This is a genomic window from Streptomyces sp. NPDC056061 (genome assembly GCF_042266885.1).
Lineage (GTDB): Bacteria > Actinomycetota > Actinomycetes > Streptomycetales > Streptomycetaceae > Streptomyces.
The window spans coordinates 114358-171185 of sequence record NZ_JBHJWQ010000006.1; the positions used below are offsets into that span (position 1 = coordinate 114358).

51 protein-coding genes, 1 tRNA gene and 5 pseudogenes (2 of these 57 only partly in view) are annotated in these 56828 nt (G+C 71.3%); 27 read left to right on the forward strand and 30 right to left on the reverse strand.

The features are described from left to right. Positions 1-121, reverse strand: the start of a protein-coding gene (locus tag ACFC79_RS12100) for a flavin-containing monooxygenase (RefSeq protein WP_376238534.1). It extends 1418 nt beyond the left edge of the window; 121 of the gene's 1539 nt are visible here — the first part of the coding sequence; it begins with the start codon at positions 119-121; the stop codon falls past the left edge of the window. A 168-nt stretch (positions 122-289) separates the two neighbouring features. Between ACFC79_RS12100 and ACFC79_RS12105 the strand changes: the two genes are divergently transcribed. After that, entirely contained in the window at positions 290-943 is a 654-nt protein-coding gene (locus ACFC79_RS12105; protein WP_376238936.1) for a MerR family transcriptional regulator, read from the forward strand. Between the two features lie 60 nt (positions 944-1003). Here the strand turns inward: ACFC79_RS12105 and ACFC79_RS12110 are convergent, their stop codons facing one another. The 3 genes from ACFC79_RS12110 to ACFC79_RS12120 are packed head-to-tail and all read right to left on the reverse strand — an operon-like array spanning position 1004 to position 2919. After that, on the reverse strand, positions 1004-1888 hold the full coding sequence (locus tag ACFC79_RS12110) for an aminoglycoside phosphotransferase family protein (protein ID WP_376238939.1): 885 nt from the start codon (positions 1886-1888) through the stop codon (positions 1004-1006). Positions 1889-1920: 32 nt separating this feature from the next. Continuing rightward, the gene (locus tag ACFC79_RS12115) at positions 1921-2736 is read right to left on the reverse strand and encodes an exodeoxyribonuclease III (protein ID WP_376238537.1); all 816 of its coding nucleotides are present in this window, start codon (positions 2734-2736) and stop codon (positions 1921-1923) included. A gap of 9 nt (positions 2737-2745) precedes the next feature. Beyond that, complete coding sequence (locus ACFC79_RS12120; RefSeq protein ID WP_376238540.1) at positions 2746-2919, reverse strand: hypothetical protein; 174 nt, start codon at positions 2917-2919, stop codon at positions 2746-2748. A 378-nt stretch (positions 2920-3297) separates the two neighbouring features. Between ACFC79_RS12120 and ACFC79_RS12125 the strand changes: the two genes are divergently transcribed. From ACFC79_RS12125 to ACFC79_RS12150, 6 genes are all read left to right on the forward strand, one after another. Continuing rightward, the gene (locus ACFC79_RS12125; RefSeq protein ID WP_376238542.1) at positions 3298-4530 is read left to right on the forward strand and encodes a multiprotein-bridging factor 1 family protein; all 1233 of its coding nucleotides are present in this window, start codon (positions 3298-3300) and stop codon (positions 4528-4530) included. Between the two features lie 101 nt (positions 4531-4631). Continuing rightward, positions 4632-4793, forward strand: a complete 162-nt coding sequence (locus ACFC79_RS12130; RefSeq protein ID WP_376238544.1) for a hypothetical protein — start codon at positions 4632-4634, stop codon at positions 4791-4793. A gap of 393 nt (positions 4794-5186) precedes the next feature. After that, positions 5187-5426 carry a hypothetical protein gene (locus ACFC79_RS12135; RefSeq protein WP_376238545.1) on the forward strand — a complete coding sequence of 80 codons (240 nt, stop codon included), beginning with the start codon at positions 5187-5189 and terminating at the stop codon, positions 5424-5426. Between the two features lie 937 nt (positions 5427-6363). Then, on the forward strand, positions 6364-6810 hold the full coding sequence (locus tag ACFC79_RS12140) for an NUDIX domain-containing protein (RefSeq protein WP_376238547.1): 447 nt from the start codon (positions 6364-6366) through the stop codon (positions 6808-6810). Then, positions 6807-7781: a hydroxymethylbilane synthase gene (hemC, locus tag ACFC79_RS12145; protein ID WP_376238550.1), complete on the forward strand. Its 975-nt coding sequence runs from the start codon at positions 6807-6809 to the stop codon at positions 7779-7781. The genes ACFC79_RS12140 and hemC overlap by 4 nt, the downstream gene beginning before the upstream one ends. 216 nt (positions 7782-7997) lie before the next feature. Then, positions 7998-8480, forward strand: coding sequence for a GNAT family N-acetyltransferase (locus tag ACFC79_RS12150; RefSeq protein ID WP_376238551.1), 483 nt, complete (start codon positions 7998-8000; stop codon positions 8478-8480). Between the two features lie 51 nt (positions 8481-8531). Here ACFC79_RS12150 and ACFC79_RS12155 read toward each other — a convergent pair whose 3' ends face one another. The 9 genes and pseudogenes from ACFC79_RS12155 to galU all read right to left on the reverse strand — a co-directional run bounded on the left by ACFC79_RS12155 (position 8532) and on the right by galU (position 15688). Further along, the gene (locus tag ACFC79_RS12155; RefSeq protein WP_376238553.1) at positions 8532-9317 is read right to left on the reverse strand and encodes an SAM-dependent methyltransferase; all 786 of its coding nucleotides are present in this window, start codon (positions 9315-9317) and stop codon (positions 8532-8534) included. Positions 9318-9527: 210 nt separating this feature from the next. After that, positions 9528-9806, reverse strand: coding sequence for a hypothetical protein (locus ACFC79_RS12160; protein ID WP_376238555.1), 279 nt, complete (start codon positions 9804-9806; stop codon positions 9528-9530). A 173-nt stretch (positions 9807-9979) separates the two neighbouring features. After that, positions 9980-10053: transfer RNA gene (locus tag ACFC79_RS12165), tRNA-Ala, on the reverse strand. A gap of 96 nt (positions 10054-10149) precedes the next feature. Next, positions 10150-11274 carry a gephyrin-like molybdotransferase receptor GlpR gene (glpR, locus tag ACFC79_RS12170; protein WP_376238558.1) on the reverse strand — a complete coding sequence of 375 codons (1125 nt, stop codon included), beginning with the start codon at positions 11272-11274 and terminating at the stop codon, positions 10150-10152. Between the two features lie 372 nt (positions 11275-11646). Continuing rightward, positions 11647-12261 (reverse strand): annotated as a pseudogene (locus ACFC79_RS12175) (GNAT family N-acetyltransferase); the annotation flags it as partial. A gap of 17 nt (positions 12262-12278) precedes the next feature. Then, complete coding sequence (locus tag ACFC79_RS12180; protein WP_376238560.1) at positions 12279-12854, reverse strand: molybdenum cofactor biosynthesis protein B; 576 nt, start codon at positions 12852-12854, stop codon at positions 12279-12281. Beyond that, positions 12851-13351 carry a cyclic pyranopterin monophosphate synthase MoaC gene (moaC, locus tag ACFC79_RS12185; protein WP_376238563.1) on the reverse strand — a complete coding sequence of 167 codons (501 nt, stop codon included), beginning with the start codon at positions 13349-13351 and terminating at the stop codon, positions 12851-12853. The genes ACFC79_RS12180 and moaC overlap by 4 nt, the downstream gene beginning before the upstream one ends. 122 nt (positions 13352-13473) lie before the next feature. After that, a complete protein-coding gene (gene glp / locus ACFC79_RS12190; RefSeq protein ID WP_376238566.1) occupies positions 13474-14781 on the reverse strand; it encodes a gephyrin-like molybdotransferase Glp in 1308 nt (435 codons plus the stop codon). Between the two features lie 4 nt (positions 14782-14785). Then, on the reverse strand, positions 14786-15688 hold the full coding sequence (gene galU / locus ACFC79_RS12195; RefSeq protein WP_376238568.1) for a UTP--glucose-1-phosphate uridylyltransferase GalU: 903 nt from the start codon (positions 15686-15688) through the stop codon (positions 14786-14788). Positions 15689-15781: 93 nt separating this feature from the next. Between galU and ACFC79_RS12200 the strand changes: the two genes are divergently transcribed. Next, on the forward strand, positions 15782-16465 hold the full coding sequence (locus ACFC79_RS12200; RefSeq protein WP_376238570.1) for a 5-formyltetrahydrofolate cyclo-ligase: 684 nt from the start codon (positions 15782-15784) through the stop codon (positions 16463-16465). Here the strand turns inward: ACFC79_RS12200 and ACFC79_RS12205 are convergent. Next, positions 16455-19208: a penicillin acylase family protein gene (locus ACFC79_RS12205; RefSeq protein ID WP_376238573.1), complete on the reverse strand. Its 2754-nt coding sequence runs from the start codon at positions 19206-19208 to the stop codon at positions 16455-16457. The two genes, ACFC79_RS12200 and ACFC79_RS12205, sit on opposite strands and share 11 nt — an antisense overlap. Positions 19209-19534: 326 nt before the next feature. Between ACFC79_RS12205 and ACFC79_RS12210 the strand changes: the two genes are divergently transcribed. The 6 genes and pseudogenes from ACFC79_RS12210 to ACFC79_RS12235 form a co-directional block, all read left to right on the forward strand. Continuing rightward, a complete protein-coding gene (locus tag ACFC79_RS12210; protein ID WP_376238575.1) occupies positions 19535-21073 on the forward strand; it encodes a potassium/proton antiporter in 1539 nt (512 codons plus the stop codon). A 456-nt stretch (positions 21074-21529) separates the two neighbouring features. Continuing rightward, the gene (locus ACFC79_RS12215) at positions 21530-22813 is read left to right on the forward strand and encodes an MFS transporter (RefSeq protein WP_376238578.1); all 1284 of its coding nucleotides are present in this window, start codon (positions 21530-21532) and stop codon (positions 22811-22813) included. 66 nt (positions 22814-22879) lie between these two features. Continuing rightward, the gene (locus tag ACFC79_RS12220) at positions 22880-23224 is read left to right on the forward strand and encodes an FmdB family zinc ribbon protein (protein ID WP_376238580.1); all 345 of its coding nucleotides are present in this window, start codon (positions 22880-22882) and stop codon (positions 23222-23224) included. A 94-nt stretch (positions 23225-23318) separates the two neighbouring features. Then, complete coding sequence (locus tag ACFC79_RS12225) at positions 23319-24152, forward strand: S-methyl-5'-thioadenosine phosphorylase (protein ID WP_376238582.1); 834 nt, start codon at positions 23319-23321, stop codon at positions 24150-24152. A 645-nt stretch (positions 24153-24797) separates the two neighbouring features. Then, complete coding sequence (locus ACFC79_RS12230) at positions 24798-25271, forward strand: hypothetical protein (RefSeq protein ID WP_376238584.1); 474 nt, start codon at positions 24798-24800, stop codon at positions 25269-25271. 195 nt (positions 25272-25466) lie between these two features. Next, positions 25467-25574, forward strand: a pseudogene (locus ACFC79_RS12235) (MscL family protein); the annotation flags it as partial. 53 nt (positions 25575-25627) lie between these two features. Here ACFC79_RS12235 and ACFC79_RS12240 read toward each other — a convergent pair. Both ACFC79_RS12240 and ACFC79_RS12245 read right to left on the reverse strand, forming a co-directional pair. Beyond that, entirely contained in the window at positions 25628-25837 is a 210-nt protein-coding gene (locus ACFC79_RS12240; protein ID WP_376238586.1) for a hypothetical protein, read from the reverse strand. A gap of 21 nt (positions 25838-25858) precedes the next feature. Continuing rightward, positions 25859-26164, reverse strand: a pseudogene (locus tag ACFC79_RS12245) (hypothetical protein); the annotation flags it as partial. Here ACFC79_RS12245 and ACFC79_RS12250 point away from each other — a divergent pair. The 3 genes and pseudogenes from ACFC79_RS12250 to ACFC79_RS12260 form a co-directional block, all read left to right on the forward strand. After that, positions 26164-27139: pseudogene (locus ACFC79_RS12250) on the forward strand (low temperature requirement protein A); the annotation flags it as partial. The pseudogenes ACFC79_RS12245 and ACFC79_RS12250 sit on opposite strands and share 1 nt — an antisense overlap. Positions 27140-27318: 179 nt before the next feature. Further along, positions 27319-28506: a P1 family peptidase gene (locus ACFC79_RS12255; RefSeq protein WP_376238588.1), complete on the forward strand. Its 1188-nt coding sequence runs from the start codon at positions 27319-27321 to the stop codon at positions 28504-28506. Between the two features lie 134 nt (positions 28507-28640). Then, positions 28641-29411, forward strand: a complete 771-nt coding sequence (locus tag ACFC79_RS12260) for a DUF6227 family protein (RefSeq protein ID WP_376238591.1) — start codon at positions 28641-28643, stop codon at positions 29409-29411. A 210-nt stretch (positions 29412-29621) separates the two neighbouring features. Here the strand turns inward: ACFC79_RS12260 and ACFC79_RS12265 are convergent, their stop codons facing one another. Next, positions 29622-31232, reverse strand: coding sequence for an MFS transporter (locus ACFC79_RS12265; RefSeq protein ID WP_376238941.1), 1611 nt, complete (start codon positions 31230-31232; stop codon positions 29622-29624). 344 nt (positions 31233-31576) lie between these two features. Here ACFC79_RS12265 and ACFC79_RS12270 point away from each other — a divergent pair, with 344 nt between their 5' ends. Continuing rightward, positions 31577-32539 (forward strand): helix-turn-helix transcriptional regulator, encoded by a 963-nt coding sequence (locus ACFC79_RS12270; RefSeq protein ID WP_376238594.1) that lies wholly within the window; start codon positions 31577-31579, stop codon positions 32537-32539. 215 nt (positions 32540-32754) lie between these two features. Here ACFC79_RS12270 and ACFC79_RS12275 read toward each other — a convergent pair whose 3' ends face one another. Next, positions 32755-33753: an RNA polymerase sigma factor RpoD/SigA gene (locus tag ACFC79_RS12275; protein WP_376238597.1), complete on the reverse strand. Its 999-nt coding sequence runs from the start codon at positions 33751-33753 to the stop codon at positions 32755-32757. A gap of 453 nt (positions 33754-34206) precedes the next feature. Here ACFC79_RS12275 and ACFC79_RS12280 point away from each other — a divergent pair, with 453 nt between their 5' ends. After that, on the forward strand, positions 34207-35322 hold the full coding sequence (locus ACFC79_RS12280; protein ID WP_376238600.1) for a questin oxidase family protein: 1116 nt from the start codon (positions 34207-34209) through the stop codon (positions 35320-35322). A gap of 96 nt (positions 35323-35418) precedes the next feature. Here the strand turns inward: ACFC79_RS12280 and ACFC79_RS12285 are convergent, their stop codons facing one another. After that, the gene (locus ACFC79_RS12285; RefSeq protein ID WP_376238602.1) at positions 35419-36198 is read right to left on the reverse strand and encodes a dioxygenase; all 780 of its coding nucleotides are present in this window, start codon (positions 36196-36198) and stop codon (positions 35419-35421) included. Positions 36199-36333: 135 nt separating this feature from the next. Here ACFC79_RS12285 and ACFC79_RS12290 point away from each other — a divergent pair, with 135 nt between their 5' ends. After that, positions 36334-36849: a MarR family winged helix-turn-helix transcriptional regulator gene (locus ACFC79_RS12290; RefSeq protein ID WP_376238605.1), complete on the forward strand. Its 516-nt coding sequence runs from the start codon at positions 36334-36336 to the stop codon at positions 36847-36849. Between the two features lie 299 nt (positions 36850-37148). Here the strand turns inward: ACFC79_RS12290 and ACFC79_RS12295 are convergent, their stop codons facing one another. Together ACFC79_RS12295 and ACFC79_RS12300 are read right to left on the reverse strand one after the other, a co-directional pair. Beyond that, a complete protein-coding gene (locus tag ACFC79_RS12295; protein ID WP_376238607.1) occupies positions 37149-38681 on the reverse strand; it encodes an MFS transporter in 1533 nt (510 codons plus the stop codon). Positions 38682-38956: 275 nt separating this feature from the next. Further along, positions 38957-39619 carry a TetR/AcrR family transcriptional regulator gene (locus ACFC79_RS12300; RefSeq protein WP_376238609.1) on the reverse strand — a complete coding sequence of 221 codons (663 nt, stop codon included), beginning with the start codon at positions 39617-39619 and terminating at the stop codon, positions 38957-38959. Between the two features lie 335 nt (positions 39620-39954). On the opposite strand from ACFC79_RS12300, the gene ACFC79_RS12305 reads away from it, so the two are divergent. Continuing rightward, positions 39955-41232 carry a M6 family metalloprotease domain-containing protein gene (locus ACFC79_RS12305; RefSeq protein ID WP_376238612.1) on the forward strand — a complete coding sequence of 426 codons (1278 nt, stop codon included), beginning with the start codon at positions 39955-39957 and terminating at the stop codon, positions 41230-41232. Here ACFC79_RS12305 and ACFC79_RS12310 read toward each other — a convergent pair. Together ACFC79_RS12310 and ACFC79_RS12315 are read right to left on the reverse strand one after the other, a co-directional pair. Further along, entirely contained in the window at positions 41205-42287 is a 1083-nt protein-coding gene (locus ACFC79_RS12310; protein ID WP_376238615.1) for a M23 family metallopeptidase, read from the reverse strand. The two genes, ACFC79_RS12305 and ACFC79_RS12310, sit on opposite strands and share 28 nt — an antisense overlap. A gap of 178 nt (positions 42288-42465) precedes the next feature. Beyond that, the gene (locus ACFC79_RS12315; RefSeq protein ID WP_376238617.1) at positions 42466-43374 is read right to left on the reverse strand and encodes a hypothetical protein; all 909 of its coding nucleotides are present in this window, start codon (positions 43372-43374) and stop codon (positions 42466-42468) included. A 333-nt stretch (positions 43375-43707) separates the two neighbouring features. Here ACFC79_RS12315 and ACFC79_RS12320 point away from each other — a divergent pair, with 333 nt between their 5' ends. The 3 genes from ACFC79_RS12320 (at position 43708) to ACFC79_RS12330 (ending at position 46027) form a co-directional block, all read left to right on the forward strand. Further along, complete coding sequence (locus tag ACFC79_RS12320; protein ID WP_376238620.1) at positions 43708-45150, forward strand: hypothetical protein; 1443 nt, start codon at positions 43708-43710, stop codon at positions 45148-45150. 39 nt (positions 45151-45189) lie between these two features. Then, positions 45190-45726 carry a Sec-independent protein translocase subunit TatB gene (locus tag ACFC79_RS12325; RefSeq protein ID WP_376238623.1) on the forward strand — a complete coding sequence of 179 codons (537 nt, stop codon included), beginning with the start codon at positions 45190-45192 and terminating at the stop codon, positions 45724-45726. 64 nt (positions 45727-45790) lie between these two features. Beyond that, positions 45791-46027 (forward strand): hypothetical protein, encoded by a 237-nt coding sequence (locus ACFC79_RS12330; RefSeq protein ID WP_376238625.1) that lies wholly within the window; start codon positions 45791-45793, stop codon positions 46025-46027. Between the two features lie 46 nt (positions 46028-46073). Here the strand turns inward: ACFC79_RS12330 and ACFC79_RS12335 are convergent, their stop codons facing one another. From ACFC79_RS12335 to ACFC79_RS12345, 3 genes are all read right to left on the reverse strand, one after another. Next, entirely contained in the window at positions 46074-46841 is a 768-nt protein-coding gene (locus ACFC79_RS12335; protein ID WP_376238626.1) for a lytic transglycosylase domain-containing protein, read from the reverse strand. A 131-nt stretch (positions 46842-46972) separates the two neighbouring features. Continuing rightward, on the reverse strand, positions 46973-49657 hold the full coding sequence (gene mgtA, locus ACFC79_RS12340) for a magnesium-translocating P-type ATPase (protein ID WP_376238628.1): 2685 nt from the start codon (positions 49655-49657) through the stop codon (positions 46973-46975). Continuing rightward, on the reverse strand, positions 49650-50012 hold the full coding sequence (locus ACFC79_RS12345; protein ID WP_376238630.1) for an ArsR/SmtB family transcription factor: 363 nt from the start codon (positions 50010-50012) through the stop codon (positions 49650-49652). The genes mgtA and ACFC79_RS12345 overlap by 8 nt, the downstream gene beginning before the upstream one ends. A 556-nt stretch (positions 50013-50568) precedes the next feature. Between ACFC79_RS12345 and ACFC79_RS12350 the strand changes: the two genes are divergently transcribed. Then, positions 50569-50835, forward strand: a complete 267-nt coding sequence (locus ACFC79_RS12350; protein WP_376238632.1) for a GlsB/YeaQ/YmgE family stress response membrane protein — start codon at positions 50569-50571, stop codon at positions 50833-50835. A gap of 146 nt (positions 50836-50981) precedes the next feature. Here the strand turns inward: ACFC79_RS12350 and ACFC79_RS12355 are convergent, their stop codons facing one another. From ACFC79_RS12355 to ACFC79_RS12365, 3 genes are all read right to left on the reverse strand, one after another. Next, on the reverse strand, positions 50982-51917 hold the full coding sequence (locus ACFC79_RS12355; RefSeq protein WP_376238635.1) for a M56 family metallopeptidase: 936 nt from the start codon (positions 51915-51917) through the stop codon (positions 50982-50984). 3 nt (positions 51918-51920) lie between these two features. Next, complete coding sequence (locus ACFC79_RS12360; protein ID WP_376238638.1) at positions 51921-52451, reverse strand: BlaI/MecI/CopY family transcriptional regulator; 531 nt, start codon at positions 52449-52451, stop codon at positions 51921-51923. Between the two features lie 173 nt (positions 52452-52624). Next, positions 52625-53998, reverse strand: coding sequence for an alkaline phosphatase (locus ACFC79_RS12365; protein WP_376238640.1), 1374 nt, complete (start codon positions 53996-53998; stop codon positions 52625-52627). Between the two features lie 424 nt (positions 53999-54422). On the opposite strand from ACFC79_RS12365, the gene ACFC79_RS12370 reads away from it, so the two are divergent. Next, positions 54423-55130 carry a L,D-transpeptidase gene (locus ACFC79_RS12370; protein WP_376238642.1) on the forward strand — a complete coding sequence of 236 codons (708 nt, stop codon included), beginning with the start codon at positions 54423-54425 and terminating at the stop codon, positions 55128-55130. 52 nt (positions 55131-55182) lie between these two features. Here ACFC79_RS12370 and ACFC79_RS12375 read toward each other — a convergent pair. Then, positions 55183-55374 (reverse strand): annotated as a pseudogene (locus ACFC79_RS12375) (MFS transporter); the annotation flags it as partial. Positions 55375-56671: 1297 nt separating this feature from the next. On the opposite strand from ACFC79_RS12375, the gene ACFC79_RS12380 reads away from it, so the two are divergent. Then, on the forward strand, positions 56672-56828 hold the start of the coding sequence (locus tag ACFC79_RS12380; protein ID WP_376238644.1) for a non-ribosomal peptide synthetase. The gene runs 1694 nt beyond the window's last position; 157 of the gene's 1851 nt are visible here — the first part of the coding sequence; it begins with the start codon at positions 56672-56674; its stop codon lies off the right edge, out of view.

A 56828-nucleotide genomic window follows, 5' to 3' on the forward strand; every position in this document is an offset into this window, starting at 1 on the left:
AGCCGGCCCGTTCCAGGACGACGAAGTCCGTGATGCCTTCGCGGCGCAGCCGGACCGCGGCCCCGAGGCCCCCGAATCCGGATCCGATCACCGCCACTCGTACGTGCTCGTGCTGGGCCATGCTGCCGCCTCCCGCGGTACGTCACACGACTCTGCCAGCAATCACTGGCATGATGGGGAGCGTAGAACAGCTTCGTACCGATGGGTAGGGATACGGCCAAGCGAAGTTACCGACGGTACAACGTAGGGTGCGCATGTGGTTGAAGGACGCGAACGTTGTGAGTACCGGATGGAGGAGCTGGCCAAAAAGGCCGGTATCCCGGTCCGGACCGTGCGTTTCTACCGGGAGCGCGGCCTGATCTCGCCGCCGCGCCGCGAGGGCCGCATCGCCTGGTACGACGACCGCCATCTGGCCCGGCTGCGCACCATCGCGGGCCTGCTGGAACGCGGCCACACCCTCACCGGCATCGCCGATCTCGCCCGCACCTTCGAGAGCGGACGCGATGTGGCCGAGGTGCTGGGGCTGGGCGAACCGACCGAGGAGACCCCGGTCCGCCTCACCCCCGAACAGCTCGCGGACTACTTCGAGGGCGAGGTCACCGCGGAGAACCTGGCCGCCGCCCTGGAACTCGGCTACCTGGCCACCGACGGCGACGAGATCGTCCACATCAGCCGCCGCCTGCTGGAGGTGTCGGTCGAACTGGTGCGCGAAGGGGTGCCGCTCGCCTCGGTGTTCGCGGCCGGCCGGCGCGTCCGCGAGCACGCGGAGGCGCTGGCGGAACTCTTCGTCGGTGTCGTGGATGCGCACGCCGACGAGCCCGAACCGCCCCAGCTCCGCCCGCTGGCCCGCGCGGTGGTGGACGCCGAACTCTCCATGGCCCTGGACCGCCGACTGCGCGGCAGGACGACCGGACAGCCCGCCGAGAAACCCGCCTCCCCCTGAGGACCGGCCGGAACACCTCCCTCCCGGGCGGTGACGGCCCGGGGAACAGGAGGGGGTGGATCAGCGAGCGGCGCCATGCGGCCGGCCGTAACCGGCCAAGCCGTCCGCGAGTTCCTCCTCGTCGCCGTCCCGGACGGCGCCGAGCGCCTGTTGCAGGGCGAAGGTGCCACGGATCGCGGCGACGCGGGCGACGAGCCCGCCGTCCGCCCGACCCCCCGCCGCGAGCACCCGCTCCAGGAGGTCACGACCGTTCCCCGCACCGATGGCCGCGAGATCCTCGGCCGGATCGGCGAGCGCGACATCGTCCCAGTCGAGCACTCCGGCAAGGCGCGGCAGCCCGCGCTCCCACTGCCACAGGACGTTCTCGGCACCGAGGTCGCCGTGCACCACGGCCCGGGTGAGATGCGGAAGACCATCGAGCGCCACGAGTTCCCGTTCGGCCCGCGCCCGCCCGCCGTCGGACATCAGGGGGTACAGCTCCGCGCGCACGTCCCGGGCGAACCGCCGCCACCGGTCCTCCGGCGCCCGGGGCAGAATCGCCCGCGCCCTCGCGTCGGCGCCCGCCCGCGCCAGCCCGGCCAGCAGTTCCGCGTACTGGGCCGCCGCCGCATCGGCCACCCCGACGTCGTCGAGCACGTCGGCCGTCAAAGGCTCCCCGGGAATGCGACGGAGCACCAGGAAGGGCACCTCGCCGACACCGTCGGCGCCGTCCGGATCCAACGGCTCGGGAACCCGGAAGCCGAGGTCGAGCCCGGACAGCGCGCGCAGAGCGGCCACCCGCTCGGGCAGCCGGGCGGCCGCCGCCGCAGTGCGCGGCAGGCACACGACGCGGTCCGAACCCAGGACGACGTGGTGGTACTGCCCCCGTCGCACGGCGAGGTCGTCCAGTCGGTCACCGGGCAGCAGACGGCCCAGCAGAGTGCGATGCGCACGACGGATGTCCACCACGACGGCCTCCCGGCTTCCGAACCCGTGCCCTACAGGTCGTACGTCACCGTCACCGGGGCGTGGTCGCTCCACCGCTCCGGGTGCGTGGCCGCCCGCTCGACCCAGCCCTTCACCGCGCGGGCGGCCAGCCCCGGCGTCGCCACCTGGTAATCGATCCGCCAGCCGGTGTCGTTGTCGAAGGCCCGGCCCCGGTAGGACCACCACGAGTACGGCCCCTCCCGGTCCGGGTGCAGCGCCCGTACGACATCGACGTACTCGGCCTCGTCGAACACCCGGGTGAGCCACTCCCGCTCCTCCGGCAGGAAGCCGGAGTTCTTCTTGTTGGCCCGCCAGTTCTTCAGGTCGTCCTCCCGGTGGGCGATGTTCCAGTCCCCGCAGACCACGACCTCACGACCGTCGGCGGCGGCCCGCGTCCGGAGCCCCTTCAGGTACGGGAGGAACGCGGCCATGAACCGCTCCTTCTCCTGCTGCTTCTCCGTACCGACCTCGCCCGAGGGCAGATACAGGCTCGCGACCGTGACGCCCGGCAGATCCACCTCGACATAGCGCCCGCTGGCGTCGAACTCCTCGCTCCCGGCGTCACCGAAACCGCCGAACCCGATCTGCACGCGCTCGGGCGCACGCCGGGTGTACAGGGAGACCCCGGCGCGCCCCTTGGCGGCGGCCGGCGCGTGCACGGTGTGCCAGCCCTCGGGGTCGCGCACCTCCTCGGGCAACTGCTGCGGCTCGGCCCGGACCTCCTGAAGGCAGATCGCGTCGGCTTCGGTCCCGGCCAGCCACTCGACGAATCCCTTCTTGGCGGCGGCCCGGAGCCCGTTTACATTGGCGGTGGTCACTGTGTACAAAACATGCTCCTACATTGCGGCCTCGACAAGTGTCGCGGCCCAGGGGGCAGGCTCCCACACTGGGTGGATCTCGACCTTTGCGGTGCCGTCCGTTCGTACGAGAACGATCCGCCGAATCACCTGCTTCAGCATCGAGTTCTTCTCCGAGTCGTGCATCTCGGTGCAGGTGTCCAGAAGGGCCATGAGCAACGGGCCGTAGTGGCTGCGGCCGGGGGCGTAGGGGCACTGGTTTCCCTTCTCTCCGGGTACAGATCAGCCCCGGGGCGGAGACGGACCGACGGATCAACGACCACGAGAAGCGGCTCGACACCCTCGAACGTGGCCGGTGGCCGGTGGCCGCTCCCGTCCCTTGCCGCGCTGGTCGGCGTGATCAGCCTCGCCGTGGCCCTATGGCAGGCCGCCCAGAAGTGGCCCCCGCCCCCTCCCGCAACGCGCGGGAGGGGGCGGTTTCGTACGTCCAGGGTCAGCCATCGCCGCCATCGTCCGACCGCCCTTGGCCTCCCCTCAACGCGTCGCCCGCCCGTACGCTGACGGAACCGCGACGGCAGACGGAGGGGCACCATGAACCACCCCACATCAGATCTCAGTACTGGCGAGCGAATTCGGGTCCTACGCGAGTCACGAGGCATGACCCGGCATGTCCTGGCGGAGATGTGCGGCCGGGGTCCGGACTGGCTGAAGAAGATCGAGACCGGCGAACGCGAGCTGCGCTCGCACACCCTGCTGCTCAACCTTGCTGCCGCGCTTCAGGTATCCGATCTATCGGTTATCACCGGCACCGAGACCGGTCCCGCGCAGCCGGTACCGCTCGGCCGCCTTTCGCACCCGGTCATGCCGGACATCTGGGCTGCGGTCATGACGCGGAGCCTCGCGGCCCCTGCCGCCGGGCCCATCTCCCCGGCTGTGCTTCAGGGCCGGGCGGATCAGACGTGGCGGCTGTGGCACACCTCCGCCCGGAACCGAACCGAAGTCGGAGCGCTATTGCCGTCGCTGATTCGCGACGGCGAAACCGCCGTGCGCACGCTCGACGGCGACGACCGCCGAGCCGCCCTGGTCGCGCTGTCCGACATCTACCGCCTGACCGGGCAGGCCACCGCGTACATCGCCCCGGCCGAACTCGCGTGGGTAGTCGCCGACCGCGCGCTGTCGGCTGCACAGGATGCCGATCAGCCCGCGGCCATAGCGGCGAGCGCCTGGAACATGGGCAACATCCTGCGGGAAACCAGCTACCCGGAGGAGGCGTTGCGCGTCGTCGACGAGGCTGCCGACCTGATCCGCCCCCACCTCGACGGCGCACCGGACGACTGGCGGGGCATCTACGGAGCCCTCCAGCTTCACGCCGCGGTGACGGCTGCGCGCGAAGGGCGGGAGGGCGACGCCTGGCGGTACTGGGGGAAGGGCGACCAAGTCGCGAAGTCGCTACCAACCAGCTACGTGCATCCGTCCACGGTCTTCGGCCGAGCGAACGTCGACTTCCACGCGGTGTCGGTCGGCGTCGACTTGCGGACGGCCGGACGCGCGCTCGGCGTCGCTGACGACCTCGACCCGGACGTCATGCCGTCCCGCGAACGACGTGCTCGTCTCTGGGTAGAGGTTGCCCGTGGGCACCTCCAGCGCGGGGACCGCACCGCAGCGCTCCACGTCATGAAGATCGCGCACGAGATCGGAGCCGAGACCGTCGCCTTCACCCCGTCCGCCCGCACGGTCACATCGGACCTGTGGCGTACCGCCCCGCGGGCCCTCCGCGGCGAGGCAAGCCGCCTTGCCGCCGCCGTCGGCGTCGCCACTGGGTAAGGGGGACACTCTGTGACAGGGGGACAGTTTGTCCCCCTACCTGCTCCACAAGCCCTCTACCGTGATCGCCCCACCAACCGGTCGATGTAGGGGGCTCCCGCATGTCCGTCACGTCCTGGCACGCCTCACCGCAGCGCGCCGCGATGCCGCACAGCAATCCGAGTACGGGCGAGGTACCGCTTGTCCTGTCCCAGGCGGAGGCCGAAACGCTCCGCGACACCCTGACCGCGCTGCTCAGCGGCCCTTCCCTCGTGGTGGCGTGATGTCGTCGATGACGATCAAGGTGTACGAGGTCGACCGGTACGGCCGGACGCGCATCGTCCGGCCGACGGCCGAAGTTGTGCCGCTCAAGCACCCGCCGGTGACGGATGACTACCCGGCCTGTGAGTGTGATCGGTGCAGTGGTCGCCGCCCGGCCGGGCCAACGGCGGCATTGGCGGGTGTGTCCCGGTGACGCGGTCCACCGTGCAGGGGCCGATGACCGAGCTGCCCCACCACAGTGTTCCCGAGGCTCCCGAACCGGTCGGCGGTTGCGACGTCTGCGCCGCCCTGGCCGACCAGCGGGAGGCGGCACAGCAGGCAAGTGACCTTTCGCGGGTGGTGGACTGCAACGTGGAAATGCGCAGGCACCCGCACACGCCCCGCCGAGGGCGGCGATGACGGTTCGGGCCAGGTACCGGTTCGCGGTACACGGCATCGGCACCGCACCCCGCTCCCGGCTACTGATGACGGCACGGTGCCTCACCCCGGACTGTGCATGGACGCTGGCCCCGACCGACGACGAAGACGCAGGCAACGCGGCCTGCTTGACACATGCCGGGCTGAACCCCGGCCACGACGAGTACGCCCGCGGGTGGTCCGACGTGGCCCAGGTCCGACGGCTGGAGGCGCTGTGACCGAGGAACTGGCGGATGCGGCGCGTGGTGTCGTGGACGGTGCCGCCGCGGCCCTGGCCGCCGAGGTAGCTGCGGCACGGTCCCCGGACGCACGTGAACGGTACGCGGTAATGGCGGCCGAGCCCACCGAGATACGCGTCAGCCGACTGTGTGCCGTGGCTGCGCGTACCTTCGTGGCCGAGGCGCATCGGGGCTGCCAACTGCCTGACTGCGAATGCCCGTGCCACTGACCCGCATGTGTCCTGTCCTCGATGTAGAGGCCCGCTGTCCGCGGCAGGGCCCGGTAGGTACGGCTGTGCGGCATGCCGGTACGAAATCACCGCCGAGGCTTGGCAGCTGCACCGGCAGTTGCTCGCCGAACTCGCCGCGGACGAGGGGGGATTCTTCGCTCGGGTGCGGGACCGCACAGCCCGCATCCGTGCGCTTGAGCCCGCCTGGCGGCAACCGTGACCGCCGGCAAGTCCACCGAGGAGAAGCGCAATGCCGCAGAAACAGGAGCCGGAGCCGACACCGAAGCCGGAGCCGACGCCCTTGCCGGAGCCGACCGGGTGCATCGGGTGCGGAGTGCCGCCGCCCGGCCGCTGCATGGACCCGGCCAACCACCAACTACGCAGGTGACGGATGTGTCAGGCAATGGCAGCAGCACACCCCGGCGGGACGTGGGCGACGGCGACCGGAACGCAGAACACCGCGGACGGCCGTGGTGCCCTGTTCATGATCGAGAACTCGTGACCTTGGGCAGGGCATTGACCATTTGCGCGTACACCGGTAACTCGGCGTCGAGGTGCGTCCGCCCCGCCTGATTGCCGGGCCTTTGGCGAGGCGCGTCGTGCGTCCTGAGACGTACGGCGCGCGCCATGCTCCGCGGTGTCGTCGACAGGCGGATTCCCCCTCACCGAAAGGGTTCTTCATGCCGTCCCCGCCCCCTGGCCACCCCATGACCGCGTACGCGCTGATCACCAATCCGGGTGGCGACCTGCTGATCGTCCACCCAGCCAAGGGCGGACCGTGGCAGCTGCCCGGCGGCATCGTCGAGCAGGGCGAATCCCCCGTCGACGCCGTTCGCCGGGAAGGACGGGAAGAGCTCGGCCTCGGTCTCGACATACGGGAACGTGACCTGCTCGCCGTCGAGTGGCTGCAAGCCACCCGCCCTGGTCGTCGTGACCGGCTGGCGTTCCTGTTCGCTGGTCCCGTGCTCCGCCTGGCCGACACAGACCGCATCACCTTGCAGCGCGACGAACTTGACGCCTGGTGCTGGGCCACCCGCGCCGACGCGGAATCAATGCTGCACCCCGCAATAGCCGCGCGCATCGTCGGGCCTCTCCAGACTCCCGGCGGCGCGGTCTACCGTGAAATCAGAATCAGACAAGAATGGACGTTATGACCACGACCGACTTCCCCGCCCGAAGGTTGCGTATCGGTACCCGCAGTTCCCCGCTCGCCATCGCTCAAGTCGACTTGGTGTCGGGCCTGCTCCGCAAGATCGAGCCCGACCTCGACATCGAGGTCGTACCGGTCACCACCGAGGCGGACACGTGGCAGGGCGACCTGGCCCAGCTTGGCGGGAAAGGCTTATTCGTCCGCGAAATCGACCAGATGTTGCAGCGCGGACAGGTCGACATGGCCGTGCACTGCATGAAGGACGTCCCCGGCGACGTGCCAATGCCGCGCGGTCTGATCTTCGCCGCCTACCTCCCGCGCGACGACGTGCGCGACGTCCTGGTCGTACCCGAGGGGTCCGACGTGCAGACCCTTGCCGACCTCCCGCCCGGCGCCTCCGTCGCCACCTCGGCCGTGCGCCGCAAGGCTCAGATTAACCGCGCGCGCCCCGACCTCCACGTTGTACGCATCCGCGGCCTGGTCGGTACGCGAATCGACAAGCTCGACGGCCGCAAGCCCATGGACCACAAACTGGATGCGATGGTTCTCGCCCGAGCCGGACTCGAACGACTCGACCTCAGCCACCGGGCCCGGCAGATGTTCGACGTCGCCGAGATGCTGCCCGCCGTCGGCGCGGGGGCGCTCGGCCTCGAATGCCGGAAGGACGACGACCCGGTTGCCTACCTGCTCCGGCAACTCAACCACGAACGCACAATGACCGAAATCACCGCCGAGCGGGTCATGCTGCACGGCCTGCGGGGGCACTGCAATTCGCCGATCGCCGGGCACTGCATCACGGAACCCGACGGGCAACTGAGTCTCCGCGGCATGGTCTTCTCGCGCGACGGCAGCAAGTTCGTTCACGCACACTTCTGGGGCGAGTCCATGAACGATCCGGGCGTACTCGGCTCGCGTGTCTGCGCCGAGCTGCTGCGGCAGGGAGCCCGCGACATCATCGAGGGCATCCCACACTGACACCCGCTCCTCGGCGAACGGGAGCGGCACGGAAACTTGCCTCGGAAGCGGGCAGCCCGCGCAGTAGAGTTGGCGGCCCCGCAGGTTCAACCTGCGGGGCCGTTCGTTCCTCCGCAACTCAGCGGCGCAATGCTTTATACACAGTGTTCGTGGTCACAGTGAGCATTACGGCACGATACAGACACCCGGGTGCCGCATACATGTACCATAATCCGCATGATTATCCAGCCTCGGCCCTTCGATCACGCCGATGCCGTCAAGCTCAACGACCAGGTGCAGCAGGAGTACGCGGAGCGGTACGGCGACGGTGAGGGCGATCTCACACACCTCGACCCGTCGATGTTCGAGCCGCCGCACGGTCTGTACCTGCTCGCCTACGACGCGCAGGGCCGCCCCGTCGCCACCGGCGGCTGGCGGTCCCAGGAGCGGAACGACGAGGGCTACGCCGACGGCGACGCCGAGCTCAAGCGGATGTTCGTGATCCCCGAGGGACGCGGCCAGGGGCTCGCCCGCCGCATACTCGCCGCCCTGGAGGCCGACGCACGCGCGGCGGGCCGGACCCGCATGGTGCTGGAGACCGGCGACCAGCAGCCGGAGGCCGTGGAGCTGTACACGTCCAGCGGCTACACCGTGTGCGACAAGTTCGGCTACTACCGCAACCACGACAGCAGCATCTGCATGGCCAAGCCGCTGCACTGAGGGCCCGCCGCCCCTGCTCCCCAGGTCGTCGGAGAACCCTGGCGACGGCCGTCAGGGAACCCTGGCGACGCCCACGTAGAAACCGCTGCGCTCCCGCACCGGGGCCGGCTCCTCCCGGTACCACTCGGTGGCGAACACCAGCCCCGGTTCGACGAGGTCCAGCCCCTCGAAGAAGGGCTCGACCTCGCTCCGGGTGCGCATCCGCAGCGGAATCGCCCCCTCCTTGTACGCGGTCTCGGTCGCCCGCCTCAGCTCGGGATGCTGGTCGGCGGTCCCGTGCGAGAGCACCAGGAAACTGCCCGACGGCAGCGCGTCGACCAGGGCGCGGGCAATTCCGTACGGGTCCTGGTCATCGGGCAGGAAATGCAGCAGCGCGATCAACGACAGCGCCACGGGCCGGCCGAAGTCCAGCAGCTCACGGGCGCGTTCGAGGATCGTCCCCGGCTCCCGCACATCTGCGTGGATGTAGTCGGTGGCGCCCTCCGGACTGCTGACCAACAGGGCCTCCGCGTGCCGCAGGACGATCGGGTCGTTGTCCGCGTAGACGATCCGGGCACTCGGCGTGACGGCCTGCACGACCTGGTGCAGATTGGGCTCGGTGGGAATGCCGGTCCCGATGTCCAGGAACTGGTCGACGCCATTCTTCGCCAGCCAGGTGGAGGCCCGAAGCATGAACGCCCGGTTCCGCGCCGCGTTGCCCCGCGCCGCCTCGGGCAGCGTCTCCCCGACCTGCTGGTCGACGGGATAGTTGTCCTTCCCGCCCAGGAGCCAGTCGTAGACCCGCGCGGGATGGGGCCTGCTGGTGTCGATGCGGGAGCTGGGTATACCGGCAGTCACAGGGGCTCTCCTCCGTACAGCAGATCACGAGCAGCTGAGTACCCGGCTGAGCGCGGGAAGACCGTCCCCCGGCAGAACCCCACGGAATCGAGCCGGCTGGGCAAGCGTAACCGCCGTCCGGCCGACGGACGCGCCGAGCCGGTCCGGCGAGGACCCGGAGCCCGGTGGCCGGGCCGCGCGGCCGACCGGCGATCCGGCGCTCGCCGTGCCTCAGTCGACGCCGCTCAGGCACACGCGGCTGATGCGGTCGTCGACCCGCGCCACGGCGACCTCAAGAGTGTTCAGGCCGCCTCCGCAGGGCGCGCACACCACGCCTTCGCGGACGTCGGCGAGCGAGTCCGGCCGCCAACAGGCCGACGAGCACCCCGTCGCTGATGACGAGGAGCGGACACCGGAGCCGTACTCGCGCAGAACCCACCGGGCGTCCCCGTTGCGGCCGATGTCCGCACGCGTCCCGTCCCGGCCCATGCCATGGCGTCGTTCCCGCATGTGCGGACGGCAGCTTGACGATCCGTCAGAGGGACGAGCCAGAACCCATGACAACGGCATCTTCGGGCATCACCTCGAACAGGCTCCACGAACGCCGAAATCCCGCCCGATCAATCAGATCGGACGGGATCTCGTGAACTCTCCCTGAGCCAACTCAAGAAGAGTTGTTGTTGTGGACCTGAGGGGATTTGAACCCCTGACCCCCTCGATGCGAACGAGGTGCGCTACCAGACTGCGCCACAGGCCCTTGCAACGAGTGAAACTCTAGCATCCCCACAAGGGTGCTCGGAAATCCGTTCCGCGCTGGTCAGCCGAACCGGCGTCGCAGCGGGGAACGGCGGGCTCACTCGTTGGCGGCACGGGGGCGGTCGCCGTCCTCGTACTGGTCGAACAGCGGGGTCCGGCCCCGGTCGCGGGTGCGGCGGGACGAGCCGGTGCGCCGGCGCGGCTCCGGTTCCGCGGCGGGCTCCGTGGGGTGCGAGGTGCCCGTGCGGGTGGGGTCGGCGGTGCTGGAACGGGCCGCACTCCAGGTCTCCGGATTGCTCACCTCGACGCCGCCCGTGACACGCGGGGCGACCGGGGCGGTGACGTACGTGGGCAGCGGCACCGGGACCGGCTCCCAGCTGTCGCCCTGGGCGGGGCCGCGCTGGCGCTGCTGGTCGACCCATTCCGCGTGGTCCGTCTGCTCGACCAGGGCGCGGCGGCCCGCCTCCTGCGGGGAGATCGCGGGCGCGGGCTCCGGCTCGGGGCCGCGCGCCTCGGGTTCGTCCTCGGGCTCGGCGGGGGCCGTCTCGGCGGGCTGCTGCCTGCGGGTACGGCTCTCGCGCAGCTGCCGGGCCGCCGCCTCGGCCCGGCGACGGTCCATGGTGAAGGCGAACCGGCGCCGCTCCTGGGCCCGCAGGTGCACGATGTACACACTCAGCAGCACCGCGGGGACCCCGGGCGCCCAGAGGAACGCGAGGCCGCCGACCGCGGCGACGATCGCGCCGAGGGTGAAGGCGAGGAAGAGGACGACGGTGGTGCGCCGACGACGGGCGAGGACCTGGAGGCGCTGCGCGCGCCGGACCCGCTCGGCGTCCGTGCGCCCGGCGTTCTGGCGCGCGCGCCGGGCGGATCCGGGACGCTGCCGGTCCGCGCGCTCCGCCGGGCGCGCCGGATCGTGCACCCGGGCCCCGGTATGCGCCTCGGGCGCGGCGAAAGCCCGGACGTCCACGGAATCCATGCGGTCCGTGGCGGCGTCCGGGTCGACGTCGGAGTCGGGTCCGGCCTCCTCGGCGGTGCGCCCGCGCAGGCCCTTGGCGTACCGGCGCTCCATGGCCGCCCGTCCGGACAGCAACCGGATGGCGGTGCTGAAGCGTTCCGTGGGACGGGCTTCGTTCAGCTCGTCCTGCCTGCGGAGCCACATCGGTACCAAGTAGGCGGCCCATGCCCCGACGATGACTGCGTAAATCAGGCCGCTGCTGCTCACATCTCACACCGTAGAGGGGTTTGCGCGGGCGCATCCGCCAATTGGCTCGGTGTGTCGCACGATCCAGCTGATATCAAGGGCTTTTTTTGCGATTGTTCGGGTCGAACATGACCATTTATGCCTCTTTTTGCAAGCCCATGACCCTTGGTTTCCGAACGGTTATTCGATTTCATTCTTCGGTGGTGTCCGACCGGAGTCACCGGGTGATTCCGGTTCCCGTGTTGACGTCGAGGAATCCGGCGGCTGAGGTGGCTCGAATGATTCGGTCGGCTCCGGGCGTACCGGGGCCGCGGGGGCCCCGGCCGCTTCCGTCGCCTCCGGCGCGCCGGGAGCCTGTGCCGTGCCGGGAGCCTGTGCCGTGCCGGGAGCCTGTGCCGTGCCGGGGGTCCGCGGCGCCTCGGCCCTCATGCGGTGCCACCGGCGCAGCAGCCCGTCGGGGACTTCCTCCGCGGTGAGCGCGTAGATCAGGTGGTCCCGCCAGGCGCCGTCGATGTGGAGGTAGCGCGGGCGCAGCCCCTCCTCGCGGAATCCCAGCTTCTCGACGACCCGTCTGCTGGGCCGGTTCTCCGGGCGGATGCACACCTCGATGCGATGCAGTCCGATCCGGCGGAAGCAGTGGTCGACGGCAAGGGCGACCGCGGTCGGCATCACGCCGCGGCCGGCCACGTCCCGGTCGACCCAGTAGCCGACGTGCCCCGAGCACATCGACCCCCAGGTGATCCCGGCGACGGTGAGCTGGCCGACCAGACGTCCCCGGTACTCGATGGCGAACGGCAGCATGCGGCCCGCGTTCGCCTCGGCACGCAGGTGGCGGACCATCTGACGGTAGGTGGGGCGCCGGCCCGTCGGTGCGCCCGGCGCGGGCGGCGGCACGGTCGCCTCCCAGGGGCGCAGCCAGTCGCGGTTGCGCTGATTGACCTCGCGCCACATGCGCTGATCGCGCATCCTCACCGGGCGGAGGGTGATCTCGCCGTCGGTGAGGACCACCGGCCAGGTCGGGACGTTCAGCTCGGGCTCCCGGGTCGGGGGTGGTCGCCGCCGCGCACCTGGTCGACGGCGTGCACCAGCAGGCGTTCGAGTACGGCGAGGCCGTCGCGCACCCCGCCGGTCGAACCGGGCAGGTTCACGATGAGCGTGCCGCCCGCGACCCCGGCGAGGCCGCGGGAGAGCGCGGCGGTGGGCACCTTGTCACGGCCCTCGGCCCGGATCGCCTCGGCGATGCCGGGGATCTCCCGGTCGAGAATCCGGCGGGTGGCGTCGGGGGTGCGGTCGGTGGGCGAGATGCCCGTGCCACCGGTGGTGACGATCACGTCGTACCCGGCGGTGACGCCCTCGCGCAGGGCCTGTTCGACCGGGTCGCCGTCGGGCACCACCCGGGGTCCGTCGACGGAGAAGCCGAGCGCGGCAAGTCCTTCGGCGACGAGTGGCCCGCCCCGGTCTGCGTAGACACCGGCCGCGGCACGGTTGGAGGCGGTGACGACGAGGGCGGCGTACGGGGCGGTCGGGGACCCGCCGGTCTCGGTCCCGTGTGCCGGTCCCGTATCGCCCGGGGCGCCGGTCGTTCCCGGGGGCGGCGTCATGCCCGCGCTCCGTCCGCGTCGGCGCGCCGGTAGTCGCCGGACGCGCCGCCCGACTTCTCCTCGACCCGGACGTCCGTGACGACCGCCGCCTTGTCGACCGCCTTGACCATGTCGATCACGGTGAGCGCGGCGACGGAGACGGCGGTCAGGGCCTCCATCTCGACGCCGGTGCGATCGGTGGTCCGCACGGTGGCGGTGATCTCCACCGCGTCGTCGGCGACGACCAGGTCGACCTCGACGCCGGAGAGGGCCAGCGGGTGGCAGAGCGGGATCAGGTCGGGGGTGCGCTTGGCCCCCATGATCCCGGCGATGCGGGCGGTCGCGAGGGCGTCGCCCTTGGGGACGCCCTCGCCGCGGAGCAGTTCGACGACGCGGGGCGAGACGAGGACCCGGCCGCAGGCCCGGGCCGCCCGCGCGGTGACGTCCTTCCCGGAGACGTCGACCATCCGGGCCGCGCCCGCCTCGTCGATATGCGTCAGCCTGTTCTGCGTACTCAACTCACTCCGCCTCGCGGGTAGGGCGCCGGTTGCCCGCGCGGCCCGCACCGGGTGCGGCCGGGGGCCCGGGGGTGTCCCCGGGAAGGCACAGCGGCGAACACCGTACCGCCACCGCCCGGGTATCAGCGGAGCAGGACCACCTCGATGTCGGCGCCGGGCTCGGCGGAGGTGACGTCCTCGGGCAGCACGATCAGCGCGTCCGCCCTGGCGAGCGCGCCGATCAGATGCGAGCCGGAGCCGCCGACGGGGCTGACGGTACCCGCCTCGGCGTCGTACGTGCCGCGCAGGAACTGGCGCCGTCCGGCCGGTGACGTCAGTGCCTCGTCGACGTCCAGCGCGGCCCTGACGGTGGGGCGGTGCAGGTCCGCCAGGCCCATCAGGGCACGGATCGCGGGCCGGACGAACAACTCGAAGGAGACGTACGCCGAGACGGGGTTGCCCGGGAGCGCCAGCAGCGGCGTGCGGTCCGGGCCGATCGTGCCGAAGCCCTGCGGTTTGCCGGGCTGCATGGCGAGCTTGCGGAAGTCGACGCCGCCGGGCTCGTCCGCGTCGCCCACCGACGACAGGGCCTCCTTGACGACGTCGTACGCGCCGACGCTGACGCCCCCGGTGGTGACGACGAGGTCGGCACGGATCAGCTGGTCCTCGATCGTCGCGCGGAGCGTGTCCGGGTCGTCGGTGACGGCGCCGACGCGGTAGGCGATCGCCCCGGCGTCCCGGGCGGCGGCCGTCAGCGCGAAGCTGTTGGAGTCGTAGATCCGGCCGCCGGTCAACTCCTCGCCCGGCTGGGCAAGTTCGCTCCCGGTCGAGACGACGACGACGCGCGGCCGGGGCCGCACCTTCACCGTCGAGCGGCCGATCGCGGCGAGCAGCCCGATCTGCGGCGGACCGATCACCGACCCGGCGCTCAGCGCCAGATCCCCCGGCTTGACGTCGCTGCCGCGCGCCCGGACATGGGCACGGGCCTCGACGGGGCGGTGGACGCGGACCTCGCCGCCCGCGCCCTCCGGCGCGTCGCGGTGGGGGCGCATGGTGTCGGCGGGCCCGCCGCCCGTGCCGCCGTCGGTCCACTCGACCGGGACCACCGCGTCGGCCCCGGCCGGCAGCGGGGCACCGGTCATGATCCGGGCCGCCTCCCCCGGGCCGACGCTCCGGTCGCCGGGCAGTCCGTCGCTGCCCGCCGCGACGTCACCGATGACGGTGAGCACGGCGGGGAACTCCTCGTTCGCGGCCCCGACATCGGCGACGCGGACCGCGTACCCGTCCATCGAGCTGTTGTCGAAGGGCGGCAGGGCGATCTGCACGAAGACGTCCTCGACGAGGACGCAGCTCTGGGCGTCGTGCAATTGCAGCTCGATGGGTTCGAGCGGGCGCACCGCGCCGAGAATGTCGTCAAGGTGCTCGTCCACCGACCACATCGTGCTGCTCAAGGTGCTACAACTCCTCGGTGACGTAACTGCGCAGCCATGACCTGAAGTCCGGACCCAGATCCTCACGTTCGCATGCGAGTCTGACAATGGCACGGAGGTAGTCGCTCCGGTCGCCGGTGTCGTAGCGGCGCCCCTTGAAGACGACGCCGTGCACCGGGCCGCCGACCTCCTCGTCCTCGGCGAGGAGCTGAAGGGCGTCGGTGAGCTGGATCTCGCCGCCGCGGCCCGGCTCGGTCCTGCGCAGTATCTCGAAGACGGCGGGGTCCAGGACGTAGCGGCCGATGATGGCGAGGTTGCTGGGCGCCTCTCCCGGCTCGGGCTTCTCGACAAGGCCGGTGACCCGCACCACGTCGCCGTCGGCGGCGGGCTCGACGGCCGCGCAGCCGTACATGTGGATCTGTTCCGGCGCGACCTCCATGAGCGCGACGACGCTGCCGCCCTCGCGTTCCTGGACCTCGACCATGCGGGACAGCAGCGGGTCGCGCGGGTCGATCAGGTCGTCGCCGAGGAGGACCGCGAACGGCTGGTCGCCGACGTGCGGGGCCGCGCACAGCACCGCATGGCCGAGGCCGCGCGGGTCGCCCTGCCGGACGTAGTGCATGGTGGCCAGGTCGCTCGACTCCTGGACCTTCCGCAGCCGGTCGGCGTCCCCCTTGCGGGTGAGGGCGGACTCCAGCTCGTAATTGCGGTCGAAGTGGTCCTCCAGGGGGCGCTTGTTCCGGCCGGTGATCATCAGGACGTCGGAGAGGCCGGCGGCCACCGCCTCCTCGACGACGTACTGGATCGCGGGCTTGTCGACGACAGGCAGCATTTCCTTGGGAGTGGCCTTGGTGGCCGGAAGGAAACGGGTACCGAGCCCTGCGGCCGGGATGACGGCCTTGCTGATCCTGCGGTGCGACATAGTCATGCGCAGAACGATAACCGGCACCCGTGGGCGGAAGATGAGGGTCCGGTTAACTTTGTACACGTATATGCATGTACGAGAGACCCAGGGTGCCCGTTGAACACCGAGATGTCGCGAAAGACGCTTCTGAGGCGTGAACTTCTGGCCGCGCGGCGCCTTCTGACCGAAGAAGACGTGAAAAGCGCCGCAGCGGTTCTGTCCCGGACCGCATCGGGTCTCCCGGAGCTGTCCGGGGCCCGTACCGTCGCCGCCTACGTCTCGGTGGGCAGCGAACCGGGCACCCGCACGCTGCTGGACGCGCTGCGCGCGCGGGGCGTACGGGTGCTGCTGCCGGTGCTGCTCCCGGACAACGATCTGGACTGGGGCGTGTACGAGGGCGCCGACCGGCTGGTCCGGGCCGGGCGCGGGCTGCTGGAGCCGGGCGGGGAGCGGCTGGGCCGCGATGCCGTGCTGGCGGCCGACGCCGTCCTGCTGCCGGGGCTCGCGGTGGACGCGCACGGGATGCGGCTCGGCCGCGGCGGCGGCAGCTACGACCGGGTCCTGGCCCGGCTCGCGGCGGCGGGGGCGCACCCGGCGCTGGTCGTCCTGCTCTACGACGACGAGGTGGTCGCGCGGGTTCCGGCGGAACCGCACGACCACCCCGTGGACGTGGTGGTGACTCCGGCCGCGATCCGCCGTACGGGCCGCGGGGCGGACCGTACCGGGAGCGGGGCGGGTCCGGCGGCCGGACACCCTGTGATCGGGCGGCCGGCGGCCGGGGGGACGGACCCTACGGTTTGAGGGTCAGGACGTCGGTCGTCGACTCCGCGACGGCGTTGGTACCGAAGGACCAGTCGAGCAGTTCGCCCTTGGCCCACTTGTCGGTCTGATCGGTGTAGTGCGCCGCGAACGCGTGTCCGGAGGCGCCGGTCAGGTTGATCCAGCGGGACTTGTCCCAGTCGCCCACGTTCACCACCATCCGCATCGACGGCACCCACACCACCTCGTAGCCGCCCGCCGCGTTCCAGCCGGTGGCGTTGACCGCGGCCTCGCCGCCGCCGAGGTTCCACGGGCCGCGGTTGAGCAGCTGCTTGAGCAGGCCGGGGCCCTCCTTGCCGAGGGTCTGGTTCTCCAGGTTCAGCTGGTGCAGGCGGCCCCAGCTCCAGCTGTTGATGTCCTTGCCGAGCTTGGCGGTCAGCTCCCAGCGGGCGTCCTTCATCGCGCGGGCGAACAGCTCGTCACGCGTCTCGGTCGCCTCGTCGCGGCCGCTCCTCGGCGTCTTCCACCAGTCGTTGTTCTTATCGTCCAGGAGGTTGCTCACCACCTGGTACCAGCGGTCGCCGCCGTCCGGCTGGGCGCTCTCCGGGGCGCGCTGCCCGCACTCGCGCACCAGCTTGTGCCGCTCGTCGATCGGTCCGGAACCGTCGGCCCGGCGCACGTTGAGGCATTCGCCCTCGACCCGCAGCTCCTTGGGCAGCTTGTTGCCGAAGGCCAGCTTGAGGATGTTGCGCCAGACCGCGTTGAAGTACGCCGCCGCGGCCGAATCGGGCTCCTGGGTGTAGCGCCAGCCCTCCAGCAGCTTCTGCGCCTCGCGCACGCTCTTGTCCGAGATGTTGATCTTCGTCAGCTCGGGCACCAGCAGCGTGGCGATCGCGCTGGTGTTGTCCATCTGCATCTTCTGCATGTCTTCGGTCGAGATCTTCCCGCCGCCCTTGATCTTCGACTCGATGAGGTCGTTGATCCGCTGGCTGCGGGCGCCGTATCCCCAGTCCTTGGTGAGCAGGTGGGCGTACTTCTTCTCGTCGATGACGGCCTGGTTGGCGGTGACGATGTAGCCGCGCTTCGGGTCGAGCTCGTAGGGCAGCTCGTCGAACGGGACCGGGTCCTTCTCCCAGCCGTACTTCGAGGACCAGCCGGGGCTGGGCATCGTGCCGTCGCCGCTCTTGCGGACCGGGATCTTGCCGGGGGCCTGGTAGCCGATGCTGCCCTTGGCGTCGGCGTAGATGAGGTTCTGCGACGGCACCTCGAAGTGCTCGGCGGCCTTGCGGAAGGAGGGGAAGTCCTTGGCGCGGTTCAGCTCGAAGACGGCGTCCATGGAGTGGCCGGGGTCCAGCGCGGTCCACCGGAGGGCGACCGCGTAACCGGCCGCCCGGTCCGGGGCCGTGCCCGTGACCGGGGCCTTCTGGCCGACCTTCTCCATCTCGCTGCTGCGGTCGGAGACCAGCGGGCCGTTGTTGGTCTCACGGATGGTGATCGTCCGGCTCTTGCCGCCCGCGACCTTGATGGTCTCCGTGCGGGTGGTGAACGGCTCGACCTTGCCGTCGTACAGGTAGCCGTCGTCGGAGACCTTCTCCAGGAAGAGGTCGGTGACGTCGGCACCGAGGTTGGTGAAGCCCCAGGCGATGTCCGCGTTGTGTCCGATTATCACGCCGGGCATGCCGGAGAAGGTGTAGCCGGCGGTGTCGTACTGGCACTTCGCGCTGGTCTCACGGCAGTGCAGCCCCATCTGGTACCAGAGCGAGGGCAGCATCGGCGCCAGGTGCGGGTCGTTGGCCAGCAGCGGCTTGCCGGTGGTCGTGTACTTCCCGGAGACCACCCAGGAGTTGGAGCCGATGCCGTTGCCGTTCGGGCCGAGCAGCGACGGGATCGTGTCGAGGGTGTCGGAGAGCGAGGCGAGCTGGGTGTTCAGGCCCTCGGTGGCACCCTGCGGGGTGTCGGATCCGAGGCCGGACGACGACGGGGTCGCGTCCGGGTCGTACTTCCCGGTGACCGGGGAGATCGCGCCTTCCTCGACGATCGGCTTGTGGTCGCCGTACGGGTAGGACGGGTACAGGTCCGCGATCTGCTTCTTGTCGAGCCTGCTGTACATCAGCGAACGGTCGATCTCGTCCTGCATGTTGCCGCGCAGGTCCCAGGCCATCGCCTTGAGCCAGGCCACCGAGTCGACCGGGGTCCACTCGCCCGGCTTGTAGTCGTTGGTCAGGCCGAGGGCGGCGTACTCGACGGAGATGTCCTTGCCGTCGCGCCCCTTGAGGTAGGCGTTCACGCCGTCCGCGTACGCCTGGAGGTTCTTCTTGGTCTCCTCGGACAGGACCTTGTCGTACTCCTCCTGGGCGACCTTGCGCCAGCCCAGCGTGCGCAGGAAGGCGTCGGTGTCGACCTGGCCGGAACCGAACATCTCGGAGAGCCGCCCGGCCGTCATGTGGCGGCGGACATCCATCTCCCAGAAGCGGTCCTGCGCGTGGACGAAGCCCTGGGCGCGGAACAGGTCGGCGTCGGAGTCCGCGTACAGCTGCGGAATCCCGTAGCTGTCGCGCTTGACCTCGACGTCGCCGTCGAGACCGTCGAGCTTGATCGTCCCGGTGGTCTGCGGGTACGAGGCCCGCACGGTCGAGACGGACCAGAACGCGCCGTAACCGATACCCGCGACAAGCGCCAGCACCAGAACGATCACGATCAGGCGGGCGCGGCGCCCCTTCTTCCTACCGGTCTTCCCACCGGCGGAACCGGTGGTACCGGAAGAGGCGGTTGTATTGGCGGGCATCGCTGTCCTTCGAGGGGCAGGTGGTCCTGGGAAGTGCAGGAGCAACCATAGGCGCCCCGGCGGGGCCGTTCCGACGCCGGTATCGGAATGGTTCGAATTCCATGGCGGTCGCATGAATGAACGAACCCGTCAAGAAAGCGTTAAAGATTAGGTAAGGTAACGAAGTATCGACCGCCGACGACCGATGCCGAGGTCCGGTCCGGTCGAGTCGGCACAGCCGCTCGAACCGGCCGATCCGGCAGGCGCACGCAGGGAAGGAACAGCCACTGACTGTCCACACGCTCAACGAACTCCTGCTCGTCTGCTCCCTCGTCCTGCTCGTCGCGGTGGCCGCGGTGCGCATTTCGTCCCGCAGCGGCCTTCCCAGCCTGCTCCTGTACCTGGGCATCGGCATCGCCATGGGGCAGGACGGCTTCTTCGACGTGAAGTTCAACAATGCGGAACTGACCCAGGTGATCGGGTACGCCGCACTTGTCGTGATCCTCGCCGAAGGCGGTCTGGGCACGAAGTGGAAAGAGATCAGACCCGCGCTGCCCGCCGCCGCGGTGCTCTCGACCGTCGGAGTCGGGGTGAGCGTGGGCGTCACCGCCTCCGCCGCGCACTATCTGGTGGGCCTGGACTGGCGGCAGTCGCTGATCATCGGCGCGGTCGTCTCGTCGACGGACGCCGCCGCGGTCTTCTCGGTGCTGCGCAAGGTGCCGCTGCCCGCCCGGGTCACCGGCGTGCTGGAGGCCGAGTCGGGCTTCAATGACGCCCCCGTGGTGATCCTGGTGGTGGCCTTCTCGACCAAGGGGCCGGTGGACAGCTGGTACCTCCTGGTCGGCGAGATAGCCCTGGAGCTCGCGATCGGCGCTGCGATGGGCCTCGCCGTCGGCTGGCTCGGCGCGTTCGGACTGCGCCGTGTGGCGCTGCCCGCGTCCGGCCTCTACCCGATCGCCGTGATGGCGATCGCGGTGTCCGCGTACGCGGCGGGCGCACTGGTCCACGGCAGCGGCTTCCTCGCCGTGTACCTGGCCGCGATGATCCTCGGCAACGCCAAACTGCCGCACTGGCCGGCGACCCGCGGTTTCGCGGACGGGCTCGGCTGGCTGGCCCAGATCGGCATGTTCGTGCTGCTCGGGCTGCTGGTCACGCCGCACGACCTGTACGACGACTTCTGGCCCGCCGTCATCGTGGGGCTGGTGCTGACGATGGTGGCGCGCCCGCTGGAGGTCTTCCTCTCGCTGGTGCCGTTCCGGATGCCCTGGCAGGAGAAGGTGTTCATGTCCTGGGCGGGCCTGCGCGGCGCCGTGCCCATCATCCTGGCGACCATCCCGATGGTGTCGGACGTCGAGGGCTCCACCCGGATCTTCAACATCGTCTTCGTGCTCGTCGTCGTCTACACCCTCATCCAGGGGCCGACACTGCCCTGGATGGCGAAGGTCCTGAAGATCGCCGACGACCCGGCCGAGGCCGCCGACCTGGGCATCGAGTCCGCCCCGCTGGAGCGGCTGCGCGGCCATCTGCTGTCGGTGGCCATTCCCGCGAAATCGCGGATGCACGGCGTGGAGGTCGGGGAACTGCGACTGCCCGCGGGGGCGGCGGTGACCCTGATCGTGCGGGACGGAAAGAGCTTCGTACCAGCGCCCTCCACGGTGCTGCGGCGCGGCGACGAACTGCTCGTGGTCACCACCGACCCGGTGCGCGACGCGGCGGAGCAACGGCTGCGCGCGGTCGGCGAGGGCGGCAAGCTCGCGGGCTGGCTGGGCGCCACCGGCAGCGGCGGCGAGAACCTGGCCGGGCCGCACGTGGCCCAGGACATGGCGCACGCGCTGAAGGCCGTGAAGAGACTGGGCAGGGCCGACGGCCCCCGGACGCACCACTGAGAGCGCACCACGCAGGACACAGCACTGAGGGGCGTCACGGAGGACGCAGCGCTGAGGGGCGCATCACGGAGGGCGCACCATTGACAGCACACCGCTGAGGACCAGAAACACGGACGCCCGTCTTCGTGCGGATGCCCGTCCGCACGAAGACGCCCGTCCGCATGAGGACGGGCGTCTGTATGAGGACGGGCGTCTGTATCATGAGCAAACGTCTGGTCGGTCCCCGTCACGGGGTCGGCCACGCGCTTGACCACCCCGAACGACCAACTCTGCCTGATGCAGAGCTGGCGCGACCGTATGGCGGTCGTGGCGTACTCCGCCTCTTGCTGAGCGCCCGGCATCTACCGCAGTTCCGCGCGAAGAGGACAGCTCTCGGCAGCGCCCGAACGAGTCGGCACCCCATGCCGGCCCGGACCGACGGGCGCTCGGCCACCAGGCGGCAGAAAGGCATGGACCGTGGCATCCACGGTCACCGACCGCCCCGGATACGGGCAGCTGCTGCGCACCCCGGGTGCGTGGACGTTTCTCCTGCCGGGCTTCGCCGCTCGGCAGCCCTTCGCGATGCTGACGATCGGCATCGTGCTGCTGGTCCAGCACACCACCGGCTCGTACGGCAGCGCGGGCGCCGTCGCCGCCGTGACCGGTGTCTCCATGGCCCTGTTCGCCCCGCAGACCGGCAAACTCGCCGACCGTTTCGGGCAGCGCGCCGTACTGCTGCCCGGCGTTCTGGTGCACGCGGCGTCCGTGTCGGCGCTGACCGCTCTGGCGCTGGCGGAGGCGCCCCTGTGGGCCCTGTTCGTGGCGGCCGTGCCGACCGGTGGGTCCGTGCCGCAGGTCGGGCCGATGGTGCGGGCCCGCTGGGCGGCCCTGCTGGGCGCGGCGCCGGGCCGCGAGGCATCTCCGCTGATGTCCACCGCGGCCGCCTTCGAATCGGTGACGGACGAGTTCACCTTCGTCATCGGCCCGGTCCTCGCCACCGCGCTGTGCACCGGCGTGCACCCGGCGGCCGGCCTGATCGCGGAGGCCGGTCTGACACTTCTCGGCGGCCTGCTGTTCGCCGCTCAGCGTCGCACCCAGCCCGCGGTGCGCACCACCTCGTCCGGTACCTCCGAACGGCACGCGTCCGCGCTGTCCGTACCCGGGGTGCGGGTGCTCGCGGTGTCCTTCCTGGGCATCGGCGCGGTCTTCGGCGGCATGCAGGTCTCCCTGACGGCGTTCGCCGAGGAGATCGGCCACCCCGGGGCGAACGGTCTGCTCTACGGGATCTTCGCGGCCGGCAACATGCTGGCCGGTATCGCCTGCGGCGCCATCGCCTGGCGCAGCGGACCGCGGCGGCGCCTGATCGTCGGGTACACCGCGCTGACCGTCACCGCGTCCGGGCTGTGGGCCGTGCACTCGGTGTTCCTGCTCGCCGGGCTCGGCCTGCTGGTCGGGCTCTCCATCGCCCCGGCCCTGATCAGCGGCTACACCCTGGTCGACGCGCTGGTGCCGGGGTCGGCCCGGACCGAGGCGTTCACCTGGCTGACGGGCTCCGTCGCGCTCGGCCAGGCCGCCGCGGTGACGGTCGCCGGGCGGCTGGCGGACGCGCACGGCGCCAGTACGGGCTTCCTGGTGCCGCTGGTGGGGACCGTGCTGGCGCTGGTGACCCTGGTGACGTTGCGTTCCAGGCTGGCGACCACCGCTCCGGGACGGACCGTGGCACGTGGTATCGGTCACCGGAAGTCCGTCACGGTGGACTGAGCCGTCGGAATACGTCACTATGGAACGTCGTTAGCACTCATTGAGTGAGAGTGCCAGGAGGAGCAAGTGCCGACCTATCAGTACCAGTGCACCGAATGCGGCGAGGGCCTTGAGGCGGTGCAGAAGTTCACCGATGATGCCCTTACCGTGTGCCCGAACTGCGAAGGACGCCTGAAGAAGGTGTTCTCGGCGGTCGGTATCGTCTTCAAGGGCTCCGGTTTCTACCGGAACGACAGCCGCGGCTCGTCGTCGAGCAGCTCGACGGCGTCGTCCTCGGCCAAGAGCTCCGGTTCCGGTTCGTCCGACTCCTCGTCGTCCGCGTCGACGGGGTCCGACACGAAGTCGTCCGCCTCCTCCGCCCCTGCGGCGTCCTCCTCGTCGTCCTCGACGAGTGGTTCGTCGGCCGCCTGAGCCGGACCGCTCCGCCGCGCGAACTTTCCCCCGGGACCCCGCCGAACTCGTCGGCGGGGTCCCGGGCGTTTTTCCGCGCCATTACTGTGATCGCATGGTGAACGCAGAGATCGGTGTCATCGGCGGCTCGGGCCTGTACTCCTTCCTGGAGGACGTGACGGAGGTGCGGGTGGACACCCCGTACGGGCAACCGAGCGATTCCCTCTTCCTCGGCGAGGTCGGCGGTCGGCGGGTCGCGTTCCTGCCCCGCCACGGACGCGGCCACCATCTGCCGCCGCACCGCATCAACTACCGGGCCAACCTGTGGGCGCTGCGCTCCGTCGGGGTGCGCCAGGTCCTCGGTCCGTGCGCGGTGGGCGGTCTGCGCCCGGAGTACGGGCCGGGCACCCTGCTGGTACCCGATCAGCTGGTGGACCGCACCAAGAACCGGACGCAGACGTACTACGACGGGCAGACCCGGGCCGACGGCGCGCAACCGAACGTCATCCACCTCGGCTTCGCCGATCCGTACTGCCCCGAGGGCCGCAGGGCCGCGCTGGCGGCGGCGCGCGCGAAGAGCTGGGAACCCGTGGACGGCGGAACGCTGGTGGTCGTCGAGGGGCCGCGCTTCTCGACCCGGGCGGAATCGCGCTGGCACGCGGCGATGGGCTGGTCGGTGGTCGGCATGACCGGGCATCCGGAAGCAGTCCTCGCCCGTGAACTGGGCCTCTGCTACACCACGATGACGCTGGTGACGGACCTGGACGCGGGGGCCGAGGCCGGGGAGGGCGTCTCGCACGACGAGGTGCTGAAGGTGTTCGCGGCCAATGTGGACCGGCTGCGCGCGGTGCTCTTCGACGTGGTGGCCGCGCTGCCCTCGGAGGCCGAGCGCGCCTGTCCGTGCTCGCGCGCCCTGGACGGTATCGACACGGGGATCGAGCTTCCCTGACGGGGTGAACCGGGCCGGAGGCGGGGCGAACCGGGCCGGGACGGGTGAACGGGCCGGAGGCGGGGCGAACCGAGCCGGAGGCGCGGCGAACCGGGCCGGGACGGGTGAACGGGCCGGCAGCAGAAGACCGGGCCGCCAGTGGCAGCGGGAGCGGGAGCGGGAGCGGGAGCGGGAGCGGGAAAGCCTGGCCGGAGGCGGGGAGCCGCGCGTGCCGGGAGCGAGACGGCCGGACCGGGAGCGGGAGGGTCGGGACGGCCGGGCCGACGTATGAGGTCGGTGACGGGTGGGGCGTGAGTGGGGGACCGCGTTGTCCACAACGTGGGCCCTGTCCACAGGCCCGAGCGGGAATCGCGCGGACTGTGGATCGTGGGAGGCGTCCGTCCGAACTCCTCCTCGCAGGTGGTGCCGATCATGTTCGCCTCGTCCCAGTCGCCGACTTCACCCCGGCCTCTCCCGCCCCTCCCGTGGTCCGGGCCTCCCCCGTCGTCCGGGCCCCTCCCGTCGTCCTCCGGTGCGTCCACGCCATCCACGCCGTCTCCGATGCCTCCGACGTACCCGGTGTCTCCGACGTGCCCGGCCGGTCCCGGCCCCCTCCCGGACTCCGCTCCTCCGCCGCGCCGGGTACCCGCGTTCGAACCGCTGCGGGTGAGCGGAGGCGCCACGCACCGCCTGCGGCGGGCGGTGTGGTGCCGACGCCGCGCGACGGCCGCCGGGCTGGCCCTGACGGCTGCCGCGCTCGCGGCGACGGGCCTGGGCGGGGGCGGTACGGACAGCGGTGCCGCACACGGTGCCGGGACGGCTGCGGGGAGCGTGGTCGGGTCGCCGCCGGAGCGGGCTCGGCGCCCGCCGCCCTTGGCCTCCGCACCGATCCGGATCGCCGACGCGGGGACGGTGCGACTGCTGCGTCCGGGAGACCTCGTCGATGTCATCGCCGCGGAAAGGACCGGGACCCGGGCACGTGTCCTGGCGAAGGGGGTGCGCGTCGCGCGTGTGCCGCGTCCTCAGGACGAAGGGCTCGCGCAGGGCGGCGCCTTGATCGTGCTGTCCGTCCCCCGGAACACAGCCACGTCGCTGGCGGGTGCCGGCATGTCGACCAGTCTGGCGGTGATCCTGTGCTGATTCATACGCGCCAACGGCCTCTTCGCCACCGAACGGGCGCCGATCGGACGTTTCCCTCATCCGCTGTCGTAAGTCGCGGAGCGGTTTGCCCCACACCGGGTGCACGTGGCTCCACGCACTGCGCACGTGAAGAAAGGCTCACCCGCGAGCGTGAAGAAGACAATTTGCGTGCCGGAAGGAATCGCCGCCTTCCCGATGCGCGGCAATGCGGTCGACCTTGCGGTCGCCGTCGGCAGCGGTGCCGCGTCCACGCAGATCGTGACCGCGTGCGTCAAAGGAATCATCAACCCGCTGGTCGGGGCCACGACGCAGGAGAACCGGGGGCGGCGTCGCCGGTCCACCGCGGAGCGGGGTGCTCAGATGTGGTGGGGCGGCTTCTCGTCCAGGAAGCGCGCCAAATCGGCGGCGCTGCCACCGGCCGGGGCCCGCTCGCCCCACCCTCGGTCCGTATCGTCCGCGGACTGCTGGTCCAGCGGATCGTCGAAGACCAGAGCCGGTCTCGGTCTCGGCCGGTCCGGCTGCGACGGCTTCGAATCACGCGGGCCGGGGGCAGGGGCGGTGCTCATGCATCCAGGGTACGGCGGCCTTCAACGATCCTTCGGGTCGAGCCGCCACAGCCCGAGCACCACCAGGAACGACAGGCAGAGAAATGCCGCACCCCACCAGGCCGTGCCGGTGCTGCCCTCCATGCACGCGTCGATGACGACGGTCAGGCCCCAGAGCTGTCCGACGACCACGGTCATCGCCCGTGCCGGCCGGGCCGTCAGTTTCGAGGAGCGCTCGGGCTCCTGCTCGGTTCCCGCGCCCGGGCCGGGGCCGGTGTGGCGGACCCGGGGATCGCCGTAGCCGCTGGTGGCACGGATCTGCGGATAGCGCCGGTGAACCGGGCGATTGGTGGGCCTGGGTCAACTTCAGCTGGTTCGCCTCCGCCTACGACACCGACGACCCGCTGTACCGCGTGGTCACGCTCGTCCAGATCACGGGTGTGCTGATCCTCGCCGCCGGGGTTCCGCGCGTCTTCGACGCGGGCGACTGGACAGTCGTCGTCATCGGTTACGTGGTGATGCGCATCGCACTGACCAGCCAGTGGCTCCGTGCCGCGCACTGCACCCGGGGCGCCGAGCGGCGCGTCGCATTGCGGTACGCCACCGGTATCGCGGTGGTGCAGTTGGGCTGGATCGCCATGCTGCTGCCCGACACCGCGTCCGGCGGAGCCCGCGCGGCCGTCTTCGTCGTGCTCGTACTCGCGGAGACGTCCGTTCCGGCGATCGCCGAGCGCGGCCGCTCGACAAGCTGGCACCCGCACCACATCGGCGAGCGGTACGGACTGTTCACGATCATCGTGCTGGGTGAGACCATCGCGGCTGCCACGGTCGTGGTCCAGGAGGCGCTGGACGAGCACGACGCGCTCGGCGCGAACTGCTGCCGATCGCCGCGGGCGGGCTGCTGATCGTCTTCTCCGCCTGGTGGATCTACTTCGCCGTGCCCATCCATGACTATCTGCGAGGCAGCAGGGAAGCGTTCCTCTGGGGTTACGGGCACCACCTGGTCTTCGGTTCCGCGGCCGCGATCGGTGCGGGCATCGAGGTCGCGGTGGAGGAGGCCGTGGGCAAGGCGCATGTCTCGACCGAGGCGGCCGCCGCCGCGGTGACCGTGCCCTCCGCGATCTTCCTGCTGACGGTGTGGGCGCTGCACGCACGGCACTTCAAGCGCGATCTCGCGGAACAGCTTCCCCTGCCCGCGGCTGCTGCGGCCATCTGGGCTGCACGTTCGCCGGACCGTGGGCGGTCTTCGCGGCCGGCCTGGTGGCCGCAGGAGCGGTTGCCGCCGGAACACTGCTCTCCCGGGGGTCGGTCTCGGCAGGATGAGCACCCGGACGGGAACGCGGATGGGAACGTGGACGAGCGTGAACGGGGCAGCGGGCGAGGTGGCGGGTGGGATGGCTGGGCGGTGGCAACGGGGCGGGCGGGGCATGTGAAGGCATGTGAGGGCGAGTGAGGGGTGTTGGGGCCGCCGACGGCGGACAGCACGAGGAACAGGAGTCGCGATGGCGGAAGAGGCAGCGGACGAGCCGACGGCAGGGCTTCGGGAAGGGCAGGGGTCCGCGGACCCCTGCGGCACCACCACCGGGCCGCTCGACGCGCTGACCGATGTCGCCGGGCTGCGCGTGGGCCACGCGCGGGTGGCGGGCGCGGGTGCGCTGAGCGGCACCACCGTCGTCCTCGCCCCCGAGGGCGGCGCGGTCGCGGCCGTCGACGTGCGCGGCGGCGGCCCCGGCACCCGGGAGACGGACGCGCTCGATCCGCGCAATCTGGTGCAGCGCATCGACGCCGTCGTCCTGACGGGCGGCAGCGCGTACGGGCTGGACGCGGCGTCCGGGGTGATGGCGTGGCTGGAGGAGCGGGGACGCGGGGTACGGGTCGGCCCCGATCCGGCGCAGGTGGTGCCGGTGGTCCCGGCGGCCTGCGTCTTCGATCTGGGGCGGGGCGGCGACTGGCGGGCCCGCCCGGACGCCTCCACCGGCCGGGCCGCGGTGGAGGACGCGGCGGGCACGGGTCCGGGGGCACCGGTCGCCGAGGGGAATGTCGGCGCCGGAACAGGCGCGGTCGCCGGTGGGCTGAAGGGCGGGGTGGGCACGGCGAGTGTGCGGCTGCCGTCCGGGATCACCGTGGGCGCTCTCGTCGTGGTGAACGCGGCGGGCTCGGTGGTCGACCCGTACACGGGCGTGCTGTACGGGGAGTACGGCGCCGCCGAACCGCCTGCGGTCCCGGCGCCCGAGGTCCACCGCGCGGCGCGGCAGCGCCTGGCCGAGGCCCGGGAGGCCGGTCCGGGGCGTCCGCTCAACACCACGCTCGCGGTCGTCGCCACGGACGCCGATCTCACCCGGGCCCAGGCGCAGAAGCTCGCGGGCACGGCGCACGACGGACTGGCTCGCGCCATCCGCCCCGTGCACCTGCTGACCGACGGGGATACCGTCTTCGCGCTGGCCACCGGTGCCCGATCGCTCGATCCGCGGAACCCGGTCGCGCTCAACGACGTGCTGGCGGCCGGTGCGGACTGTCTGACCCGTGCCATCGTGAAGGCTGTCCGTGCGGCTCGCGGGGTCGAGGCCCGGCACGGGGGCACCGGACTGCTCTCGTACAACGATCTCTACGGCACGGCGCCATCCCCGAATCGGTCGGCGGGGACCGCGTCTGCGCACCTCCGCCCCGCTCCCGACTCGCCTGCGGGGTAGGGAAGTTCGGACGAATCATCAGGAACCATCCGTGCGCGCCAATCGTTTTTCTGAACCCCGGTCACGATGTCGGAGCCAGGGACTACGTTATGCACGCAGCAAGTAACACGCGGCAACGGCCTGGAGACAGCACCTTGAGCGATCCGTACGAGACAACCGAGCAACACCTCGAGCGACTCCTGCGACGGGCACTCAACTCTTTCGACCTGCCCGACAACACGGTCGAGAGACTCGGTACCGCGCTCGCCCACAGCAGTTCCCTGCACTCCTCGCACCACAGTTCCGTTCTCCATCGCGAGACCTACCGGCACACGTACCTGCTGTCCGACGGCGCCGCGCTGACGCTGTGGGAGCTGGTGCACAGCGGTCCGCGGGAGACGACGGACCCGTGGGCCCGGACGGAACCCGAATTCCGGCACCACGAGGTGTACGACGACGAGGCCGACGCCCAGGTCGCAGCCGTCCGGCTGGACGGCCGGCTCGGGGAGGTCCCGGTGTTCGGGGACGACGGCCCGCAGGCCGACCTGGAGACGCTCACGATCCTGATGGCGGCTCCCCCGACCGTGCTACCGCGGACGTACGCCCCGGACAACTCGGCCGACCACGCCCGCCGCGTGCTGCGCCGCGCGGAGAACGGCGACGGCCCCGGTGAGGAGACGGCCCGGCTGCTGCGCGCCGCCTTCGCCCACCACATCACCCAGGTCTTCGGCCGCCAGTGCCAGGTGAACGGGCGGGACGCCGGATTCACCCTGTACGAGCACGCCTTCCTGCTCCTGGACGGCAGTGAGACGAGCCTGTGGGAGGTCGAGCACACGGCCACGCCCGACGGCCGTCACATGTGCGAGGTGTACACCGACGAGGACGCCGCACGCGGCGCCATGGAGAGCCGTATCCGCATCTGCTGATCCGGCGGGCCCGGGCCGGAAACGAGCCGGGCCCGAAAAGGGCGTACCGCCTCCACCCCGCACACACGCCGGTGCCCGCACCCTTCGGGGAGCGGGCACCGGCCCGTATGCGGCCCTCGTCAGTGTCGAGTGCCGTTCCGGGCTCGGGAGGCCGGGCCAGGCAAGGGAAGCCCTCCGGAAGACCTCGTGAGAAGACCTCACGGGAAGACCTCACGGCGTCGGCACAGGAGTCCTGTCCGGCGCGGCATCCGCATCCGAGACCGAGTGGGTTCGGCTTCCGGTTCCGGATGCGATTTCGGTTCCGGGTGCCGCTCCCGGTTCCCGTGCGGTTCCGGTCCCCGGCGCGGATACGGTGCCGGCCCTGTCGCCGTCGTCCGCGGGTCGGCCGCGCACCGGGCCGCTGCCCTCGGGGCCGCCGGTCACGGCATCGCCGCCGCCCTCCAGGTGCTGCCGCGGCCGCGCGGGCAGCGCGAACATCACCAGGAAGATCACCGCGAGCACCCCGGCCACCCACCACAGCGAGTGCCGGAACGCCTCGGCGAAGGCCGGGCCCGCCTGCTGCGGGGCCAACCGGTCGTCGATCGACCCGAAGAAGACCACCGCGACCAGACCGAGCCCGATCGCGTTGCCCATCTGCTGCACGGTGTTGATGAGGCCCGAGGCCGACCCCGCGTGCTCCTTCGGCACCTCGGACAGCACCGCATCCGTCAACGGGGCCACGATCAGCCCCATGCCGAGGCCCATGACCAGCAGCGGCGGCGCCATCTGCCAGGACGTGATGCCCATGCCGTACCGGTCGGCCTCCACCGTGTAGAGCAGCAGACCGGTGATCATCAGCAGCACACCCGTCTGGAGGACCTTGCGCCCGAACCGGGGCACCAGCTTCTGCACGGAGATCCCGGCGGCGGCCGAGACGGCGACCGAGAACGGAACGCCCGTGAGACCTGCCCGCAGCGCGCTCCAGCCGAGCCCCATCTGCATGTAGAGCGTCCAGACCAGGAAGAAGATGCCGAGCCCGATACCGAAGGTCAGCTGCACCGCGATACCTGCCGCGAAGCTCTTGATCTGGAAGAGCGACAGCTCGATCAGCGGCGAACCGTCCTTGCGCGCCTTCGCCCGCTCGAACAACACCAGCACCAGGAACACCAGCAGGCTGCCGACCATCGACAGGTGACCCCAGAGCGGCCAGCCCAGCTCGCGTCCCCGGGTCAGTGGGTAGATCAGCATCAACAGGCCCAGCGTCACCAGGACGACCCCGACCAGATCGAGCCGGAGCGCCTTCGGCGCCTTGGATTCGGTGATGAACCTGCTGCCCAGGACCAGCCCCGCGACACCGACCGGCAGGTTGATCAGGAAAATCGGACGCCAGGCGAGACCGGCGATGTCCCACTCGGTGAGCAGCGCGCCCAGCAGCGGCCCCATGACCGCGCCGAGACCGACGATCGCACCGAAGAGACCGAAGACCTTGCCCCGCTCGTGCGCCGGGAAGGTGGCGTGCACGATCGACAGCACCTGCGGAACCATGAGCGCGGCGGTGCCGCCCTGGAGGATGCGGGACGCGACGAGCATCTCCGGGTTCACGGCGAAACCGCAGAGCGCGGAGGCCAGCGTGAAGCCGCCGATGCCGATCAGGAACAGCCGCTTGCGGCCGTGGATGTCGCCCAGGCGACCACCGGTGATCAGTCCGGCCGCGAAGGCCAGGGCGTATCCGGCGGTGATCCACTGGATCGAGGTGAACGAGGCGCCGGTGTCCTGCTGGATGCTCGGGATGGCGACGTTGACGATCGTGACGTCGACGAGGTCCATGAAGGCCGCCGTCATCACGATGGCGAGCGCGAACCAGCGTCGCCGGTCCGATGCGGGCGGAGCAGCCGCGGCTACCGGTGAGGTGGGAACAGCCGAGACGGCTTGAGCAGCCGGGCCGGCCTGGGCAGCAGCGACGGCCGATGACCCGGCCGACGGAGGCTGCGGAGTTGCGGAAGAAGGCATGCGAAGAAGTTAGACAACCATTAGGTCAGATCATGACCCAATAAGTGGGCATCCTGGTGCGGTGACCGATCCGGTCGCCGCGGACCCATGTGCGGCCGACGTCCGGACGCCGCCGACACGAACCACGAACGGCCGTCACTCCGGTACGACCTCCGCTCCGACACGAGGGTGAGCCCATGACCGATACCCCGGCACGACTGCTGAATCTGTTGTCGCTCCTCCAGACGCCGCGCGAGTGGCCGGGCAGCGAGCTCGCCGAGCGGCTGGACGTCAGCCCGCGCACCATCCGCCGGGACATCGACCGGCTGCGCGACCTCGGCTATCCGGTCGAGGCCACACGGGGTTCGGTCGGCGGCTACCGCCTGGTCGCGGGCACCGCCATGCCGCCGCTGCTGCTCGACGACGAGGAGGCCGTGGCCATCGCGGTGGGCCTGCGGGCGGGTGCGGGGCACGCCATCGAGGGGGTCGACGAGGCATCCGTACGCGCGCTGGCGAAGCTGGAGCAGGTGCTGCCGTCGCGGTTGCGGCACCGGGTCTCCACCCTGCAGAACGCCACGATGCCGCTGACCCGGGGCGACGGATCGACGATCGACCCGCACACACTGACGGTGATGGCGTCGGCCGTCACCGGGCGGGAACGGCTGCGGTTCGCCTACCGGGCGGGGGACGGCGCCGAGACGAAGCGCGAGGCCGAACCGTACCGGCTGGTGAGTGCGGGGTGGCGCTGGTACCTCGTCGCGTACGACCTGGGGCGCGAGGATTGGCGCACGTTCCGGGTGGACCGGATCAGCGAGCCGTTCGCGACCGGGGCCCGGTTCACCCCGCGCGAGCTCCCCACGGGGGACGCGGCGAAGTTCCTCAGCAGCTCCATCACCCGGCGGCAGCCGGGGCTGGTGGTCGAGGCGACCTTCGCGGCCCCGGCCGACTTCGTCTCCGCCCGGCTGCCTGCCGCGTTCGGCCCCCTGGAACCCGTTGCCGGGAACGGGTGCCGGATGCGGGCGGAGCTGTCGGACTCGCTGGAGTGGGTGGCGCTCCGGCTGGCCCTGGTGGACTGCGAGTTCACCGTCCACGAACCCGCGCGACTTGTGGATTACCTGAGAGAGCTGGGTGCCCGGCTGAACCGCGCCACGGCGCGCTGACCCGCCACCGCCGGGCCGGGAGAAGGGGGAGAAGGAAAGGAAGGCGGGGGAAAGGAAGGCGGGGGAAAGGAAGGCGGGGAAAGGAAGGCGGGGGAAAGGAATGAGCCCCGGCGCCAGGGGGGGGGTGGGCGCCGGGGCTCAGCTCTGGGCATCGCACGGGGCGACGCTCGGGGGTCACGCGAGGCGACCCATTTCGGAGGTTACTGGACAACAACTCACGCCGCGGCGTCAAAACCCGTGTCGTGGGCCATTCGCTTCAGTTCGAGCAACGCGTGCTTCTCGATCTGGCGAATCCGCTCGCGGGTCAGGCCGTGCTGCTTGCCCACCTCGGTGAGGGTCCGTTCACGGCCGTCCTCGATGCCGTACCGCATGCGGATGATGGACGCGGTGCGGTTGTCGAGCTTGCCGATCAGATCCTCCAGCTCCTCGCTGCGAAGGAGTGTCATCACCGACTGCTCGGGCGACACCGCGGAGGTGTCCTCCAGCAGATCGCCGAACTGGGTCTCGCCCTCGTCGTCCACGGACATGTTGAGGCTGACCGGGTCACGGGCCCAGTCCAGGACGTCGCCCACGCGCTCCGGCGTGGAGTCCAGCTCGGCGGCTATCTCCATGTGCTCGGGCTCGCGGCCGTGCTCGCGGTTGAACTCGCGCTGCACCCGGCGGATCCGGCCGAGCTCCTCCACCAGGTGGACGGGGAGCCGGATCGTACGGGACTGGTCGGCGATGGAACGGGTGATCGCCTGGCGGATCCACCACGTCGCGTAGGTGGAGAACTTGAAGCCCTTGGCGTAGTCGAACTTCTCGACCGCGCGCACCAGGCCCGCGTTCCCTTCCTGGATCAGGTCGAGCAGGGGCAACCCGGCCCGCGGGTAGCGGCGGGCGACGGCGACGACGAGCCGAAGGTTGGAACGGATGAATATGTCCTTGGCGCGCTCGCCCTCGGCGACCAGCGCCTCCAGCTCCTCGCGCGTCGCTCCGCCGGCTTCGCTGTCCACCACGCCGTCGAGTATCTGCCGGGCGTAGACACCGGCCTCGACGGTCTGCGACAGCTCGACCTCCCTGGCGGCGTCGAGCAGCGGCGTACGCGCGATCTCGTCCAGGTACATGCCGACCAGGTCGCGATCGGCGATTTCTCCGCCCGCTGCGCGAACACTGCTTGCCCGGCTGGTCCCACCGGTGGCGGACGAACGACGGGCGACGGCACGGGTTGCCATGCGAGCTCCCTTGCTGAGTAGGTCGCGACACCCTCTCGGGTGCCCTGCATCCGAAGGAAACAACGACTGGAATCCGGACAGAATTCCCATGCCCGACACTCATTTTCGCGATCATGCAGTACCCTGCTGTGCCGCATCGCGGTACGCATGCCGGACATCCGAGCAGAAGCGCAGGTCAGGCGGACGTCGAAGGTGTTCCGGGGCCGCTCGCGAACCTCTGCGGGACCGCGGCGCGTGAGACCGCCGTCACGTTCCACGCCCCCTCACACCCGAACGGTGGCGACCCCGGCTTCGTTCCCGTCCCGCACACCCCACCGGGTACCGCCGGCCACCGGGGCGCGGTACCCGGTGGCGGGAGGCGACCGGGACAAAGTCCCCAGGGCCCCCGCACGGGTGCGGTCTACGTCCACGGCCCGTTACACGGCCCGGACCGCGTCCCTACCGTGTGTGCGTATGGGTGACGCCACGACGGATGACGCCACGCACAACGGCTTCGAGGGCACGCACGACGGCACCGCATCCCTCACCCACGACGACGACCGCACGGGCACGCTCGACGAGGCGCTGGAACGGCTCCCCAGGGCGGGCCCCGAGCGGGACGGCCAGCTGAGCAACCACGCCCCGATGGCCGTCGAGGCGCTGGTGCGGCACGGCCAGGCACCGGCCGTCCACCGGTGGATCGACCACTACCGGCACAAACTGGAGGACATGCCCGGCACGTCGTCGGACGTGACGGCGGAGAACTGGCACGAGGCCCTGGGCGACCCCCGCCGTATCGCGGACTGGACGGCGTATTTCGAGCGGGAGACGGCCGAGCGCCCCTGGCGGGACGTCCTCGCCGAGTGGTGGCCCCGGTTGCTGCCCGGCATCGCCGCAGGCGCCACCCATCCGGCGATCCGGGTCGGCCACGCCGTGCGCACCCTGCTCACGGGCCCGGCGAGCGCGCCCCGCATCGTCGAGCCGGCACACGGCCTCGGCTACTGGGCCGCCCGCCACCAGCCACTGCCCGTGCTGACCCCGCTGCCGCCCGCGGCCGACACGGTGGCGGCACTGGATGCCGTGCCCTGCGTGTCCGAGCAGAGCGGCGGCATCCGGGAACGGCCGGCGCGGCTCACCGGGTTCCCGGTGTGGCCGCAGCGCTCCCCCGTCGGCCCGGACGAGGCGCGGACCCGCCTGGAGGAGCTGGTTCGGGCGGCGACCCACCGTTATGCCACGTACGGATACGGCGAGCCGATCATGCTGGTGCACGCGGCGACCGCCCCCAACGCCGTCCTGCGCGTGCTGCCCGCGCTGCCCCGCCCCCTGTGGGCGCCGAGCCTGGAAGCCGCCTGGGCGGCGAGTGCCGCGGTCACCGCCGCGTACGCCCCTGCCGAGCCGGCTCCGTACCCGCACGCGGCCTCGTCCCCGGCCGACGGACCATCCGTGTCCGCCGAGGAGCTCTTCGCGCGGGCGGCGGCGCACGGCGACGACCACACCATCAAGTTCACCGACACCGCGTGCGACGTCGGCGACACCGCGGCCCTCACCGCCGCACTCCGCACGATCGAACTGAACCCGCCCGCACTCTGACACACCCCGGTACGGGGCAGCGGCCGGACCGGGCCGAGGAGGGCCCGGACCGAACCGGGGGCGGGGTCCGCCCGCGCGTCCCCGGTCCGGCAGCCCTCAGCCGAACTGCACGGAGCGCTTCGCGAGTCCCATCCAGAAGCCGTCGATGACGCTGCGCCCCCGGTCCAACTCGTTCTCCGCGGCGCCGAGCGTCACGAAGAGCGGGGCGAAGTGTTCGGTGCGCGGGTGGGCCAGTCGACCGGCCGGCGACTTGTGCTCGAAGTCCAGCAGCGCGTCGACGTCCTGCGCGCGGAGCGCGCGGTTCCCCCAGTCGTCGAACTCCGCCGACCATCCGGGCGTGCCGCCCGCGTGGCGCAGGGCCGCGAGGTTGTGGGTGAAGAAGCCGCTGCCGACGATCAGGACGCCCTCGTCGCGCAGCGGCGCGAGCTTGCGCCCGATGTCCATCAGCTTCCGCGGGTCCAGCGTCGGCATGGAGATCTGGAGTACGGGGATGTCGACGTCCGGGAACATCTCCACCAGCGGAACGTACGCCCCGTGGTCGAGCCCGCGATCCGGGATGTCCTGCACCGGCGTACCGGCGCCGCGCAGCAGCTTCCGTACGTCCTCCGCCAGCTCCGGGGCGCCCGGGGCCGCGTACCGCACCCGGTAGTAGTGCTCGGGGAATCCCCAGAAGTCGTACACGAGCGGGATGGTCTCCGTCGCGCCGAGGGCGAGCGGCGCCTCCTCCCAGTGCGCGGAGACCATCAGGATCGCGCGGGGGCGGGGCAGACCGGCCGACCAGGCGGCGAGTTCGCCGGGCCAGACGGGGTCGTCGGCCAGCGGCGGCGCCCCGTGGGAGAGGTAGAGGGCGGGCATGCGCTCCGCGGTGACAGTCATGGCACTCCCCATCCGCTGCTGCTCACGGTATGTCTTCTACAGGTCTCTTTCGAGAAGGAGGATTCTTTAATCTTCAAGCTCCTACCTTCGGAGACCTTATCTCTATCTAGTTAAACTTTCAAGAAAAGGTCTACAGTGGAGTACATGACCACGGCAGCACCCTCCGGCGAACCGCGCTGGCTCTCCGACGAAGAGCAGAGAGTGTGGCGCGCGTACCTCCACGCCACCACGCTCCTGGAGGATCACCTCGACCGCCAGTTGCAGCGCGACGCCGGGATGCCGCACATCTATTACGGACTGCTCGTCCAGCTCTCCCAGGCACCGCGCCGCCGGAAGCGGATGACCGAGCTGGCCAAGGACGCCAAGATCACCCGCTCCCGGCTCTCGCACGCCGTCGCGCGGCTGGAGAAGAGCGGCTGGGTGCGCCGCGAGGACTGCCCGTCCGACAAACGCGGCCAGAACGCGGTCCTCACCGATGAGGGCTTCGAGATGCTGCGCCGTTCCGCGCCGGGCCATGTCAGCGCCGTGCGCCAGTCGATGTTCGACCGGCTCACACCCGAGCAGATGCATTCGCTCGGCGAGATCATGCAGGTCATCGCCGCCGGACTGCAGCCGGAGGGCACGGACGCCGATCTTCCCTGGCTGCGGTGAACACCGGCCCCGGTCGCGAGGGGACTCACGGCCACGGGAAGCTCCCCGTCGCAAGGCGTGTCACGGTCACGGGAAGTTCCCCGTCGCAAGGGGCCCCACGGCCATGGGGAGTTCGCCGGTCGCCGGGCTCTCCCGGTCACCGCAAGGGCTTCCGCTCCCGGTCACGGGGGATTGCCCGGTGATCGGGGATACGGCCGGTGCGGGCCGGGAACGGCGCTGCCCGGCTCCGTCGGGCGGAACCGGGCAGCGTGGACGGCACCCACCCGGACAGCGCGTCGCCGTGCACCGTCCGGCCCGTGTCAGTGGGCGACGACCGGGACCCTGACCTCGTCCGCGACGCCCTCGGCCCCGCGCGGACCGGACACCGTGCCGGTCGCGTTCGCCTCGGGACGTCCGGCGTTGACGAGGGTCACCGCGATCGCGGCGGCGGCCACCAGGATGCCGACGGCCCACCAGATGGCAGCGGTGAAGCCGTGGACCATCGACTGGAGCTTCAGCAGCTCCGGGTCGGCGGCGCCGAGCGCGGCGTGCGAGGTCGCGTAGGCCGTCGCGGCCGACGCGGCGACGGTGTTCAGCAGCGCCGTACCGATCGCGCCGCCCACCTGCTGCGAGGTGTTGACCATCGCGGACGCGACACCCGAATCCCGCGGCTCGACCCCGTGCGTGGCCAGCGACATGGCGGGCATGAACGCCGTACCCATGCCCAGCCCGAGCAGGAGCTGCGCCGGCAGGACGACCCCGGTGTAGGAGGAACCGACCTCCAGGCGCGTCAGCAACAGCATGCCGACGGCGGCCAGCAGGAAGCCGGGGCCCATGAGCGCCCGCGCCGGAACCCTCGTCATCAGCCGGGCACCGATCTGCGTGGAGCCGGTGATCATGCCCGCGATCATCGGAAGGAAGGCGAAGCCCGTCCTGATCGGCGAATAGCCCTGCACGATCTGCAGGTAGTAGGTCAGGAAGAGGAACAGGCCGAACATCGCGATGACGGCCAGCCCCAGCGAGAGGTAGACACCGCCGCGGTTGCGGTCCAGAACGACACGGAGCGGCAGCAGCGGCGCGCCGATCCGGGCCTCGGTCACGACGAACGCCAGGAGCAGCACGGCGGACGCGACGAACATGCCGATGGTCAGCCCGTCCGACCAGCCGGCGGACTCGGCACGGGTGAATCCGTACACCAGGGAGACCAGGCCCAGGGCGGACAGGACGACACCCGCGATGTCGAGCGACGAGCGGTTGCGGCTGCCGGCCGGTTCCCGGATCACGAAGTACGCACCGACGGCGGCGAGCACGGCGAACGGGATGTTGACGAAGAAGGTCCAGCGCCAGTTCAGCGTCTGGGTGAGGAAGCCGCCGAGAATCAGGCCGACGGCACCGCCGCCACCGGCGATCGCACCGTAGATACCGAACGCCTTGGCGCGCTCCCTGGCATCGGTGAACATCACGGGGAGCAGCGAGAGCGCGGCCGGGGCGAGCAGTGCGCCGAAGACGCCCTGCAGGGCACGGGAGCCGAAGAGCATTCCCTGGTTCTGCGCCGCGCCACCCAACGCGGAGGCGAGCGCGAAGCCGATCAGGCCGACGACGAAGGTCCGCTTGCGGCCCCAGAGGTCGGCGATCCGGCCTCCGAAGAGCAGCAGTCCGCCGAACGCGAGGGCGTAGGCGGTGATGACCCACTGCTTGTTGGCGTCGGAAATCCCCAGGGCCGTCTGGGCGTGCGGAAGCGCGATGTTCACGATCGTGGCATCGAGCACGACCATCAGTTGCGCGAGGGAGATGAACGCCAGCGCCTTCCAGCGGCTGGGGTCCGGGAGTCGAAGGTCACCTGATTTCGGCATGGGGGTATCCACCTGAGGACATATGAGGGCGCGCGGGCGCGCGCGAGCATGCACCGGGACTCCGGCGCGAGGACGGGAGGACGGGAGGACGGGAGGTGAAAGAAGACGCGTGGAAAAGTCGTGGAAAAAGTCGTGGGAGGGCGAGTGGGAGGAGCAGGCCGGAAAAGTGGTGAAAGGGGGCGGGTCGATGAGGAAGAACGCGTGGCGAAAGCGGTGAGGACGGGTGGCGAGAGCGCCCCGGTCCGGTGCCGCGGCTCAGCCCCCCGGCGCGGGCATCACGCCCGGTGCCGGAGATCCTCCAGAGTCACCGCCGTTCCGGGGAGCCGGGACCGGGCCGGGGTCTCCAGGCCGTCCAGGAACAGTTGCAGATGACGATGGGCGAAGCGGTCGATGGCCGGACATCCCGTACCGGGCAGCGGCCGGGTGAGCTGGGAGAGGGCGACCATGACGTCACCGACCTCGATGTCGGTGCGCAGGCGCCCCGCGGACATGGCGCGCTCCACGAGCCCCCCGACGGCCTCTTCGAGGCGTCGGCGCTCGGCGAGCAGTTCCGGGTGGTCCTTGTCGAAACCGCCCGAGAGCATCGGGCACAGCGCCCCGATGCGCTCATCGGCCGCGGCGTGCACGAAGCGGCTGAGCGCGGCGAAGGGATCGTCCTCCTCGGCCGCCGCCTCCGCGGCGCGGTCGGTGGTGCGGGAGGTGACCGCGAGCACGACCTCGTGGATCAGCGCGGCCCGATCGGGGAAATTCCGGTAGAGCGTGGCATTGCCGACCCCGGCACGCCGGGCGACCTCGTCGAGCGGCACGTCCGGCCCGAACTCCACGAACATCTCGCGCGCGGCCGTCACGATCCGTTCCCGGTTGCGCAGCGCGTCGGCCCGCGGACGGGTCGCCCGGGGGCGCGCCGCTCCGGTCGCGGTACGGGGAACGGTCTCCACGGTGTCCGCCCTTCCTCTCCCTGCCGCCCTCCGGCTTCCCGCACTGCGGGCTCGCCGGCTCCGGCCGCATCGATCGTCGACACCGGACGGGCCGGCGTCTCCCGACAACCCCGGCCCACAACCGGGGAATGCCTCCCCGTTTCACGAGGACACCGGTGCAAACGGGGAAACCGTCCCCGGTTATTTCTCAGCACAACGTGACCTGAAACACACCTCGGGGGAGGGAAAACCAACCGATCGGCGCACCCAACGAGCGATGCCGTACCACCCGTCACAGGCTGATCGGCAGAGCGCAGTCGGGGTCGGCCGACTGCCGCGGACCCCGAGGCGCCTCCATGCGAACGTCCCGCCGCCGGATACGCAAGCACCACAGTCCGATCGCGCTCACCTCGGCAACGGCCCTGGTCCTTGCCACCATGGCCTCGGCCAGCAGCACACTCCCGATACCCAGCCGGGCCACGGCCGGGCCGGTGGCCACGTCCCGCTCGGCGGGCACGGCCGCGTGCCGGATAACGGCGACCATGGGCGTACAGATGTCGGAGGGCATACCGACATCCGAGGTGTACGCCCACTCCACGGGCAAAATCCACGCCCTCAACCTGATGATCGATTTCCCCGACGCTCCGGGCACCGAGCCGGCGGCGGAACGGTACGCCGAATTCTTCCCGCAGACCGTCGAGTGGTTCCGGACCGGTTCGTACGGGCGACTCACCTACGTCCCCCACGCGCCGGTGAAGTCCTGGCTGCGGATGCCGCTGCCGTTCTCGGATTACGGGATAGACCGGGGTGCACCGTACGAGCCGGGCTACCGCCATCTCGTCCAGGACGTCGTCGCCGCCGCCGACCCGAAGGTCGACTTCAGCGCGTACGACCTGGTCAACGTCCTGGTCACGCCGAACGCCGGTCCCGCCGCCCTGGACACCGTGCTGTCCGTGACCTTCTCCGGCAACGACAAGGCCCCGCACGCGGACGGGGTTCCGCTCGCCAACACGTCCTTCATCTACAGCCGTCAGGACGACGGCTCGGGAACGTTCGAACAGACCGGGTACCGCGTCCTGCCGCACGAGAACGGCCATGTCTTCGGTCTCCCCGACCTGTACACCATGAACGGCGGCGGAGCGGTCGGGCACTGGGACATCATGTCCGAGGACTGGGGGGCCAACAACGATCTGCTGGGCTGGCACAAGTGGAAACTCGGCTGGCTGGACAACAACCAGATCAGCTGCGTCACCGGAAGCGGCACCAGCGACCACGTCCTCGAACCACTGGCCACCCGGGGCGGCATGAAGCTGGCGTTCGTACCGCTGAGCGCCGAGTCCGGCTACGCGGTGGAGGTACGGACCCGGGCGGGCAACGACCAGGAGGTCTGCCGACCCGGCGTGCTGATCTACAAGGTGAGCTCGAACGTCGACACCGGCCAGGGGCCCGTCTCCGTCATGGACAGCACCAAGGGCAGCGGCGGCTGCACCCGTCTGCCCAATGTGCACGCCGAGCTCTCCGACGCCACCTACCGGCCCGGCCAGACCTTCACCGACCGCACCGCCGGGATACGCATATCCGTGATCGGCAAGAACGACGACGGGAACTACCGGGTCCGAATAACTCGGCCCTGACCCGACTCGCCCCCGTCCGAGCCCGCACCGCCCCCGTCCGCACCTGCGTCCGTACCCGCATCCGGCCCCGCGCCCGCACCGCCCCCGTCCGTACCTGCGCCTGTACCCGCGTCCGCGTCCGCACCGCGCGGATCGCCCCGGTCGGTGACGACGTGCGCGAAGTCCTCGGGGACTCCGGTCTGCCGCACCCCGTCGTCGTCGAGGTAGTTCCATGCGAACGGCAGGCCGCGCGCGGTCATGACGTCGGGTCCGTCCATCAGCTGGAAGTGCAGGTGCGGCTCGGAGGAGTTGCCGGAGTTCCCGCACTCGGCGATCACCTGACCTGCCGTCACCCTGTCTCCCACCGCCGCCCGGAGGGAGCCGCGCCGCAGGTGGGCGTAGACCGCGTACACGCCGTTGCCGAGGTCCAGCACGATGTGGTTCCCGAGGAGGTGTCGGGGCAGGCCCAGGCCGCGGACGAATCCCTCCAGGCAGAGGTAGGCAAGACCCGGCAGGGACGTCCGGGACAGGTGGTCGCGCTGCCTGCCCGCGGTCGCGACGACCACCCCGTCGGCCACGGCCGGCAGCGGCGCGCCGAAGGACGGAAAGCGCCGGGGGCTCCGGCCGAACGGCAGGACCCAGGCGAACGGCGGCGCACACACCGCGTCCGTACCGGCCGACGGGACAGGCGGGACAGGCAGGGTTGATGGGGCGGGCGCGCCAGGCGCGGCAGGCGGGACAGGCGGGGTTGATGGGGCAGGCGGGGCAGGCGGGGCAGGCGGGGCAGGCGGGTCGAGCTTCAGGTCGACGGCGTAGGTCTGCGCGTGGCTGTGCACATGGCTCGGGACCTTCGTGGCCGGCCCGTTCAGCACCATCCACCGGCCGGTCACCGGCATCCCGACCGGCACCGGGGGACGCTCACGGGGCGGACGCTGCCGCCGCACCAGGGTCCAGCGCATGAGCCCGCCGACGACAAGCAGCACCACACCGGAGTACCAGAGAGGACCGAGCCCCTGCCGGTTCACGAGGACGCACAACGCCCCCGCCCCGAAGACCAGGCCGTGCCTCTTCCACACGTACGTCAACGCCCTCGACAACGTTCCCCCGTCCGCACGCCGCCCGTCGGCCGGTCCGGTCGGAGGTCGGCGCGAGACGACGGACCGACGCGACCGGCCCTCTTACGACGGCTCCTGTCACACCCTCACATCTTTACCCTCTATTGACCATCACATTACACATTGGAGGGAGCGGGCTTCAGTCCGATCCGGGCAGCGCGGGCCCCCGGTAGTCCGGTCCCGAGAAGTCGGGGCCGGAGAAATCGGGGCCCGAGAAGTCGGGACTGGAGAAATCGGGGGCGCTGAAGCCCGGTCTCCTCCGCGGCTGCGGAACACCGGCCGCACCGGCTGTCGGACCACCCGCCACCGAGCCGACCGCACCCACTCCGGCCGCGGCACCCGCCGCCGCCGCTCCGGCCGTCGGCTCCGTCCCGGCCATCCCGTCCGCCGCGTCCGCCCTGGCCGTCGCATCCGGGCGAGCGGCGGCATCCCGATCCGCCGGCCCGATCGCCTCGACCAGGAAGGGCAGCATCCCGCGTTCCAGCAGCGCCCCCTGCCACGCCTCGCACGCACGCTCCACCTCGGGGTCCACGCCACCCGGCGCCGAACGATTGCGCGCCGCCGCCACGAGCAGCCCGACGAGACCGGCCAGCACCGTCACCACCGCCACTCCGACGGCGACCGCACCGGCGAGGAGCATGACCTCCGCGAGGTGCGAGTGCCGGTCCACGGCCCGGAAACCGAACCCGATCAGCCCGAAGACGACGGCGGCCGTGACGGACAGCCCCGGCACCAGCACGGCCACCGCGTGCAGCGCGCTGCCCCGGACGGTCGCGCCGATGCCGGACTCGCGCCGGGCGCCGTTCCGCCCCGTGCCCGACGGGGCGGAGGCGTCGAGCAGTTGACGGTACGCGCGGTACTCCGGAGCGGCCGAGGCGGAGATGGCGGCACGCGCCCCCAACGCCCGGGTGCGCAGTTGCTCGCCGTTGAGGGCCCCCAGGGTGCGGCGCCGCCTCTCCCGGACCGCAGGCGCGCTCAGCGCCCGGTCCAGGACGCGCTCGAACATGGGCAGATCCTCTGCCCGCAGGAGATCCGAATGGTCGTCCACGCGTCTTCCTCGATCGATGAAACCCACACAACCGAACAGCCCGCAGCCGGACAGCCGCAGGAGAGTCGCACGGCAGCCGCATGACCACAGGGCCGCGCGACCGCAGAACCTCCGGGCCACGGAGCGGCAGGGCCACAGGGCCGTACGGCCCGTCCCCGCGCTCTCGCGCCACTCCCCTCATACTTTCCCGATTGCGCAATTCCTCAAGCATGAATCGGCGGCCGCCGAGACGGGCCGACCACCCACCTCCACGATACTTGCTACATTACGCAACTGAGCAAGCATTGGCTACGGGTGACCGCAGCCGTGCCCGCCGCACGAGGAGGACCTCCCATGCCTGCCGCCCGTCGGGTTCCGTCACGACCCGGCCCCGCCGCGATTCCCCCGTCCACCGCGCCCGCCCCGGCGCTCCGTACCGTGCGGACCGGCCCGGCCGCCGGGTTCGTCCGCATCGCACTGGCCGCCCTGGTCCTCGCGTTGTGCGCGGTACTCGCTCCCGCCACCTCCGCGCACGCCGCGGACACCGGGCTCGACAGCGTGGCCGAGGCCCTCCGCAAGAGCCCCGTGTACGTCGATCCGCGCGCCCGGGGCATGCTCGCCGACGCCGATGCCGAACACCTCGCGAAGAAGATCGAGGACGCGGGCAGGCCGGTGTTCGTCGCGGTACTGCCCGAGGGCTCCGAGTTCCCGCCCCGGACCCTGCTGCGGGACCTGCGCACACTGGTGGGCATCAGCGGCGTCTACGCCGTGCGCCTGGGCAACGGATTCGACGCCGGAGCCGATGCCTCGGTGATGCCCCGCGCCGCGGTCAACAACCTCACCGGTGCCGTCAAGCGCTCCCACCCGGGCGATCCCGCGGGAATGCTGACGGCGTTCGTCGACCGGGCGACCGCCCAGGCCGCGGGACGGGCTCCCGACACCTGGGGCGACTCCGGGGGCGAGGAGGGCGGCGGCGGGACCGCGGCACTTCTCGCCGTCGGCGCGGTCGCGGTGGCCGGGGGCGGGGGCTACGCCCTCTACCGGCGGTCCCGGAAGAAGCGCGAGGCCGCCGAACTCGATGCGCTCCGTGTCGTCGTCGACGAGGACATCACCGCCTTCGGCGAGGAGTTGGACCGGCTCGACTTCCGCCCCTCCGCGCCCGGCACCGACGACGCCATGCGCCAGGACTACGCCCACGCCCTCGACGCGTACGACAAGGCCAAGGAGCTGATGGCCGCCGCCTCCGCACCGCAGGACGTCCGGCCGGTGACCGAGACCCTGGCGGAGGGCCGGTTCGCGCTCGCCACCCTGGCCGCCCGCCGCGCCGGCACCCCGCTGCCCGAGCACCGCGCCCCCTGCTTCTTCGACCCGCGTCACGGCCCCTCGGTCAGGGACGTGCCGTGGGCGCCGCCCGGCGGCGTGCCGCGCGATGTCCCCGCGTGCCAGGTGGATGCCGAACTGCTGGCGTCGGGCCAGGAACCGGCAGCCCGTCAGGTGGCGACCGCGGACGGCCCCCAGCCCTACTGGAACGCCGGTCCCGCCTACGCGCCCTGGGCGGGCGGCTACTTCGGCGGCGCCGGAGGCATTCTCGGCGGACTGCTCGTGGGCACGATGCTGGGCTCGGTGCTCAGCGCCCCCGCCGCGTTCGCCGACACCCCGTCCGCCGACGGTGTCGCTGGTGACGCTCCCGGCGGCGGCGAGTTCACCGGCTCGGACTTCTCCCCGGGGGACTTCGGCGGCGGTTTCGACGGGGGTGGCGACTTCGGGGGCGGCGACTTCGGAGGCGGTGACTGGTGACCCGGCGGGCGACGCCGACGGCGGTTCCGGGGGCACCCGGTGTTCTCTGACGTGGGCCCGCTGGAACTGCTCACCATCGCCATCCTCGGCATGCTCCTCTTCGGCCCGGACAAATTGCCCGAGTTCATCCGGAACACGGCGGACCTCATCGCCCGGTTCCGGCAGTTCTCGGAGCAGGCGAAACAGGAGATCAGGTCCGAACTCGGCCCGGATTTCCAGGATTTCGAGTTCGAGGACCTGCACCCCAAAACACTGGTGCGCAAGCACGTGCTGAACGGTGACGGGCTCGGGCTGGACGAGATCCGCGACGCCCTCGACCCCAGGAAGGAGCTCGCCGAGGCGGTCGACGCCGTACGCGGCACCACCGGGGACGAGGGCGGCGCGGCGGGCGGGCTTCCGGGCGGCCCCGCCCCGACGGGCGGCACACCGGATCGGATGCCGTCGGAGAACGGCAGTATGTCGTTCACGAGCGGTCACGTGTCGTTCGAGAAGGGCCAAGCGCCCTCCGCGAAGGACGGAGAGGGCGGGGAGGCGCCGACGCGCCCCCGCGCGCCGTTCGACGCCGAGGCGACCTGAGTTCGCGATCGTTTTCGCTCCCCGCACATCACCAAATATTCAAAGATTGCGCAATACTTGAACTATGAAGACCGATACGAACGGCATGCAGGGCTGGGAGAACGCGGTCCTCGACGGCGGCCCCGCCGACGGACTGCGCATGCGGGTCACCGACCGCCCGGGGGTGCTCCAGGTGACCTACCCCTGCCAGGTCGAAACCTCGTCGGGTGGCATACAGGTGGAGGCGCTCTACGTCTACCGCCGCGATCCGCGCGTACGCAGCGAACCGCTGAGGTACGGCTTCGACGGCGCCAGCCCCTGATACCGCCGCCCGGCCCGTCCCTCCTCCTCGCCCGCCGGCCCCCCGGCTACCGGCCGGAGACCGCCTTCCCGGCCGCGGCCCAGTTGGCGTGCAGCCGGTCCAGGTAGGACTGCGCCTGACTGCCCGGGCGCGCACCGCGGGCGAACGCCAGCATGTTGCCCGACCCCGCGTTGTAGCCCAGCGCCAGCAGTTCGTCCTTCGAGTACGTCGCCGACCACCGGGCGGGCAGTTGCGCGGCAAGGTCGTGCAGGTGCCAGGCAGCGGCCCGGACGGCCAGATCACGGTCGTCGGGCAGTTCCTCCCACCGGCGGTCCGCGAAACCGTGCCGCCGTTTCGTCTCGTCGAAGGCGGCGCGGTGCATGTTCGCGACGCCGAAGGAGGCATCCGGCTTGTACCGCTGCCAGGCCCGCTCCCAGTCCGGATCGTGCGGCTTGTACGCCTCGTTGTAGAGGATCGCCATCAGCAGTCGCGGATCGACACCGGCCCGGCCCGCGTGGGTGCGCACCTGCGGCGCGAGATCCGCGGGGTCGTAGGCCCCGGCCGGTGGGACCTGCGGGCCGCCGCTCCCACCGGACGCCGAGGCACTCGGGTCGCCCGGCGGGGCGCTCGACGAGTCGTTCGACGGGCCGTTCGAGGGAGCGGGAACGGCCGGTGCGCCTGCCGCGTCCGCGGACGGTGCCGACGGGGCGCCGGACGGTGCGGCTCGTGACGCGTCCGTCGGCTCGGCCCCCTGGCCGCCGCGTACCAGCAGCCACACCACCAGGACGAGCACCGGCACCACGTACCACCGTCGCCGCGCCCCGGAATCCGCCATCGTCCCGCCTCCTCCGGTGCGCCTGCCGCGTATACCCACACCCTACGGATTCCGTCGCCGCGGGCGGGGCGACGGGCAGCACCGCACAGCATGCCGCACCACACCACGGGGGCGACGCCGCGGCCTGGACGTCAGGGCCGGGAGCCCCGCAGTTCGTGGCGGTCGCGGGCGATCACCAGGGCCGCGGTGTACAGCGCGAGCACGACCACGAGCAGCAGGTAGTAGACGCCGGGCAGGGTCATCATGCCCAGCGGCGGGCCGAGCGGGGAGAGCGGCAGCAGCAGGCCGGTGACGGCGAGCGCGGCGGCGGCCCGGCCGACCGGGCTGATCCCCCGGGTCTCGACGGTACGGCGGCCGGTCCGCAGGAGCACCATCACCAGGGCCTGGGTGAGCAGGTTCTCGGTGAACCAGCCCGCGTGGAACGCCGCCTCGTCGTCCGTGCCGCCGGGGCCGTGCAGGGCGAGTGCGAGCACCGCGAACGTCGCCAGGTCGGCGACGGCGTTGATCGCTCCGAACGCGGTGATGAAGCGGAGGAAGTCGCGCGGTCTCAGCATGGTGGGCCGCTTGAGCGCGGCCGGGGCGGGCCGGTCGTAGGAGAAGGTGAGCTGGGCGGCGTCGAAGCACAGGTTCTGGACGAGGGCCTGGGCCGGGAGCATCGGCAGGAACGGCAGCAGGAGACCGGCTGCCAGCATGGCGATCACGTTGCCGAGGTTCGAGGACAGGGTGATGCGCAGGTACGTCGCGATGGTGACGCTGCTCTGCCGGCCCGCCGTGATCGCATGGTCGATCGCGGTCAGGTCCTTGCCGTGGTCGGCGAGCACCACTCCGGCGCTCTCCCGGGCCACGTCGACGGCGTCGCGCGGGCAGATCCCGACATCGGCGGTGTGCAGCGCGGGCAGATCGTTGACGCCGTCCCCGAGGAATCCCGTGGTGTGTCCGGCGGCACGCAGGGTGGTGACGATGCGGGCCTTGTGCTCGGGGGTGCAGCGGGCGAACACGGTGGTCCGGTCGGCGAGTTCGGCGAGTTCCGGGTCGGTGAGCCCGTCGATGGCGTCCGCCGTGCGCACCTCGCCCGGATCCAGGCCCAGATCGCGGCAGGCGCGGGCCACCGTGCCCGGGTGGTCGCCGGTGAGCACCTTCACCGTGATGCCGCGGTCGGCGAGGACGCGCAGGGCGCCGGCCGCGGAGGGGACCAGCTCCTCGCGCAGGGCGACGAAGCCGACGAAGTCCAGGCCGCGTTCGTCGGCGGGCGTGTACGCGCGCCGACGCGCGGCGCGCTCGGCGGTGGCGACCGCCAGGAGGCGCAGTCCGTCGCCCGCCCGGTCCGCCGCGAGGGCGAGCAGCCGCCGCCGTTCGCCGTCGTCGAGCGCGCACCGTTCCAGCACGCTCTCGACGGCACCCTTGACGACGAGGGTGTGGACACCGAGCCGACCGGGGGCGTGCACGACGGCGGTGGACAGGCGCCGCACCGGATCGAAGGGCACGGCCGCGACCCCGTCGTGGCGCAGCGCGTCGTCCTCGTCGGCCGCGTCGAGGATCGCCTCGTCCAGGGTGTCGGGGACGGGCAGATCGGCGAGCTGGAGCGTCCACCACGCGTTCACGGCGGCCCAGCGCAATGCCTCGGGGTCGTCCCGGCCGTCGGCGTCCATCGCTCGCACCACGACCGGCCGGTCCTGGGTGAGCGTGCCCGTCTTGTCCAGGCACAGCACGTCGACCGCGCCCAGGTCGTGCAGCGCGGGCAGCCTCCGGACGATCACGCCGTGGGCGCGGGCGAGGAGCGAGGCGCCGCGCGCCAGGCTCGTCGTGACGATGACCGGGAGCATCTCCGGGGTGAGCCCCACCGCCACCGCCACCGCGAACGGCAGTGTCTCCAGGCCCCGGCCGCGCAGAGCCGCGTTCGCCATCAGCACCAGCGGCGGTGTCAGCAGCATGAACCGGATCAGGATCCAGGAGATCCCGTGCACCGACCGGTCGAAGGCGCTCCGGCCGCGCGGGACCACGGAGTCGTGCCCGGCGGCGAACCGGGTGTGCGCGCCGGTCGCGACGACCACCGCGGTGCCGCTGCCCGACATGACACTGCTGCCCTGGAAGCACAGCTGCGGTTCGCCGAAGGGACCGTCCCCCCTGTCCCCGGTCCCCGTGTCTTCTCCGGCCCCGTCCGCCGGGCGGTCCGGGGCGTCGACGGGGTGTTTGGCGACCGGGGCCGACTCCCCGGTGAGCGCCGCCTGGTTCACGCTCAGGCTGTTCGAGCGCAGCAGCCGCAGGTCGGCCGGGACCAGGTCCCCGGGGCCGAGGCGGACCACGTCGCCCGGCACCAGTTCGTCGACCGGGATCTCACGGGCTTCCGGCACCGTGTCGCCGTCGGCGCGACGCAGCACCGTCGCGGTGGTCGCCACCAGGTCCCGCAGCCCGGCCATCGACCGGTCGGCGCGATGTTCCCCGGCCGACCGCAGCACGCAGCTCACCACCACGAGCACGGTGATCACGCAGGCGGTGCCCCAGGCGGCGACGGCCGCGGACACCACACCGAGGCAGAGCAGCACGGCGGTGAACGGATCGCCGAGGCTGTGCAGGAAACGTCCGGGCCACGACACGGTGCGCCGGGCAGGCAGTGTGTTCTCGCCGAACCTGGTCAGGCGCTCCGCGGCGTCCTCGTCCGTGAGCCCGCGGGGACCGCTCTCCAGGGTGCGCAGCACCTGGAGAGCGGTGAGGTGGCGCAGGCCCCCGCCGCCCACGACGGCCTTCCCCGGCGCCGGAGGGGCCGGCGGGCCGGGTGACGCGAGACCTGACTCCTCGGCCTCGGAGGTCTCAGGCACCGGTCCCGCGAAGCGCGCGCACCGGCGCGGACGCGACGTCGGCGCGTGCGGTCAGCTGCCCGACCATCAGCCGCACCACGGTCACGACGTCGGGATCGTCCACGAAATACACCATGCGCCGGCCCTCGCGGCGGGAACGCACGAGGCCCGCGAGCTTCAGCTTCGTCAGGTGCTGGCTGACGGCGGGCAGCGCACCGCCCACCCGCTCCGCGAGTCCCGTGACATCGCTCTCGCCCTGGGCCAGTGCCCACACGATGTGCAGCCGCGCCGAGGATGCCAGCAGGCCGAAGGCCGCGGCAGCCTCCGCGAGCACCTCGGCGGGCGGGTCCTCGAAGTTGTCGACGCCTGTCGCCACCGTCGCCCCTCCGTTTCCCCGGTGTCGCTTGCCAACCTCCCCAGTCTAACGACCCGGGGAGCGAGAGGGGGTGGATCGGCGAGCGGCCCCATGCGGCTTCGGGTCCGAGGCAGCGGAGAGGACGAGGGCGAAGGGAGCTTCCTCCGTCCGAAGCGAGGGCGAGGGGGCCTCCCCCGTCCGAAGCAAGGGCGAAGGGGGCCTCCCCCGCCCGAAGCAAGGGCGAAGGGGGCCTCCCCGATCCGAACAGGGCCGAGAACGTGGGGAAGCTCACGACTGACGGCAACGCGGGAGGCGGAGCCGCGGGGCCGGAAGCCCGCTCCCCGTTGCTGCCCGGGTGGTCAGGGCTCCTCAGGTCGTCAGGGCCGTCCCGCCGCCGGGGATCCCGGCCCGAGACGCCCGGGTCCCCGCCGTAATGTCCCCCGGCCCCCACCGCGCAACCAGCACCGTCCCGGCTGCGTCCTCGTCATCGTCTGTACAGTTGCGCAACCACGCAACGCATTGCCGCCGACCGGGACTTGCCTCCGCCCCGGTGCGGCCCGACGAGGGGAACGAAAACGTGGGCATCGTCAGCTGGATCATCCTCGGGCTTGTCGCCGGAGTCATCGCCAAGGTGCTGCTGCCGGGCCGTGATCCGGGCGGCCTGATCGGCACCACTCTCATCGGCATCGCGGGCGCCTTCGTCGGCGGCTGGCTCTCGGCGCATTTCCTCGACCGGCCCGTGCAGAAGGACTTCTTCGATCTCACCACGTGGGGCGCGGCGATCGGCGGCTCGCTCGTCCTCCTCATCGGCTACCGCCTCCTCTTCGGCAACTCGCGGGACTGACGGCGTCGGCCCGGACCGACACCGGCCGGACCGGTCCCCACCAGGCGGACTGGGCCTCACCGGCCGCACCGGCCGGACCCGGCCGGTGCCCGGCAGGAACGTCCCGTGCACCAGGACTCCCCGCACCGACCGGAGTTCCGCGGGGTCTACAGGGGCGTGGCGGCGCGCAGTATCAGGATCATCGTGACCGCGGAGTTCGCCGACGACATGGCGGACAGCACCGTGCCGGCCACCGCGGACCAGGCGGCGGCGCCGACCGCGGTGAACGTGGGCGGCCAGGTGCGGGCGACCGGGGCCGGGCCGAGCAGGGCCGCGACCCGGCGCGGTACCGGACCCGGAGCGGCGAAGGCCGCCAGGGTCGACGCGGGCGGGCCGGGCGAGATCAGCGCGGCCTTGCCCACCGCACGAGCCGTCACCCGCCGGTCGCCGACCGCACGGGCCGCTTCCTCGTCCGCCCAGCGTTCGACGGTGTACGCCACGGACGTGCGCAACGGGCGCAGGAACGGATTGGCCCGCGCCGCGAGCCCCGCCACCACGAGGAAGCGGTGGTGACGGCCGTCGAGATGCGCGCGCTCGTGGGCGAACAGCGCGCGGCGCTCCCGGGAACCCAGACCGGCCAGCATCCCGGTGGAGACCATGATCCGGCCCGCGCCCCTGGCGCCGGGCAGCGCATGGGCGTAGGGCGTCGGGTCCGGGAGCACCGCGACCCGGGTGGCGGGCAGCCCCCGCAACGCCCGCTCGGCGCGGCGCCGCACCCGGTGGTGGCGGAGCAGAAGCGTCGTACAGGCCACGGCCACGAGCGCGAGCGCACCGATGGCCGTCTTCCCGACGAGTTCGTGGTGCGGCACGGCCGCCCGTACTTCGGCGTCGGACCAGCCGTCGGGCAGGGGGTTGCCCGGGAGCTGGGCGGTGCCGACGATCGCGAGCAGGGCCAGGCAGAGGGTGCTGCACAGCCCGAGCACGGCACTCGCCGCGGACAGGAGTCTGGTGGCGGCCCTCGGGTGGAGGTGCTGTTCCGCCAGGCGGGCGATCGGCCAGGCGGTCAGGGGCAGGAAGAGCGGCAGGAAGACGAAGACGCCCATGGTTCAGTTCTCCCGGCCGTCCCGGTCCTCGGCCCGGCCGTCCGTTCTCCCCGCGCCGGTGCCGGGACCGCGGCCACGGTCGGCACTGTCGCCGCCCCCGCCTCCGCCTCCGTTCCCGTCGTCGCCCGCGTCCACGGGCCCGCCGCCCGCGTCGTTGAGGAGCGAGCGGAGCAGTTCCTCGTCACGCGCGGACAGCCCCGACACGAAACTCATCAGGACGGCCTCGCGGTCGCTCTCGTTGTCCAGCACCCGCCGCATGCGGTGGGCGGCGAGCCCCGCCTCGTCGGCGGCCGCCGTCCACAGGAACGCCCGGCCGACCCGTTCCCGGGTGACCGCGTTCTTCGCGTGCAGCCGGGTCAGGATCGTCATCACCGTCGTGTAGGCGAGCGTGCCGCCCAGGTGTTCCCGAACCCAGGCCGCCGTCTGCGGCCCTGGCGCGGCCCGCAGCGCGGTCAGCACCTGCGCCTCCAGTTCACCCTGTCCACGGCGGCGAGCACGTGTGCCCCATTCCCCACCGTCGTCGCGGTCCGCCATGCCGTCTCCCCTGCCCGTGCCCCTCCCGGCCGGAGGGGCACCCCATCGTAGTGAGACGGACGGCCGACGACACCGGCGGCGGGAACGGGAACGGAAACCGCGAGGGACCGACCGGCTGCCCGGTCGCTCCCTCGCGGCACACCCGCGACTCACGCGGCACATGCGGTGCGGTGTCAGCGCAGTCGGAGCGCCTCACGGACGGTGGTGAACAGGTCGGTCTGGTCGGTGACGCCCAGGACCCGGTATGCCTGCGGTCCCTGCGCGGCGATCCGGACCTGGACGCCGGTGTGCTCCTGCGACTGACCGGGCGTGTTGGTCGAGTAGTTGACCTTCAGCTGCTGGCCCTCGTCGGTGATCAGCGTGGAGGTGAGGCCGGGCGGCTGGGCCTCCAGCGGCACGATCTGGCTGGTGTGGCCGTGGTCGGCGGTGGTGACGACCAGGGTGTCGGGGTGCTTGGCGGCGTAGGCGCGGGCCACCTTCACGGCGCGGTCGAACGCGGCGGTCTCACCGATCTGGCCGCACGGGTCGGCGGAGTGGTCCTGCTTGTCGATCGAGGCGCCCTCGACCTGGAGGAAGAAGCCCTTCTTGTTGCCGTTCTTGTGCTTCTGCTTCGCCTCCAGGAGCTGGATGGCCTTGGTGGTCTGGTCGGCGAGGTCCGGGGTGCCGGCCGGACGGTTCGGGTTGCTGGTGAGGCAGCGCTGCGGGTCGGTGCCGCCGAGCGCCGCGGGCTTGCCGGTCCACTCGGTGGGCACGTTGCCCGGCGCGAAGAGGCCCAGCACCGGCTTGTCGCCCTTGACGGCCTTCAGGGACCGGTCGTCGGTGACGACCTGGTAGCCCAGCTTCTGCGCCTGCTCGGTGACCGTCAGACCCTTGTACTTGCCGTCCGTCACCTTCTGGTCGAAGCGCTGCTTGCCACCGCCGAGAAGGACGTCGACCTTGTGGTTGACGCTCTGCTCGGCGATCGAGCCCGGGCCGCCCTTGGAGATGGTGTCGGTCGGGCACTTGGCCATGTCGGCGGGGCCCTGGCAGGAGCGGTCGGTGGCGTGCGAGGCGAGGACCGCAGGGGTGGCGTCGGTCAGCTCGGCCGTGCTCACGGAGCCGGTCGCGTAGCCGCCCTTCTGGGCCAGTTCCAGAATGGTCGGCACCGCCTTGTCGGTGCCCGGCGTCTTCGAGATCCGCCCGTTGACCGTCTTCACGCCGGTCGCCCAGCCGGTGCCGCTGGCCGCGGAGTCGGTGACGTAGTCCGGGGTGCCGTCGGCGTGCACGGCGTACGTCGTGTAGGCGCCGGTCAGCGGGAACTTGTCCATGTTCAGACGGCCGGCCGCACCCACGGTGTAGTCACGGGCCAGGGTGATCTCCGAGTCCCCCATGCCGTCGCCGATCAGCAGGATGACGTTCTTCGCCTTCCCGTCCTTGATGGCATGCTGGGCTTGCTGCTTCGGTCCGAACGCGCCCGCCGTCGTGCTGACGGCGACGGCGGCGGTGCTGGCGACGACGACGGCGCCGACGGCCATCAGACGGCTGCGGGACAGACGCGGTCGAGGCATGGGTGTCTCCTTGGAACAGGTCGGTACAGTCGCTATGGGAGGGAACCGGTCGGTACGGGACGCCGACGTCGCCGAGTCCATCAGCACCGTGTTAACCGCGGGCGACATCGAGGTGCCGACTGTTCTGCCGCGACATGACACACCGGTCGCGGCCCGCCCCGGCCCTCTCCCGGTCGGCCCGCTCCCCCGCCCGGCCGTCCCCGCGTCCCCTCCCGCACGCCCCATCCCGTCCCGCCCCTCGGTCCCCTCGCACATGATCCGCGCCCTCGCAAGCGGGGACCTCCGTCCGAGCGCGCGGCGGACGCGATGTCACCCCACCGCCCCACCGGTCGGTGCTCCGTTCGCATGAGAAAGGTCGCGAGATCCGGTCACCGGCACGTGTCATGAAGACGGTTCGCGCGAGCGGGACGTCAAACATTCCCCCATGAGACGCAGCTCCCAGCACCTCGGTACGCTGCGCTCCCGCGCCGCCGCCACCGGAACGGCCTGGGCCGTCGCGACGGCGACCGTGCCCGCCCTCTCCCTCGGTCTCGGAGCGACACCCGCCTACGCGGCTCCGCTCCCCGGCGGCCTCGGCCCCTGCGTCCCGGGCTCCTGCCCGGACCCGTTCCCCGGCATCGACAACGGGCCGATCGCGGGCCGCGACAACGCCGTCGACATCTTCGTCGGCAACGACTTCCGGGTGCGCGGCCGGCCGGCGGAGGCCGAGGGCCGCGTGGTGGTGCTCGACGACCCGAACGCCGCCAAGCACTGCCCGGTCAAGACCTACCGGGTCACCTGCGTCGACATGGACCGCCAACTGCTGTGGGTGCAGACCGGCGAACGGATCGACTTCCGCCCCGTTCCGATCCGCACCGGCCGCGAGGCCCAGGAGACCCGGCCCGGCTGGCACTCCATCTACTGGCGCGACAAGGACCACGTCTCCACCATCTACGACAACGCCCCCATGCCGTACTCGCAGTTCTTCGACGGCGGACAGGCCCTGCACGGGCACCCCGGCGACCTCTACGACGGCGGCGGCTCCGCCGGCTGCGTCAACCTCACCGTCCGCGACGCCGAGGCCCTGTGGAACCTGCTCCGCATCGACGACGCCGTCTACGTATGGGGGACGAAGCCCGGCACCGGCGCCTGACCCGCCCTTCCCGCGAGAAACGGCCACGACCCGGTCCCGGAGACAACGGCGCTCAGTCGTGACGGGCCCGGACGACGAGGGCGGCGACCATGGCGGACGGAACGAGCAGCAGCGCGAAGACGGTCGCGTAACCGCCGAGAGGACCGGTTCCGGCCGCCAGGCAGGCGTTGAGGACGGCGCTGGTGAGCGCCAGGACCACGACCTGCCCGAGGTTCATGTTGGTCTGCATGGCGCTGGTGGTGTGCCGGGACTGCTGAACGACGAGTTCCATCGCCACGGCGGACCACGTCGCCGGCCTCCTCGTGCTGCTGTACGCGCAGACGGCCAGCAGCATCCACCGCCTGACCGCCGACCGCGTCACACAGGACTGCGACCACGTTCCGCTCCACCTGGGCGACCGGCCCACCCAACTACCGGCGCCACTGGACCGCTTCATGCTCGACCTGGTCGCTTCACGGGGTACCGACGCCCTGATCCGGCATGAGGGCGACTGGCTCTTCCCGGGCCGCTCAGTGGGTCGGCCCATCTACGAGTCGCAGCTGCTGCGACGGCGCTCTGCCGGCATCACCCTCACCGCCACACAGCCATCCCCCACCCCATCAGAGATTCCCAGGTCAGACCCACTGGAACAGACCCATGACGGGCGTCGACAACAACAGGGGCGACCTTCCCGACCCCTATCCGCCAGAAGGCCCTGCTCCCCTCACTCCCCTCGTGCCGAACGACACAACACGTTACCCCTCCGCGTCAGGCAGCGGCCTCGATGCGAGCTCATCGTAGTCGCGCGCTCGACCACCACGAGTGGCATCGCCCCGTGATCCGCCTCCGCCGCAAACACCGTACGCCAGCGGCTAGTTGAGGAAGTTCTGCGACCAGGGCCGGAGGTTCGCCGACGGCGGCACCGCGGTCTTCGGCGCATCCAGTTCCATGATCGACCACTGCTGCGGAGCCCGCATTCCAACTCCGTGGACCATCGAAATGGCAGCCAACGACGGCCGCCACCGGGGCAAGACACGTGGAGGGCCCATTGCCGGGCCAACTCGCACAGCAGGGACGGGAAATCCGACGCCCGCACGGACGCACGGCGTCCCGTCCCCGCCCCAACAAGGTCAGTCGTGACCGTTTTGGCTGGAGTGGGGCTGGCCGCGAAGGGCCCGACCGCTCACCCGTGAGCCTGATTGGATCATGTCCGGCAACTAGTCGCTCTTCATGGCAAATCACTTCCACCCAGAAGATCCGAAGCCCCAGCGAAGGCATCGGTAAACGTAATCTAGACCACAAATAATTCCCTTGCAGTCACGGCCGCAGGGAGTGTTAGCTACTGAACGTGAAAACGGGGGGTAGTGAATGGCAATGATTCACTCGGCAGCGCATGGCGGAGCGACGGAGACAGCCGCGACCGCCTGAGGCAATGCAGGATTCCACTTTCCCCCTCGTCCGGTGGCGTGGATCCCGGACATCGAGCGGCTTGCCTGGACTGGCCTTCAACGGGACCTGAAACCTGGCATCTCTTCAGTCTTTTTCTGTCCGAGAGGAAATTTGTGCCAAAATCGGTGCGCGCCGAAAGTGCTTTACCTGTTTCAGAATTTGACGGCGGAATTATTGATCGAATCGCGCATTGGGTCGACAATACGCCATCTGCTACGGCGGTACATGAGGTTCGAGGCGGTGTACACCTTACTTACGCCGAGCTTTGGG

What these genes read in the sequence shown, in the direction of transcription:
- ACFC79_RS12360 (WP_376238638.1), bottom strand. Translation starts at nt 52,451, where the DNA reads ATGGCGGACCGCGACGACGGTGGGGAATGGGGCACACGTGCTCGCCGC.
- ACFC79_RS12265 (WP_376238941.1), bottom strand. Translation starts at nt 31,232, where the DNA reads ATGACGGCGGCCTTCATGGACCTCGTCGACGTCACGATCGTCAACGTC.
- ACFC79_RS12275 (WP_376238597.1), bottom strand. Translation starts at nt 33,753, where the DNA reads ATGGCAACCCGTGCCGTCGCCCGTCGTTCGTCCGCCACCGGTGGGACC.
- ACFC79_RS12150 (WP_376238551.1), top strand. Translation starts at nt 7,998, where the DNA reads ATGATTATCCAGCCTCGGCCCTTCGATCACGCCGATGCCGTCAAGCTC.
- ACFC79_RS12295 (WP_376238607.1), bottom strand. Translation starts at nt 38,681, where the DNA reads ATGCCGAAATCAGGTGACCTTCGACTCCCGGACCCCAGCCGCTGGAAG.
- ACFC79_RS12305 (WP_376238612.1), top strand. Translation starts at nt 39,955, where the DNA reads ATGCGAACGTCCCGCCGCCGGATACGCAAGCACCACAGTCCGATCGCG.
- ACFC79_RS12160 (WP_376238555.1), bottom strand. Translation starts at nt 9,806, where the DNA reads ATGCGGGAACGACGCCATGGCATGGGCCGGGACGGGACGCGTGCGGAC.
- ACFC79_RS12205 (WP_376238573.1), bottom strand. Translation starts at nt 19,208, where the DNA reads ATGCCCGCCAATACAACCGCCTCTTCCGGTACCACCGGTTCCGCCGGT.
- ACFC79_RS12365 (WP_376238640.1), bottom strand. Translation starts at nt 53,998, where the DNA reads ATGCCTCGACCGCGTCTGTCCCGCAGCCGTCTGATGGCCGTCGGCGCC.
- ACFC79_RS12285 (WP_376238602.1), bottom strand. Translation starts at nt 36,198, where the DNA reads ATGACTGTCACCGCGGAGCGCATGCCCGCCCTCTACCTCTCCCACGGG.
- ACFC79_RS12135 (WP_376238545.1), top strand. Translation starts at nt 5,187, where the DNA reads ATGACGGTTCGGGCCAGGTACCGGTTCGCGGTACACGGCATCGGCACC.
- ACFC79_RS12370 (WP_376238642.1), top strand. Translation starts at nt 54,423, where the DNA reads ATGAGACGCAGCTCCCAGCACCTCGGTACGCTGCGCTCCCGCGCCGCC.
- ACFC79_RS12240 (WP_376238586.1), bottom strand. Translation starts at nt 25,837, where the DNA reads ATGAGCACCGCCCCTGCCCCCGGCCCGCGTGATTCGAAGCCGTCGCAG.
- ACFC79_RS12280 (WP_376238600.1), top strand. Translation starts at nt 34,207, where the DNA reads ATGGGTGACGCCACGACGGATGACGCCACGCACAACGGCTTCGAGGGC.
- ACFC79_RS12335 (WP_376238626.1), bottom strand. Translation starts at nt 46,841, where the DNA reads ATGGCGGATTCCGGGGCGCGGCGACGGTGGTACGTGGTGCCGGTGCTC.
- ACFC79_RS12320 (WP_376238620.1), top strand. Translation starts at nt 43,708, where the DNA reads ATGCCTGCCGCCCGTCGGGTTCCGTCACGACCCGGCCCCGCCGCGATT.
- hemC (WP_376238550.1), top strand. Translation starts at nt 6,807, where the DNA reads ATGACCACGACCGACTTCCCCGCCCGAAGGTTGCGTATCGGTACCCGC.
- galU (WP_376238568.1), bottom strand. Translation starts at nt 15,688, where the DNA reads ATGACTATGTCGCACCGCAGGATCAGCAAGGCCGTCATCCCGGCCGCA.
- ACFC79_RS12120 (WP_376238540.1), bottom strand. Translation starts at nt 2,919, where the DNA reads ATGGCCCTTCTGGACACCTGCACCGAGATGCACGACTCGGAGAAGAAC.
- ACFC79_RS12130 (WP_376238544.1), top strand. Translation starts at nt 4,632, where the DNA reads ATGTCCGTCACGTCCTGGCACGCCTCACCGCAGCGCGCCGCGATGCCG.
- ACFC79_RS12330 (WP_376238625.1), top strand. Translation starts at nt 45,791, where the DNA reads ATGAAGACCGATACGAACGGCATGCAGGGCTGGGAGAACGCGGTCCTC.
- ACFC79_RS12125 (WP_376238542.1), top strand. Translation starts at nt 3,298, where the DNA reads ATGAACCACCCCACATCAGATCTCAGTACTGGCGAGCGAATTCGGGTC.
- ACFC79_RS12180 (WP_376238560.1), bottom strand. Translation starts at nt 12,854, where the DNA reads ATGACGCCGCCCCCGGGAACGACCGGCGCCCCGGGCGATACGGGACCG.
- ACFC79_RS12355 (WP_376238635.1), bottom strand. Translation starts at nt 51,917, where the DNA reads ATGGGCGTCTTCGTCTTCCTGCCGCTCTTCCTGCCCCTGACCGCCTGG.
- ACFC79_RS12105 (WP_376238936.1), top strand. Translation starts at nt 290, where the DNA reads ATGGAGGAGCTGGCCAAAAAGGCCGGTATCCCGGTCCGGACCGTGCGT.
- ACFC79_RS12140 (WP_376238547.1), top strand. Translation starts at nt 6,364, where the DNA reads ATGACCGCGTACGCGCTGATCACCAATCCGGGTGGCGACCTGCTGATC.
- ACFC79_RS12255 (WP_376238588.1), top strand. Translation starts at nt 27,319, where the DNA reads ATGGCGGAAGAGGCAGCGGACGAGCCGACGGCAGGGCTTCGGGAAGGG.
- ACFC79_RS12225 (WP_376238582.1), top strand. Translation starts at nt 23,319, where the DNA reads ATGGTGAACGCAGAGATCGGTGTCATCGGCGGCTCGGGCCTGTACTCC.
- ACFC79_RS12270 (WP_376238594.1), top strand. Translation starts at nt 31,577, where the DNA reads ATGACCGATACCCCGGCACGACTGCTGAATCTGTTGTCGCTCCTCCAG.